The sequence below is a fragment of the Actinoallomurus iriomotensis genome (assembly GCF_030269445.1).
Taxonomy (GTDB): Bacteria; Actinomycetota; Actinomycetes; order Streptosporangiales; family Streptosporangiaceae; genus Actinoallomurus; species Actinoallomurus iriomotensis.
Genome location: NZ_BSTJ01000021.1, coordinates 1 through 55,698 on the forward strand (window position 1 = coordinate 1; position 55,698 = coordinate 55,698).

Genomic DNA, 55,698 nt, shown 5'->3' on the forward strand with positions numbered 1-55,698 from the left:
TGTGCCTCCAGCCGCCGCCTTCCCGCTGCGTCATCGTGGAACCGGCCGACCGCCGCACCACCAAGATCACATTCGTGACCTCAACGTAATCAGCGGATGCGAGCCACCGCCATGGCCCAAAAGTGGAAGAACAAACCGCAGACCCGGGTCGCAGGATCGCAGCACCGTCATGCCCGTTCGTTGCGGGTCCGGGCCGGGCTTGCTCGTGTGGGCTTTATTCGGCCGGTTCGAGGGTCAGGGAGACGCTGTTGATGCAGTATCTCTGGTCCGTCGGTGTGGGGTAGCCCTCGCCTTCGAACACGTGGCCGAGGTGTGAGTCGCAGTTGGCGCAGCGCACCTCCGTGCGGGTCATGCCGAGGCTCCGGTCCTCGATGAGCGTGACGGTGCCGGTCCGGGGGGCGACCCCCGGAACCCCCGATGTGAGGGGCTTCCGCCCCCCACGGCCCCCCGTGGGCCGGGGTCGGAGGAGGGCCGCTTCATGCCGGTGTGACCGCCGGCGCGGTCGTCGCCGGGCCGGGGTTTTCTCGCGTGGGCTTATTCGGCCGGTTCGAGGGTCAGGGAGACGCTGTTGATGCAGTACCTCTGGTCCGTTGGCGTGGGGTAGCCCTCGCCTTCGAACACGTGGCCGAGGTGTGAGTCGCAGTTGGCGCAGCGCACCTCCGTGCGGGTCATGCCGAGGCTCCGGTCCTCGATGAGCGTGACCGCGTCCGATTCGGTCGGCTGGTAGAAGCTCGGCCAGCCGCAGTGGGAGTCGAACTTGGTCTCCGACCGGAACAGCTCGGTGCCGCAGGCCCGGCAGCGGTAGACGCCCACCGTCTTGGTGGAGACGTACTCACCGGTCCACGGAGCCTCCGTGCCCGCCTCCCGAAGGACGTGGTACTCCTCGGGCGAAAGCTGGGCCTTCCATTCCTCGTCGCTCTTGCGTATCGCTGTCACACAGTGAACAACCATCGCCGGCAAGACGTCATTCCAGGGCGGAACCCGATCGAATGTCGGTCCCGGCGGGTACCGTGCGCGTATGGCGTCACCATTCGTGGAGCTCGAGGTCGGCGACCGCGTCGTCAAGGTCACCAACCCGGACAAGGTCTACTTCCCGGCGCGGGGAGAGACGAAGCTGGACCTGGTCAACTACTACCTGTCCGTGGGCGAGGGCATCCTCCGGGCGCTGCGCGAGCGGCCGACCACTCTGGAGCGCTGGCCCGGCGGGGTCTTCGAGGGCGCCAAGCTGTCCACCCGTGCCGACAACCGGGGTGACGCCTTCTACCAGAAGCGCATCCCCAAGAACACCCCCGAGTGGATCGAGACGGCGCGCATCGCCTTCCCCAGCGGCCGGTTCGCCGACGAGCTGGCCCCGACGCACCTCGCGGACGTCGCCTGGGCGGCCAACCTCGGCACCGTGACCTTCCATCCCTGGCCCGTACGCCGCGCCGACGTCGACCACCCCGACGAGCTGCGCATCGACCTGGACCCGCAGCCCGGCACCGACTTCGACGACGCGAAGAAGATCGCCCTCGGCCCGGTGCGCGACATGCTCGCCGAGCTCGGCTACACCGGTTACCCCAAGACCTCCGGCAGCCGCGGCGTCCACATCTATGTGCGCGTCGAGCCGCGCTGGACCTTCACCGAGGTACGCCGTTGCGCGCTGGCGTTCGGCCGGGAGGTGGAGCGGCGGATGCCCGACCTGGTCACCACCAACTGGTGGAAGGAGGAGCGCGGCGAGAAGGTCTTCATCGACTTCAACCAGAACGCCCGCGACCGTACGATCGCCTCGGCCTACAGCGTCCGCCCGAAGCCGCACGCCCCGGTCTCCACGCCGGTGACCTGGGACGAGCTGCCCGACGTGGACACCGACGACTTCACCATCGCGACGGTGCCGGAGCGCTTCGCCAAGCTCGGTGACCCGCACGCCACCATCGACGATGCGGCGTTCTCCCTGGATCCCCTGCTGGAGTGGGCCGACCGGGACGAGCGCGACCACGGCCTCGGCGACATGCCGTACCCACCGAACTACCCGAAGATGAAGGGCGAGCCCAAGCGCGTCCAGCCCAGCAAGGCCCGCAAGGACTGACTCGGTGCGGTCAGCCGCGGGCCTCGCGGAAGCGTTTGATCGCTTGGCCCGCGCTCACGGCGAGGACGGCCAAGGCCGTGACGTTGTAGAAGGCGTCCGGGGTCTTCCAGTCCGGGCCGTTGAAGTCCGTCAGGACGTTCGGGTCGAAGAGCATGTGGCGGGACAGCACGTACGCCACGGGCAGCGCGAAGATCGCGTGGGCGGCCGCGTGAACGGCGGCCAGGGGGACGGTCCAGTCGCGGGTGGTGAGCTGGATCAGGTTGAGCGCCACGATGCCGGCCAGGCCGAGGAGGATCGGCCAGATCCAGCCTGACCACAGGGCCGGGTCGAGCACCTGTGCCCGGGCGTCGCCGAGGCGGTAGGGCTTGGCGACGTGCTGCCAGATGATCAGTACGAGCAGCAGCGCGTGCCACACCGCCGAAGTGAGAGTGGCGGCGCCCCGCCTCTCCCTCTGCACGGGCGCGGGCAGGTCGTCGGGAGTCCAGGCGCGGGTGCGGGCCGTCGCGCCGCGACGATGCAGGGACCGCTCGACCAGGGCGAACAGCATGGTGACCCAGGCGATCATCTGCGCCCCGACGGTCAGCACCATGGTGACCGCGCCGCCGATCGCCGCGCCGACGCTCTTGCCGTCCGCGATGTCGAGCAGCATGAGCGCGGCGGCGACCAGCGGCAGCACGGTGGACAGCAACCCCACCAGCAGGCGTTTGTAGACCGGGAACAGGTCGGGCCCGATGAGGGCCGGCGGCCGGTCGGCGTAGCGGGCGGCGAGCCGGGCGGGGGCGCCCATCTCGGTGAGCACCTCGCGTTCGGTCGCGCCGCGCGCCTCGACGGTGTCGGCGATCGTGGCGCGCAGTTCGTCGGCGATGTCGTCGCGCTGGTCGGCCGGGATCCACCGGACGACCTCATGCACGTAGCGCTCGGTCAGCGAGCTGGCGGTCATCGACTCTCCTTGGTCAGTTCTGCGATCGAGGCGACCAGGCCCTGCCATTCGCGGATCAGGCCGGCGCGTACCCGGGAGCCGTCGGGGCTGACCCGGTAGAACTTCCGGGGCCGCGACTCGTCGGTGTTCCACTCGCTGGTCAGCAGGCCTTGCTTGTCCAGCCGGCGCAGCAGCGGATAGAGGGTGTTGCCGTCGACGGCGATCCCGGCGTTGTTGAGCGTCTCCAGCAGCGCGTAGCCGTACTGCGGCTCGTCCAGCAGCGCCAGGCAGGCCAGCACGACCGTGCCGCGGCGCAGCTCCTGCGCCTGACCGAGGATCAGCTCATCCAACGTCATGCGACACACCATAGTGTGTGGCGCACACTAATGTCGAGCGCGATGGAACCGCGGCCGAACGTGAGAAGACCCCGAGCGCGACGCGCTCGGGGTCTCCCATCGGCCGCTCACGGGCTCCAGGTGAGGAGAACCGTCACGGGATGACCTGCACGGTGTCGCCGACCGCGCGTTCGCCGGTCGCGTCGGACGGCTTGTTGACCACGGTGCCGTCGACCGCCATCGCGGTCGAGCCTCCGCCGTCGAGGTTCAGCGCGTTCACCGCGCCGAGGCCGCGCATCAGCCGGGCGGCCTCCTCCAGCGTCGCGCCCTCGCTGACGCCCGGCTGGCGGCCGTCGACGGTGACGAGGATGAGCCGGCCCCGGGCGTCCGTGCCCGCGAGGGTGCGGGGCTGGCGCTGTTCCGCCCAGGCGTAGCCGAAGGAGAGGTCCGCCGGGTCCACGACCCCTTCCGCGGCGGCGTCGATGGCGACCTTCCCGTCGCGCAGCAGGATCGGCCCGGCGCTCACGATGCCGGTCCGGCCGGTCAGCGGCACCGTACGGCCGGCGGAGTCACGGATCCGCTCGTCGACGGTCAGCCGCCTTCCCACGACGGCGTGGGCCTTCAGCCACGTCGCGGCCGTTCCGATGCCCTGGAGCACCTCGCCGCCGGCCGGGACCCTGCCGCCGACGGTCCCCGCGGCGACCACCCGGCCGCGGCCGTCGAGCACGGCCTGCGCGCCGGCCCCGGTGGGCAGGTCCGCGCCGTAGTGCGGCGTGAAGGACACCAGGTCGTCGGCGCTGGTGCAGGTGAAGTCCTGGCGCGGCTGCTCGGTCGGCGACACCCCCGGCCGCCCGCAGTCACGGATCCTGCCCGGCACGCGGTTCGTTCCGTTGATCGGGTACGACGACGCGCCGTCGCGGACGGTCGCGCGGGAGGTGAGGTTCGCGACCCGGCTGTGCCGGCCACCGTCCTGGAGGATGAGGGCGGCCCGGCCGCCGGAGGACTGGGCGTCGAGCACGCCGCCGTAGACGCCGAGACCCGCCTGCGTGCCCTGGACGCCGTCGGCGTCGGCGGTGATGAAGAAGCCGGCGTTGACCGCGAGGACGGAGCCGGCCGCGCGGGCCTGGGCCGAGGTGGTCGACCGTCCGGCGACCGCGCCGCCGTGGTCGGCGACGACCCTGCCGTGGAACACCGTGGGATCGACGATCCCGACATGGACGCTCTCCCGGTCGGGTGCCTGGTCGACGTCATACCCGGTCCATTCGACCAGCGGGTGCAGGCCGGCGGCGGTGACCGCGTCCGCCTGCTTCTTCGCGTCGGCCTGGGTGGCGAAGCCGCCGACGCGTACGCGCGAGCCCTCGGTGCCGTGCGGAGTGTCGGTGAAGGCCGGCCAGGGCACCTGGTCGACGTGCGCGTCGATCCCCGCCGCGGCCAGCCGCGAGACGGACGTCGCGGCCCACGCCGCGTCTCCGAGCTCCGCCCAGGCGGCGGCGCCGGTCATCCGGTTCACGGCGGGAGCCTGCACGGTGACCGTCCACACCGGCTGCGCCTGCGGCACGGAGATCGACGCGGTGCGCACCTCCACGCCCGGGGCCGGGGAGGTGGACGTCCACGTCGCCGTCGCCGATCCCCACGGCAACGCGACCCCGCCCGGCCGCTCGGCCGCCACGGCCGGGCCGGCGACGGCCGTGGACGCGGCGATCAAGGCGATGCCCGCGGCCATCCATCTTCGACGCACCATCGAGGACTCCCAACTGGATATAAGTGGACGTTCTGGACATAGAAGATCATCCACTGCGGTTGGGGTCCACGCTGATCAGAAAGCCGGCAGGTGAACTGCCGTTGAAAGCTGTGCCGCGCCGGGCTCAGGTGCCCAGGATGTCGTCCAGGTCGTAGGCCACCGGCACTTCGAGCTGGTCATAGCCGCACGACTCCGGCGTACGGTCCGGGCGCCAGCGGCGGAACCGCGCCGTGTGCCGGAACCGGCGCCCCTCCATCTGGTCGTAGGCGACCTCGCACACCAGCTCCGGGCGCACCGCGACCCACGACAGGTCCTTCTTGGCGTTCCAGCGGGTGATCGCGCCCGGCATGCGGTCGGCGGTGGCCTCGGTCTGGGCGGCCCACTCGGCCCAGGGGTGCCCGTCGAGCTCGGTCATCCGGTACGGGGCCAGCTCGTCCACCAGCTCCGCGCGGCGTTTCATCGGGAAGGACGCGGAGACGCCCACGTGCTGGAGCCGCTCGCCGTCGTACAGGCCGAGCAGCAGCGACCCGACGATCGGCCCGGACTTGTGCCAGCGGAACCCGGCCACCACGCAGTCGGCGGTGCGCTCGGGCTTGACCTTGAACATGGCCCGCCGGTCCGGCTCGTACGGCCCGTCCAGCGGCTTGGCGATCACTCCGTCCAACCCGGCGCCCTCGAACTCGGAGAACCACCGCAGGCCGACGTCGTACTGGTCGGTGGCCGGGGTCACGTGGACCGGTGCCCCGGCGGCCGCCAGCACCTCGGTGAGCCGGGCCCGGCGCTCGCCGAACGGCGTCTCCATGAGCGACTCGTCGCCCAGCGCCAGCAGGTCGAAGGTGACGTAGGACGCCGGGGTCTGCTCGGCCAGCAGCTTGATCCGCGAGGCGGCCGGGTGGATGCGCTGCTGGAGCACCTCGAACTCCAGCACCTGCCCCTGCCGCAGGACGATCTCGCCGTCGAGCACGCAGCGTTCGGGCAGCTCGCGGCCGAACCCCTCGACCAGCTCGGGGAAGTAGCGGCCGAGCGGCTTGCCGTTGCGGCCGCGGATGTCGATCTCGTCGCCGTCGCGGAACACGACCGCGCGGAACCCGTCCCACTTGGGCTCGTACAGCAGGTCGCCGCGCGGGAGTTCCTTGACGGCCTTGGCGAGCATCGGCGCGACCGGCGGGCTCACGGGAAGATCCATGAGCTCACCCCCTTAGGTATCGGAGGAAGACGAAGCCGTCTTCTTCGAGGACATGCCCGAGGCGCAGCGGGATCGGCGCCGTCGCCGGGCCGTTCAGCACACGTGCCGCGTCCCCGGCGGTGAGCCGGGGACTCATCGTAAGGCAGAGCTCGTCGAGGCGCCCGGCCGCGGAGAGTTCGGCCAGCAGCCGCGGGCCGCCCTCGGTGAGCTGCCGTACGAGCCCCCGCTCCGCGAGCGCGTCCAGGGCCGCGGGTACGTCCGCCTGCTCGCCGCCTGTGACGATCACCTCGGCGTACCTCCGGGCGGCGCGCAGGCGCTCGGCGGGCGCGGACGGGCAGGTCACCAGGATCGTCGGCACGAGGGCCTCGGTGAACACCGGTGCGTCGAAGTCGAAGTCGAGTCCGCGCGAGACGATCGCCAGCGGCGGCGCCGGCGTACGGCCGCGGCGCAGGTCGCCCCACCACTCGCGGGGCCGCACCGGCCCGTACCCCTCGGCCCGTACGGTGGCGCCGCCCACGACCACCACGTCGGCCAGGGCTCGCAGGAGCGAGAGCAGCCGCCGGTCGGCCCGGCCGCCGAGCGCCTCGGTACGGCCGTCGTGGACCGCGGCGCCGTCGGCGGAGGACACCATGTTGGCGCGCAGCCAGGGCCGCCGGCCGGGGTAGGCGTACGCCTCGGCCAGGTCGGGGGTGCCGGCCGGTTCGAGTCTGCGCATGTCATCAGGGTGTCACACATATGTTCGGTCACATTTTGCGACTGGATGGCTGCGTTCGGCTTATCAAATCGGCGTTTTCCAGGAAGACTTGTCGCGGAAGGGGAGAGGTCCGGGAGAAGGAGACGCGTTGGAGATCGCCGCATTAGTCATGTGGGTGCTCACCGCGGTGGCGGGACTCCGCCCCCTCGTACGCCGGCTGTCCGAGGGCGGGCTCCGGCGGCAGGGCACCAAGGTCACCCGCTATCCGGTCGCGCTGCTCCTCGGCCATCCCGCACTCGCCCTGCTGGCCCTGGCGATCTGGGTGGTGTTCCTGCTGACGCGCAGCTCCGTGTACGCCTGGAGTTCCTTCGGCGCGCTGGTGCTGGTGACGCTGCTGGGCTTCACCATGTTCACGCGCTGGCTGACCGGCCAGGGCGGCAAGCACGCGCGGGACGGCGAGCAGGGCTTCCCGGTCGTCTCCGTCGTGGCCCACGCGGCGGTGGCGACGCTGACGTTCGTGCTCGTACTGCTCACCGCGATCACGGTGAGCCGTCACTGAGCCTCCGCAGGAGCAGCAGCCCGCGGTCGATCACCTCGATCTCGTCGCGGGCCTTGACCGGCTCGTGGCCGCTCACCAGGTCGGTCGCCGTGTCCAGGGCGATCTCCCAGCGCTCGCCGTACCCCTCCTCGGGCAGCCGGAAGACGATGCTCTCGGAGTGGGCGTTGAACAGGAGGAGGAAGGAGTCGTCGCGCACCCGCTGACCCCGGGTGTCCGGCTCGGTGATGGCGTCACCGTTGAGGTAGACCGCGACCGCGCGGGCGTACCCGGTGTGCCAGTCCGACTCCGTCATCTCCTCGCCGGCCGGCGTCAGCCAGACGAGGTCGCGCTCGCCGTCGAGGCCGGCGCCGTGCGTACGGCCCTCGAAGAAGCGGCGGCGCCGGAACACCGGGTGGTCGCCGCGCAGCGTCGAGACCCGCTGGACGAAGTCGCTGAGGTCGTCGTCGGTCCGCCACGACACCCAGGCGAGCTCGTTGTCCTGGCAGTAGGCGTTGTTGTTGCCGCGCTGGGTGCGGCCCAGCTCGTCGCCGTGGGAGATCATCGGCACGCCCTGCGACAGGAACAGCGTGGCGATGAGGTTGCGCTTCTGGCGCAGCCGCAGCGCGCGGATGTCCGCGTCGTCGGTCTCGCCCTCGGCGCCGTGGTTCCACGAGCGGTTGTCGTCGGTGCCGTCGCGGTTGTCCTCGCCGTTGGCCTCGTTGTGCTTGTGGTCGTAGGAGACCAGGTCGTGCAGGCTGAAGCCGTCGTGGCAGGTGACGAAGTTGATCGAGGCGAGCGGCCGGCGGCCGTCGTCGGCGTACAGGTCGCTGGAGCCGGTCAGGCGCGAGGCGAACTCCGGCAGCACCGGCTCACCGCGCCAGAAGTCGCGGACCGAGTCGCGGTACTTGCCGTTCCACTCCGTCCACAGCGGGGGGAAGTTGCCGACCTGGTAGCCGCCCTCGCCGACGTCCCACGGCTCGGCGATCAGCTTGACCTGCGAGACCACCGGGTCCTGCTGTACCAGGTCGAAGAAGGCGGACAGCCGGTCGACGTCGTGGAACTCCCGCGCCAGCGCCGACGCCAGGTCGAACCGGAAGCCGTCCACGTGCATCTCCAGCACCCAGTAGCGCAGCGAGTCCATGATCAGCTGAAGCGCGTGCGGATGCCGGACGTTGAGGCTGTTGCCGCAGCCGGTGTAGTCGAGGTTGTAGCGCCGGTCGCTGTCGCTGAGCCGGTAGTACGCGGCGTTGTCGATGCCGCGGAAGCTCAGCGTCGGCCCCAGGTGGTCGCCCTCGGCGGTGTGGTTGTAGACCACGTCGAGGATCACCTCGATGCCCGCCTCGTGCAGGGTCCGCACCATCGCCTTGAACTCCAGCACCTGTTCGCCGCGCTGGCCGGAGGAGGAGTAGGCGTTGTGCGGGGCGAAGAAGCCGACCGTGTTGTAGCCCCAGTAGTTCGTCAGCCCGCGCGCGACCAGCGCGTGCTCGGAGACGAACTGGTGCACCGGCATCAGCTCGATCGCGGTCACGCCCAGCTCGATCAGGTGATCGACCATGGCCGGGTGCGCGAGACCCGCGTACGTGCCGCGCTGGCTCTTCGGGATCTGCGGATGCCGCCGGGTGAGGCCCTTGACGTGCGCCTCGTAGATCACCGTCTCGTTGTACGGCGTGTGCGGCGCGCGGTCGTCGCCCCAGTCGAAGAACGGGTTGATCACGACGTTCTTCGGCATGTACGGCGCGCTGTCCTCGGTGTTCATCTCCGACGGCGCGGCGAAGTGGTACGAGAAGACCGACTCGTGCCATCTCAGGTCGCCGTCGACCGCCTTGCCGTAGGGGTCGAGCAGCAGCTTGGCCGGGTTGCACCGGTGACCGTACTTGGGCTCGTGCGGGCCGTACACCCGGTAGCCGTACCGCTGACCCGGGCCGACGCCGAGCACGTACCCGTGCCAGACGAAGCCGTCCACCTCGGGCAGCTCCAGCCGCGTCTCCCGCCCGCGGTCGTCGAACAGGCACAGCTCGACCCGCTGCGCCACCTCCGAGAACAGGGCGAAGTTGGTCCCGGTGCCGTCCCAGCTGGCACCCAAGGGGTACGGCGTACCAGGCCACACCTCGTGCATCGCTCTCCTCGGCCTGCGGCGGACTCTCCCACGTTGACAGATGGGTTGATTGTTGCCGCACCCGGAGAAATATGCGAACGGCGAGGCCGAGCGCGTGATCCGATCGTGACGCTGAGTACCTGGGCGTCGACTCTCCGGGGCGCTAAGTGGCCGTCTCGGGGGTGGCGACGGGATCTCGGCCGAACTCCACGCTGTGCGCCTCCTTGCCGAAGGCGGTCAGCAGGATCACGGCCAGCAGTGTCGGGGCCACCACGACCGCGAACGCGAACGAGTAGCTGTGCGAGTCGGCCAGGTGTTCCTGCAACGGCAGGTTGAGCGCGGCGAGGAGGTTGCCGAGCTGGTACGTCACCCCGGGATAGAAGCCCCGGATGGCGTCCGGTGACATCTCGGTCAGGTGCGCCGGGATGACGCCCCACGCGCCCTGCACGAAGAACTGCATCAGGAAGGACCCGATCAGCAGGAACGCCGTCGTCGTGGAGTAGGCGAACAGCGGCAGCGCGACCAGGGCCAGAATGGAGGACCCGACGATCGCCCGGCGCCGGCCGAAGCGCTGGGAGAGCGCGCCGACCAGCGTGCCGCCGAGGATGGCCCCGACGTTGTAGACCACGGCGATCCCGACCGCGTAGTGCGGGGAGTGACCGAGGCCCTTCTTGAGGAACGTGGGGTAGACGTCCTGCGTGCCGTGGCTCATGAAGTTGAACGCCGTCATGAGCAGCACGAGGTAGACGAACCGGATCAGCACCTTGCGGTCGAAGAAGACCCGGCGCAGCGGCGTGCGGGTGATCTGAAGGCGTTCGTTGGTGCGCTCCCAGGCCTCCGACTCGCCCACCCGGTAACGGATGTACAGCGCGATCAGTCCCGGGATGGCGCCGAACATGAACAGGCCCCGCCACCCGAACAGCGGCGTGAGCACGAAGTACGCGACGGCGGCGACCAGGTAGCCGAGCGAGTAGCCGACCTGGAGCAGCCCGGAGAAGAAGCCGCGCTTGCCGACCGGGATCTTCTCCATCGCCAGTGACGCGCCGAGCCCCCACTCGCCGCCCATGCCCAGGCCGTACAGGAAGCGCAGCACCAGCAGCATGGTGAGCGAGGTCGAGAACCCGGAGATGAACTCGACGGCGGAGTAGAACAGCACGTCGACCATCAGCGGCAGGCGCCGGCCGGACTTGTCCGCCCAGATGCCGAACAGGTACGCGCCCACCGGCCGGGCGATCAGGGTCAGCGTCGTGGCGACGGTGACCTTCTCGGGCGAGGTGTCGAAGTCCTTGGCCACCTCGGTGATGACGAAGATGAGGAGGAAGTAGTCGAAGGCGTCCATCGTCCAGCCCAGCAGGGCGGCGAGGAAGGCGTTGCGTTGGTCGCGGTCGAGGCCGGAGGCCTGGTCGCGGATGTCACTGAGCAGGGGGAGGCTCATGTCGATCCTTTGTCCGATCCGTCGCTCCCAGTGATCCATCAATCAGACTCGCCGTCAAGATCTTCCTATCCGCGCGGCAAGGAGGTTGGTCAGCGACGTTTGCGCCGCGCGTGGCCGGGATCGGCCCGGACGAACACGCCGACGCCGTTGGCGACGGCCCGTTCCGCGCCGCGGGACGGGGAGTTCCGTACGGACACGACGGGCTCGCCGGGCGTCCGCAGCACGAGAGTCGACGAGCCCCCACCGTCGAGGTCCATCGCGTCGTGCGCGCCCGCGCGCCGGAGCAGCAGGGCCAGCTCCGCGAGCGTCGCGCCGTGGCCGGCGGGGGAGCGGCCGTCCACGACGACGAGGTAGAGGTGCCGGCCGTTCGCGCTCACGCCCGCGGCCGTACGGGCGGCGCGGGTGGCGGCGTCCAGGCCCGGCAGCGGCGCGCCGCCGCGCAGGATCGCGAAGCCGCCCACCGCGAACCGCAGGCGCGCCGGCCCGGCCAGGTCGTACGCGACGTGCACGTGGTCGCCCGGACGCAGTCGCCGCAGCACGTCCGCCCCGGCCTCCCGTCCGGCCAGCACGGTCGTGCCCGGTGGGATCGTCCCCCCGCCGACGGGGGCGGCGACCCGCGTCACCACCCCTCGCCGTACGGTCACCTCGGCGGCGTCGGCGCTGCACGGGGCACGGCGTACGGCGTCGGTGCCGCAGACCGCACGCCGCCGCGACGCCGAACCCCAGTGGTTCGTGAACAGCCCGACACCCCCGACCGGCAGGGCGTACTGGTTGAGGCCGCCCAGCGGGATGCTCAGCCGCCCGTCGGGTGCGCGCCGTGACGCGTGCACTCGCCGCGGATGCCGTCGCCCCGGGTGCCGTACGCGCAGGGCCGAGTCGTCGGCCTCGTCCGCGTCGTCGTCCAGGTCGTCGTCGAGATCCTCGTCCGGCGGCCCGTGTACGGGGCCTCGCGGGGGCCGGGCCACGGGAGCGTTCGCCGGGGGCCCGAGCGGTCCCTGGACGGTGACGGTCCCGTTCAGGCGCAGTGTCGTCATCCGCCCGACGCGGTCGGCGCCGACGCCGATGACCTCCTCGGTCGTCGCGCCGAGCGGGCGGCGCGGGCCGAACCGCTGTCCCTCGGGCACGGCCGCCTTCAGCGCCCGCCCGTCCGCCATCTCCGGGCCGACGGCCGCCCCGGTCGCCGGCACCCCCCGATGCGACTCGCTGATGTTGAAGAAGTCCCCGTTGACGCCGGCCACCGCGTGTTGCGCGTCGGCCATCAGCGACACGCGCTCCCGCGCCGCCACGACCGGCGGGTGCAGCAGCCCGACGGTGACCCGCGGCTCGCTCAGGTCGACGTCGAGCAGGTACCCCTGCACCGGACCCCGCGCCCCGGCGGCGGCGAAGGCGCGGAACACCACCCCCGGCCACACCCGCGAGGCCGCGGTGAAGTGCGGCGGCCGTGCCCCGGCCGTCGCGGCCGGCGCCGCGGCGCCCGCCGCGACCGTCACGAGCAGCAGGGACAGAGTCCGTCTCGGCACCGGCCAACGCCCTTCATTCGGCTCCCTCGGCGCCGATCATCCTTCAGGGATCGAGGCCGGGGATCCAGCCGCGCGGGGGTGTGTCCCGCTCCCGGATCAGGCCTGGGCGGTGGGGCGGACGACGATTTCCCCCACATCGACATCGGCCGGTTGTTCGATCGCGAAAGCGATGGCGCGGGCGATAGCGTCCGGCGCGATGGCGAACGCGTCCCTGGACCGGACGATTCGGGCTCTGACCTCCTCATCGGCGATGCCGTCCGCGAAGTCCGTCGCCACGAAACCCGGCGAGATGACCGTGACGCGCAGGGAGTCGCCGGCCTCCTGGCGCAGGCCCTCGGAGATGGCGCGGACGGCGAGTTTCGTACCGGCGTAGACCGCCTGGTCCGGGACGATGCGCAGGCCCGCCGTGGAGGCGGTGTTCACGAAGTGCCCGAACCCCTGCTCGCGGAAGACCGGCAGCGCCGCCGCGATCCCGTACAGGACGCCCTTGACGTTGACGTCGACCATCGCCTCCCAGTCCTCGACGCGCAGGTCGTCGAGAGGGGAGATGGGGCCGATGCCGGCGTTGTTCACCAGGACGTCGAGCCGGCCGTAGCGCTCGCGCGCCAGACCGACGAGCGCGGTCAGGTCCGCGCGCCGCGTCACGTCGGTGGGCGCGCAGGCGGCGTCGCCGCCGGCCTCGGTGATGCGCTCCGTCAGTTCCGCGAGCCGGTCCGCCCGGCGCGCGCCGAGCACGACCTTCGCCCCGCTCTCGGCGAGGCGCAGCGCGGTGGCCGCGCCGATGCCGCCGCTCGCCCCGGTGATGGCGACGACCTTGTCCTTGATCTGTGACATGTGACCTCCCGCCAGCCAATGTAAGATAGGTCTTACATTCACGCGAATCGGAGGAGGCGCAGGTGGCGCGGCGCGGCACCTACCATCACGGCGATCTGCGGGCCGCGCTCGTCGACGCGGCCCTCGCGCTGGTCGCCGAACACGGCGTCGAGGCGCTGTCCGTGGCCGAGGCCGCCCGGCGTACGGGAGTCAGCCCGGCGGCGCCGTACCGTCACTTCCCCACGCGTCAGGCGCTGCTCGCGGCCACCGCGACGCGTGCGGCCGAGCTTCTCGCGGGGGAGCTGCGCGAGGCGCTCGCGGGCGAGCCGTCCGGCGACCCCGGTGAGGCGCTCGCCGTCACCGCGGGCGTGTACGCGCGGTTCGTGGTGCGTCATCACGCCGGGTTCGACCTGATCTTCGCCGACGGGCTGCGCGACCTCGGCGACGAGGGGCTGGCCACGGCCGGGCGCGCGGTCATGGACCTGCTGCTGCCCGTCGCCATGGAGATCACCGGCGGCGACGCCCCGGCCGCGCTGACCCTGCTGGAACGACACGTCGCGGCCGCGCACGGCTACGCGGTGCTGCACCTGAGCGGCTTCCTGCGCCGCCGGATCCCGGACGTCGACGGCATCGCCGCGGGCGCGGTCGAGGTCGGTCGCACCCTCGCCCGCGCCGCGCGGCCCGATGCCGAGGAGTCCTGAACGCCGGGCTCAGCCGGACGAGCCGAGCTCCTCGGCCAGGGCCTCCTCTTCGGCCCGGTCCTCGGCGGTACGGCCCGCCTCGGCCTCCTGGGCGCGTTCGGCCTCGCCGAGCAGGCGATGGCCGGTGGCCAGCACGACGATGCCGAGCGCGATGGCGGCCGAGCCCACGTAGAAGGGCACGTGCACGTTCGAGTGCTCGGCGATCTTCCCGGCCGCGAACGGGGCGAGGCCGCCGCCGATGAAGCGGACGAACCCGTACGCCGCCGACGCCACCGGCCGCTCCACCGGCGCGACGGTCATGACGGCCTGCGTGGTGATGGTGTTGTTCACGCCGATGAAGATCCCGGCGATGATCACGGCGATGATCAGCACCGTCTTCGAGGTGGTGAACACCGCGATGACCAGCACGTCCACGGCGAACAGCGCGAGGTTCACGTACAGCGCCCGCGCGATGCCGAGCCGGGCCTGCAGCCGCAGCGCGCCGAAGATGGCGAAGATCGCGACGAACACGCCCCAGCCGGTGAAGACGTACCCGAGCTCGTGGGCGCCCAGGTCCATCGGGAACGGCGCGTACCCCAGCACCGTGAAGAAGCCCCAGTTGTAGCAGAGGGCGGTCAGGGCCATCGTGAGCAGGCCGCGGTGCCGCAGCGCCTTGATCGGGTCGGCGATCGACGTACGGTGCTCGGGCCGGGGCGTGGGCTGCACCAGGACCACCGTGGCGATGAGCGCGATCGCCATCAGAACCGTCACGCCGAAGAACGGCCCGCGCCACGTGATGGCACCCAGCTCGCCGCCGAGCAGCGGGCCGATCGCGATGCCGATCCCCAGCGCGGTCTCGTACAGGATGATCGCCCCGGCGAAGCCGCCGCTGGCCGAGCCGACGATCACCGCCAGGGACGTGGCGATGAACAGTGCGTTGCCCAGTCCCCAGCCGGCCCGGAAGCCGACGATGCCCGAGATCGAGTCCGCCGACCCGGCCAGCGCGCTGAACACCACGATGAGGATCAGGCCGGCGACGAGCGTCCGCTTGGCGCCGATGCGGCTGGAGACGAAGCCGGTCACGAGCATCGCGACCGCCGTCACGACCAGGTAGCTGGTGAACAGCAGTTCCACCTGGCTGGGGCTGGCGTTCAGTTTCGTCGACAGCGCGGGCAGGATCGGGTCCACCAGCCCGATGCCCATGAAGGAGATGACACAGGCGAACGCCACGGCCCACACGGCGCGCGGCTGCCGGAACGGATTGCTCTGGGGGGCGTGCGAACTGCTGGAATGGCTCAACGGTCCCGTCCTGGGGTGAGAGGTTCGGCCGGGTTCGTGCGGCTTGTGTCCTGTTCTGTGCCATGCGGGCGTCGCTCGGTGAGTCTGCGGATGACCGGCAGCGCCGCGAGCACGGCGGCGCCGAGCGCCGCCTCCTCCTCGGGCGGCAGGGTGGCGAGCACCTCGGCCAGCTCGGCGGCCCGCGAACGCCGGCGGTCGGCGAGCAGCCGCCGCCCGGCGTCGGTGATGTGCACCCAGACCAGCCGCCGGTCGTCGGGATCGCGGTTGCGCTCGACGAACCCCTGCCGCTCCAGCCGCTGGACGAGCTGCGTCATCGAGGGCTGGGCGACCCCTTCCTCGACGGCGAGCGAGGTGAGACGACGGGGACCGTCCTGCTCGAGCCGGGCGAGCGTCGACGCGGTCGTGAAGCTGATGTCCCGAGGCGCCCCGGTACGCCGGAGCGCGAACCGGGAGAGCTCGTCCAGCCCTGCCGCGACAGAGGCCCGCGCGGCAGAACGTGATGTATCGGACTCTGCGCGCATGTCTGGAAAAATATCACATGCCTATATAGATGGCCTATGTATCGCCTCTGGAGGCGGAGAGGCGGTCGTCGCCGACGCGTGTCCGGGTGGGCGGTTATCCACAGCTGCCGCGGGGATCTGCGCAGGCGGAGCCGCAGGCTGGACAATGGAAGTGGGGTCGGCCCCCAGGGCGGGCGGGGACCGCGGGCGGGGACCGCGGGCCGGGGAACCGCGGGCCGGGGGCCGTGGGCGGGGACCGGGGGCGGGAACCGGGGGCCGGGGGTCGCGGGCGGGACCGCGGGCGGGGCCTGCGGGCGGGGAGTGGCTGGGGGTGTTCGGAAGTGGCGTCCCGGGCCCGGGGATGGCCGGGCCCGGGGGTTCTCGTCAGGTGTGGGCCACCGCGCTGCTGACGCGGTTGGGGCCGTCGTACTCGCCCTCCGGAAGCCGGGTCAGCTCATCCAGGACGTTCTCTGGAGCCCCCTTCTCCTTCGCGTGTTCCACCAGCTGTTCCTTCGTTGCCGGATAGCTCATGCCGGACAGGTACTTCTGCACGTCGATGAAGTCCTGAGCCATGACAGACCCTCCTTTCTCGGGACGAGGTAGGCCCTACCCGATACGGCACGCCGGAACACGACCGCTCCTCCGCCCCGACCACCGGCGTTCTCGGCCGCCGGTCGCCACGGCGAACACGTGCCTCGCGTTCGTGCCGCTCGACACGCCCCGGCTGATGTTCGGCAGGGTGATGCGCCGCACCGGCTTGCCCGGCTGCGGTTTCACCGTCGACAGGCACAGGCGGACCGTCTGGTCCGCCTCCCGGCCGCGGTGGTGACGCGGCCGTGGGTCAGACCGGTTCGAGGGCGCGGTGGGGCTCCGCCGGGAGTTCGACTCTGATCGGGTCGCCGGGGCGGACCTGGCCGCCCGTCCGTACGACGCTCATGATGCCGGCCTTGCGCACGACGTTTCCGTTCTCGTCGCGGCCGAGGACCTGCTTGAGCAGGCCGGCCTGGAAGTCGTCGATCTGGCGGCACGGGTTGCGCAGCCCCGTGACCTCCACCACCGCGGTGTCACCGAGGTGCAGGAGCGTGCCGGTCGGCAGCGCGAGCAGGTCCAGGCCGCGTGTGGTGACGTTCTCGCCGAGCCGGCCGGGCTCGACCGTGAAACCCTCGCGTGCGACCTCGGTGAAGAGCTCCTCGTGGATGAGGTGGACCTGGCGGAGGTTCGGCTGGGACGGGTCCCGCGCCACCCGTGATCGGTGCTTGACCGTCACGCCCGCGTGCACGTCCCCCTCCACACCGAGCCCGGCGAGCAGCGTGATGCCCTCCCGGTTCGGCTTCGTGAAGGAGTACTCGCCGTTGCGGCTGACCGCCACGACCGTGCCGTCCATCTCTCCGATCCCCTTTCGCCGTACGCCGCGAACCAGCCTAGAGGTCGGTCCGCCACGGCGAGCAGGCGAGACCGGGCACGGACCGTGCGCGATGTGATCACATGTCGGGCCGCCCCTGGAGATGTGCGCGGTCATTGCGCGGTTGTGAGCATTTGTGCTATCAAACCATCAGATCTGATCACGGCCGCCTGAACGCGCGGCTCAGAACGGAGTGACCGTGACGACGCACGTCGAGACAGAGATCGCGGACCAGCCGGCCTGCTGGCAACGGGCCGTGGAGCTCGCCGCCACGCCCCTGCCCGGCCTGCCCGAGCCCGGGGAGCGCGTCGCCGTGGTCGGCTGCGGCACCTCGCTGTTCATCGCGCAGGCGTACGCCGCCCTGCGCGAGGGCGCGGGCCAGGGCGAGACCGACGCGTTCGCCGCGTCGGAGGCGCCGGCCGGCCGGCGGTACGACCGGGTCGTCGCGCTGAGCCGGTCCGGCACCACCACCGAGATCCTCGAACTCCTGGGTGAGCTGCGGGGCACGGTGCGCACCACCGCGATCACCGGCGACCCCACGACGCCGGTCATGACGGCCGCCGACGACGTCGTCGTCCTCGACTTCGCCGACGAGCGGTCGGTCGTGCAGACGCGCTTCGCCACCACCACGCTCGCGCTGCTCCGCGCCCACCTGAAGCTGGACGTCGCGTCGGCGATCGCGGACGCGCGCCGGGCCGTCGTCGAGGAGCTCCCGCCGGGCGTCGCCGACCGTACCCAGTTCACCTTCCTGGGCACGGGCTGGACCGTCGGCCTGGCCTCCGAGGCCGCGCTGAAGATGCGGGAGGCGTCGCTGAGCTGGGCGGAGTCCTACCCGGCCAAGGAGTACCGGCACGGCCCCATCGCGATCACCGACGAGCGCTCGGCGGTGTGGATGTTCGGCCCGGCTCCGGAGGGCCTGGAGGAGCAGGTACGGGAGACGGGCGGCCTGTGGGTGCAGCCGGACCTCGACCCCGCCGCGTCGCTCATCCTCGCGCAGCGCCTGGCCGTGACCCTGGCGGCCGCGCGCGGGCTGGAGCCCGACACTCCGCGCCACCTGACCCGCTCGGTCATCCTGCGTCCGGCCGCCGGCTGAGGAGCGCGCATGCCACTCGTTCCCACCGCGACCGTCGTCGGCGCCGCGCGCGCCGACGGGCGGGGCGCCGCCGCGTTCAACGTCATCCAGGTCGAGCACGCCCAGGCGATCGTGGCCGGTGCCGAACGCGCGGGCGCCCCGGTGATCCTGCAGCTCAGCCAGAACGCCGTGCGGTACCACGGCGCGCTCCGGCCGATCGCCGCGGCGGCCCGCGCCGTCGCCGAACTCGCTACCACCCCGGTCGCCCTCCACCTCGACCACGCCACCGAGCGCTCCCTCGTGGAAGAGGCGGTCGAGCTCGGCTTCGGGTCGGTGATGTACGACGCCTCGGCGCTCCCGTACGAGGAGAACGTCACCGCCACCGCCGAGGTGGCACGGGCCTGCCACGGCCACGACGTCTGGGTGGAGGCGGAGCTCGGGGAGATCGGCGGCAAGGACGGCGTGCACGCGCCCGGCGCGCGTACCGACCTCGGCGAGGCGGCCGCGTACGTCGCCGCCACGGGCGTGGACGGCCTGGCCGTGGCGGTGGGCACCTCGCACGCGATGCTCACCCGCGACGCCGCGCTGGACTTCGCCCTCATCACCGCGCTGCGCGACGCCGTGCCGGTGCCCCTGGTGCTGCACGGCTCCTCCGGCGTGGCCGACGCCGACCTGGCGGCCGCCGTCGCGGCCGGCATGACCAAGATCAATATCGCCACCCAGCTCAACAAGGTGTTCACGGGCGCCGCGCGCGAGCGTCTCGCCGCCGACCCCGCTCTGGTCGACACCCGCAAGTACCTCGGCCCCGCGCGGGACGCCACCGCCGCCGAGGTGGCCCGCCTGCTCGGCGTGCTGCGGTCCGCTCCTCCCACGGAAGGCTCCCCGACATGACTGAACCGTTCCGCGTCGTTTTCGTCGGCGCCGGCTCGGTGGTCTTCACCCGGCAGCTGCTGCGCGACATCTTCTCCTTCCCCGAGCTGGCGAACGTCCGGATCGCCCTGCACGACATCGACCCGCAGCGGCTCTCGGTGGCCGAGGCGCTGGCGCACCGTACGGCCGCACGCCACGGCGCGAAGCCGGAGATCGTCGCGAGCACCGACCGCCGTACGGCCCTGGAGGGCGCGCAGGCCGTCGTGAACATGGTCGCCATCGGCGGTCACGCCGCGACCGTGACCGACTTCGAGGTGCCCGCGCGGTTCGGGCTCCGGCAGACGATCGGCGACACCCTCGGCATCGGCGGGATCTTCCGCGCGCTGCGCACCTTTCCGTTCCTGGAGGCGCTGGCCGCCGACATGGCCGCCGTGTGCCCGGACGCGTGGCTGCTCAACTACACGAACCCGATGGCGATGAACCTGCAGTACCTCGCGACCGTCGCCCCGGACCTGAAGGCCGCCGGGCTCTGCCACTCGGTCTACTGGACGGTACGCGACCTGTGCGCGCTCGTCGGCGTCCCGTACGAGGAGGTCGACGTCGTCTCGGCCGGCGTCAACCACCAGGCCTGGATCCTGCGCTGGGAGCACCGGGGACGCGACCTGTACCCGGCGCTGGACGCGGCGATCGCCGCCGACCCGGAACTGCTCCGCCGCGTACGGGTCGACATGTACCGGCGTCTCGGCCACTACCCGACCGAGACCAGCGAGCACTCCTCGGAGTACGTGCCCTGGTACCTGCGCGACACGACCGAGATCGAGCGGCTGCGCATCCCGGTCGACGACTACGTCGGGATCAGCGCCGCCAACCTCGCCGAGTACGAGTCAGTCCGCGACGCGCTGGCGGCCGGCCGCGAGCCGGGGCCGGGCGAGGAGGAGGACGCCGCGGAGTACGCGCCCCAGGTGATCCACAGTCTCGCCACCGGCACGCTGCGCACCATCCAGGTCACGACGCCCAACACCGGGCTGATCACGAACCTGCCGGCCGGGGCCGGCGTCGAGGTGCCGGCGACACTGGACCGGCTCGGCGTGCACCCCCACCACGTAGGGGCGCTGCCGCCGCAGCTCGCGGCGCTGAACCGGAGTTTCCTCAACGTGGTGGACCTGACCGTCGCCGCCGCCGTCGAGGGCGACCCGCGGCACGTACGGCACGCCGCCATGGCCGATCCCGCCACCGCCGCGACGCTGAACGTCTCGCAGATCTGGGACCTCTGCGACGCCATGGCCGAGGCGCACGGCGACGCCCTGCCGCCCGCCCTGCGCGGATCGCTCCGGCCGTGATCGACCTCCTGGTCGTCGGCGACGCCAACCCCGACGTACTGGTCTCGGGCGCGCCCGAGACGCCGCCCGCGGGCCAGGCCGAGACACTCGTGGACAGTGGCACGCTGGCCCTGGGCGGATCGGCCGCGATCGTGGCCTGCGGCGCGGCACGCCTCGGCCTGTCCACCGCGCTCGCCGCCACGGTCGGCCGCGACGCGGCCGGCGACTTCGTCCTCGACACGCTCCGCGCCGCCGGCGTGGACGTCGGCGCCTGCGTACGGCACGAGACCCTGCCGACCGCCCTGACCGTGTGCCTCAACCGGGCCGACGGCGACCGTGCGATCCTGACCGCCCCCGGCTGCCTGCCCGCCTTCGACGCCGCGCAGGTGCCGGAGGTGAGCGCGCGCCACGTGCACGCGGCGTCGTACTTCCTCCAGCCGCGCCTCGCCGCCGGGCTGCCCGGGCTGCTGGAACGCTTCCGGAGCACGGGCGCGTCCACGTCGCTGGACACCAACGACGACCCGGCGGGGGAGTGGCGGCTCGCGCCGGGCCTGCTGGCCGCCTGCGACTTCGTCCTGCCGAACGAGGCCGAGGCGCTGGCCCTGGCCGGAGCGCTCACCGGGGATCCGGTGAGCGCGCTGCCGGTGGCCCTGACGAGGCTCGCGGCGGCCGGCCCGGTACCGGTGGTGAAGCGGGGCGGCGACGGCGCCGTGGCCCGGCACGAGGACACGGACGTGACCGCACGGGGCCCGCGCGTCACCCCGGTCGACACTGTCGGCGCCGGCGACGGCTTCGACGCGGGCTTCCTGGCGGGCTGGCTGGCGAAAGGAGACCTCGCGGAGGCCCTGGCCTGGGCCTGCGCGTGCGGAGCCCTGTCGACCCGCGCCGCCGGAGGCACCGCCGCCCAGCCGACCCGCGCCGAAGCCGAGCCCGCCGCCGCCAAGATCCAGATAACCCGCGAACCCGTGTGACCCGCACGGACGAGGCTGACCCGTAGGAACGGGGGTGACTCGCACGGGCGGTGGTGACCCGCGTGGGCGGTGGTGACTCGCACGGACGTCGGTGACCCGCGTGGACGGTGGTGACTCGCACGGACGAAGGTGACCGGCACGGACCGGGTGACCGGCACGGACGGGGTGATTCGCGTGGGTGGCGGTGACCCGCACGAACGGGGATGACCCGCATGCGCGGCGCGGCTGTGACCTGTGCGCGCTGAGCGGCTGTGACCTGCGCGGGCAGGACGGTACTTCGGCGACCTTGGCCGGAATCTGCCGCAGAGTCGGGACGCGGATGCCTATATATGCCTGGATATGCCTCGGGAACGGCCGCTGCCGACACGCGGCGGCCGCGTGAGAACCCCGCGCCGTCTAGACCGTTGGCCCTAGGACGGTAGGTGTCGGGGCGTTCTTCTGCGAGAAGAAAATTCTTCTCACCGAAGAACGCCCCAGCCGACATGCCCTCGCCCCGGAGCCGACGGTGGCGGTGGAGCTGAAAGCGTGTGGTGCGGTGGCCTGCGGACGATCGCTGGCCGGCGATGTGCGGTCTGCGATGTTCGGCCGGGTGGGGTGCGGCAGGGTGGTGCGCGGCCCGGGTGGCGGTGGTGCGCGGCCCGGGTGGCGCGGACCGGGTGGCGCGGACCGGTGGGGCGTGGCCGGTGGAGTGCGGTGTGGTGCGGACCGGTGGGATGCGGACGGTGTGGTGTGGGCGGCGGTGCTCGGGGCGCGGCTTGGTCGGCGTCATCGGCGGGCTTCGCCGGGCGCGGTCTCAGACGGTGATGACCTCGACGCCTGCCGAGCGTAGGCGGTTCAGCTCCGTCGGGTCGGCGGCCGAGTCGGTGACGAGCATCGCGACCTCCTCGATCGGGGCGATGCGGGTGAACGCACGGGTGCCCACCTTGGAGGAGTCGGCCAGGACGACGACGCGTGCGGCGGTGCGCATCAGGCAGTGGTCGGTCTGGGCCTCGACCTCGTCGTGCGTGCTGATGCCGCCGGTCGCGTCGATGCCGTCCACGCCGAGGAACACCAGGTCGAGGTGGATGCCGGCGAGGGCGCGGTCGGCGATCGGGCCGACCAGCTCGTACGACTCCGGGCGTACGCTGCCGCCCGTGACGACCAGGTCGATGGCCGAGCGTACGGAGAGGTCGCCGGCGATGTTGAGGGCGTTGGTGACGACCTTCAGCGACCGGCCGAGCGATCCGAGCGCGCGGGCCAGTTCGGTCGTCGTGGTGCCTCCGCCCAGGCCGACCGAGTGCACCGACTCGGTGACCAGGGGTACCGCGGCCTGCGCTATGCGGAGCTTCTCCTCCTGGTGGCGGCCGGTGCGGTAGCGCATCGGCAGTTCGTAGATCACCTCGGCCGCCACCGCGCCGCCGTGGGTGCGTTTGAGAAGCTGCTGTTCTTCGAGCGCTCGCAGGTCGCGGCGGATGGACGCGGGCGAGGCGTTCAGCTCGGTGGTGAGGTCGAGAACCGAGACCGTGCCGTTTTTCGCCAGCCGATCGAGGATCAGGCCCAGCCGCTCCTGTTGACGCATTCGATCACTATAAAGCACATTTGGCGCTTGATAATAGTCGTTGTCACGCGTTATTCGTCATCTGATCTGCACATTCGCTCACTTGAAGCCGGACGACGCGATCGACCGTACGAAGAAGCGCTGGGCGATCACGAACAGTACGAGTACCGGGATCTGGCTGGTCACGGTGCCGGCCATCAGCACCGGCCAGTTCGTCAGGTGGGAGCCCTGGAAGTTCTGCAGGCCCATCTGGACGGTCATGTTGCCCGGGCTCTGGATGGCGATCAGCGGCCACAGGAAGTCGTTCCAGACGTTGAGGAACGTGAGTACCGCCAGCGTCGCCAGGGTGGGGCCCATCAGCGGCAGCAGCACCCGTACGAGCGTGCGGAGGCGGCCGGCGCCGTCGATGCGGGCGGCCTCCTCCAGCTCGCGGGGCACGGTCGTGAAGAACTGGCGCATCAGGAAGACGCCGAACGGCGTCGCGAGGTTGGGTGCGATCAGCGCGCCGAGCGTGTCGGTCAGGTGCAGGTCGCGTACGACGATCAACGTCGGCAGCATGACGATCTGGAACGGCACCATCAGGGTGGCGAGCACCAGGACGAACAGCACGCGGCTGCCGAGGAAGGGGATCCGCGCGAACGCGTACCCGGCGAGCGCGCAGAACACCAGGTTGCCGAGCACGCAGGTGACCGAGACGACCGTGCTGTTGAGCAGCCAGTGCCCGAACGGCCCCTGGTGCCAGGCGTCCACGTAGTTCTGCCAGTGCACGCCGCCGGGCAGGCCGGGCGGGAAGCGCCGGGTCTCCGCCTGGGTGGAGATCGACAGCAGCACCATCCAGATGAGCGGTGCCAGCATCACCAGGGACAGCGGGATCAGCAGCAGGTGCAGCGGGCTGGGCCGCCGGCGCGGCCGCAGCGGGCCGCCGTCCTTCGTACGGACCGCCTGGCGTGGAAGAGCGAGGGTCATGTGTCAGCCCGCCTCGTAGTGGGAGCTCCGCCGGCCGAGCCACAGCTGAACGACGGTCACGATGAGGATCACCACGAACAGGGCGCAGCCGATGGCGGCGGCGTAACCGCCGTCGAAGTCGACGAACGCCTGCTGGTAGAGGTAGTAGACCAGCACGGTGCTGGCGTGCAGCGGCCCGCCCTTGGTCGTCACGTACACCTCGTCGAACAGCTGCAGCGCGTTGATGGTCAGCCAGACGAGCAGGAACGACGAGGCCGGCGCGAGCAGCGGCAGCTCCACCTTCCAGAACGCCTTCACCCGCCCGCAGCCGTCGAGGGCGGCGGCCTCCATCAGCTCGCGCGGCACGTTCTGCAGCGCGGACAGGTAGATGATGACGGCGAAGCCGAGCCAGCCCCACACGGTCATGCCGACCACGGCCGGCAATGCCTCGCCGGTGCTCTGGAAGAAACCCTGCTGGGGGAGGCCGAGCTTGTCGAGCCCGGCGTTGATCAGACCGATCTGCGGGTTGTACAGCCAGCTGAAGATCACACCGGTCGCGACGGTGGAGGTGACGAGCGGGGCGAACACCGCCATCCGGTAGAAGGTCATCCCGCGGACCTTCTGGTTGAGCAGCACGGCGATCGGGATGGCGAGCACCATCGTGACCGGCACGAACATCAGGCAGTAGTACAGCGTCTGCCGCGCGGCCTGCCAGAAGACCGGGTCGTGCACCATCTTCTGGTAGTTCGCCGCGCCCGACCAGGTGCCGGGCGAGGTCAGGTCGGTCTGCTGGAAGGACAGCAGCACCGACCACAGCACCGGCACCAGACCGAACACCGCGATGAGCAGCACCGCCGGGGACACGAACGCCCAGCCGGCGAGATGGTCGGCTCTCCGGAAGCGGCCGCCCCGCTTCCGCTCCGCCCGCGCGGCGCGCCGTCCCGTGGGCCGCCGGGCGGTGGCCACCGCCATCATGCCCCCGCGAGGATCTGGTCGACCTGCTGACGTGCCTGGTCGAGCGCGGCCTGTGGCTGTGCCTTGCCGAGGAGCACCGACTGTACGGCGGCGCCCAGGGCCTGGGAGATCTTCGGATACTCCGGAATGTTCGGGCGGGACTTGGTGGCGTTCTTGCTCAGGTTGTCGACGAAGACCTCGTTCGCCGGGTAGCGCTTGAGGAAGTCCTTGTAGCCGGGCAGTTTCGTCTCCGACTCGCGCAGCGGCAGGTCACCGGTGGCGACCGCGAACTTCAGATGTGTCTGCGCCGAGTCGAGCCATTGCAGGAAGGCCCACGCGGTCTTGCGGTCGCCCTTGTTGAACAGCATGTAATTGTCCGGGCCGGCGATGGTCGCGTGGTTGACCTTGGCGGGCAGGACCTGCGCGCCGTACGAGATGTCCTTGTTGATGCCGGACAGGTCCCAGGGGCCGGTCCAGAGCATCCCGATCTTCCCGGAGTTGAAGAGGTTCTGGTACTGCCCGTCGCCGGTGTCGAGGTAGACCGAGTGGTCGGTCACCGACATGTCGTGCAGCAGTTGCATGGCCTGCAGCCCGGCCGGTGAGTCGAACGCGGCCTTCTTGTTGTCGGGGGTGAGCAGGTCGCCGCCCGCCTGCCACAGCATCGCGATGTACCGCCAGACGGTGTCCTCGGTGCCGTCGTTGACGTACGCCCAGCCGTACCGGTGCTGGGACGCGTCGGTCAGCTTGCGGGCGGCGGCGCGGAAGTCGTCCCAGGTCCAGTTCGCCGTCGGGTACGAGAGACCGGCGGCGTCGAAGAGCTTCTTGTTGTAGACCAGCGCGAGGTTGTCCACGAGCGCGGGGACGCCGTAGATCTTGCCGTCGGGCGTGGTGGTCGCCTGCCGGGCGGCCGGGAAGAAGTCGTCCCACTGGAACGACGGGCTGCTCTTGACCAGCGAGGTGAGGTCCTGCGTCTGGTTGCGGGCGGCGAGCGTGTTGATCGACGAGCCGAACTCGTACGCGATGCCGGGCGCCTTGCCGGAGACGAAGGAGGCGAGCGTCTTCTTCAGCGCGTCGTCGTTGCTGCCGCCGAAGGTGACGTTCACCTTCTGGTCGGGATGGGCGGCGTTCCACTCCTGGCCGAGCTGGGCGATCGCCTTGGCCTCGACGTCGGTGTAGCCGTGCCACATGACCACCGCGCCGTGGGAGCCGCCCGAGCCGCCGGATCCGCCGGAACACGCGGCCAGGGACGCGAGGGCGAGTGTCGCCGCGCCCGCGGTGACCCGTACGCCGAGCCGCCGCCCGGCTCGTCTTGGTGTATCGCGCATCTCCACGACTCTCCCTAGAAACGACGGCACACCCGAGTGGCCGCCTCGGGTGTTCGGTGCTCGCTAACGATTGATAGGCGGGACTTTAGATCAGAAACAATCACCGAACAAGGCGTATCGCCAAGAAAGCGACAGCTCGACGCCCCCGTGAGCGCCGCCGCGGCCGATCTCGATCACTACGGCTCGCCGAGCGGCGGGCGGGCCGCGGCCGGGGGAGCTCCTGGGGGGGCGGCGGCGGGGTGGGTGCGCCGCGGCCTGGTTCGTACGGGCGGTGGCGATGGAGGCGTGATCGCTCGCTCAGTGTGGCGAACCCATCACTGACCTTGGTCCATTACTCGTGGTAACCATCTGTTTTCAATTTTGCCCGTTGACGCGATTTTTACCTGCGTTTTATGCTCCCCACGGATTTTCCCGGTGGGAAGGGGGGCGGTGCGTCAGGTCTCCGCCATATTTAATCGGCCGAGCCGACGCAGCTATCTTCCATCCTGCACCGATGCGCTGATGGATCGTGCAATTCGCCCCGCCGTTCATCCGTGCCCCAATAGGCCGGATCGCGATTCGCCGCACCTTTTCCCGGTCCCTCGTAGCCCCAATGAGGTGGTAGAGCCGTGCGCAGAAAAAGAACAAGGGTCCGCCGGCTGACGGCGGTCCTGACGGCCGGAGCGCTCCTGGGCGCCGGTATGAGCGGGGTGGCGTCAGCGGCTCAGAACGCCGCCGCGCCTCGCGGGCAGGCGCCCCGCTCAGGCGTCGGCGACCGCGACGCCCGTCCGGGGCACCGCGCCCCCTCGGCACGCCAGCGCGACCTGGTGGCACGGCAGCGGGTCGACGCCCGCTGGAACAACCTCGGCACGCCCACCAGCCTCGTCTCCCGCGACACGGCGCTGGCCACCGGCCTGCCCGCCGATCCGGCCACCGCGGCCCGTACCTATCTGTCCCAGCAGCACGAGATGCTCGGGCTTACCCAGAAGGCCGTCGACTCCCTCGAGGTCGTCGCGGTCAACCCGATCGGCGCGGGCTCGGCGGTCCTGTTCCGCGAACGCTTCGGGAGCCTGCCGGCCGGCTATGACGGGCTCGCGGCGGTCGGCGTGGCCGGCGGCAAGGTGTACCTGGTCAGCTCCACACTCGCCCCGGACGTCTCCACGCCCGCCCCGGCCACGCTCAGCGCCGCCGAGGCATTGGCGAAGGCGAGCCGCGACGCCGGCCTGAACAGCGGCACCGTGACCTCGCAGGGCTCCTCCGGCGGCTGGAGCCGCTTCGCGGCCAGCGAGCTGAGCGGCACGCAGAGCGCCAAGCTCGTCGCGGTGCCGATGCCCGAGGGCGGGGCCCGCACCGCGTACGAGGTGGCCGTCAACGACACCGACCAGAGCGGCACGCGGTCCTACACCAGCTACGTCGACGCCCGTACCGGCGAGGTCCTCATCCGCGAGGACAACGTCGCGGACGACTCCGCGAACGACGGCCCGGAGTGGAAGGCCTTCCCGGAGAACCCGCCGGCCGACTACTCCTCCAGGGACACCCGCGAGACCTGGTGCCTGACCGGGGCCAAGGGTTGCGACCGCGTGGTCGCCAACCCGGCCTCCCCCCTGGCCTGGGACGTCGACCCGGGCGTGAGCGCCACCGAGCCGACGCACACCACCCGCGGCAACAACGAGTGGGCGGCGCAGGACTGGCTCGACGCCACCGGCCGCGGCTTCAACCTGGACGGGTTCGCCAGCCCCCGTGCGGACCGCCGGTACACCTATCCCTGGACGAACCAGTGGTACCGGTCCAAGTGCGCGCCGGACACGTTCGACAGCCCGCAGCGCAATGACATCGACGCGGCGGACGCCAACCTGCTCGCCATGCACAACCGCATGCACGACTTCTCCTACAACCTCGGCTTCACCGAGTCGGCCTGGAACCTGCAGGACGACAACTTCGGCAAGGGCGGCCTCGGCGCCGACCCCGAGCACGGCAACTCCCAGTCGGGCGCCCGCGTGCCGGACGTGCTGATCCGGGACAACGCCAACCAGGCCACGCCGCCCGACGGCAATCCGCCGACCACGAACATGTACCTCTGGCAGGCGATCGCGGGCTCGTTCTACAGCCCCTGCGTCGACGGCGACTACGACATGTCGGTCATCGGGCACGAGTACACGCACGCCATCTCCAACCGGATGGTGGCCGGGCCGGACCGCGGCCTCAGCGGTTTCCAGGCGGGCGCGATGGGCGAGTCGTGGTCGGACCTGGACGCGATGGAGTACCTGGCCGCCAACGACCTGGTGCCGCGCGGTCAGTCGCCGTTCGTCACCGGCCAGTACGTCACCGGCAACGACGTGCGGGGCATCCGCGACTACGACCTGTCCAAGAACCCGCTGAACTACAGCGACCTCGGGTTCGACCTGACCGGTCCGGAGGTGCACGCCGACGGCGAGATCTGGAACGGCGTCAACTACGACCTCCGCCAGGCCTTCATCCACAAGTACGGCGCGGGCAACGTCGCGCTGAACAGGTCGTGCGCCGAGGGCAGGACGCCGGTCACGCGGTGCCCCGGCGACCGGCGGTGGATCCAGCTCGTCTACGACGGCTGGCTGCTCATGGCGAACGGCAACGTCTCGATGCTGGACGCGCGGGACGCGATGCTCGCCGCGGACCGGATCCGGTTCGGCGGTGCCGACCAGGATCTGCTCTGGAACGTCTTCGCCAAGCGCGGCATGGGCGACGGCGCGGCCAGCAACACCAACGCCGACGCGGACGCGACGCCGAGCTTCGCCTCGCCGTCCGCCCGCAACGCCACGGTGCGGTTCAGCGTGACCGACGACTCCGGCGCCCCGGTGCCGGGGGCGCGCGTCTTCGTCGGCGACTACCAGGGACGCGCGATGCCGGTCGCCGACACCGACGCGGCCACCGCGCTGCCGGACACCGCCTCGATGGTGGCGGGAGGCTACGCGTTCGTCGCCCAGGCGCCGGGCCACGGCCTGACCCGCTTGACCGCGCACGTGACGGCGGGCTCGCACCCGACGGTACGGGTGAAACTGCCGCGCAACGTCGCCTCGGCCTCCGCCGGTGCGACGGCGAGCGGCGACGGCGTCGACCTCGGCGCCCTCATCGACGACGACGAAGCCACCACCTGGGCGTACCTGGGCGCGCAGGCCGCGCCGGTGGCGGGTAAGGGCGTCACCGTGCGCCTCGCCGGCGACAAGCCGCAGCAGGTACGCCGGGTCCAGGTCAGCGCGCTGCTGCGCCCGGCGAACGCGCAGGACCCGGGCGGCGACACCCAGTCGCAGAACCGGTTCACCGCGCTGCGGTCGTTCCGGATCCTCGCGTGCACGGCCTCGGCCACCGTCGACTGCTCGCAGGCCAAGGACTACCGCCGGGTCTACACCAGCCCGCGGGACGCCTTCCCGGCGGCCAGGCCCCGGCCGGTGGCGCCGAACCTGACCATGCGCTCCTTCACGATCCCGAAGACGACCGCCACCCACCTGCGCTTCGAGGTCGCCGCCTCGCAGTGCACCGGCAACCCCGACTACGCGGGTCAGCAGACGAACGACCCGAACGTCCCGACCGACTGCACCGCCGGAAGCGCCTTCTCCGGCCAGGTGAGGGCCGCCGACTTCGAGGTGTTCACCCACTGATCCGGTCGCCCGCGACCCCGGCCGGGCCCCGCCGCCGTACGGTGGCGGGGCCCGGTCAGTCCGGAATCCGGGCGGACCACCGCAGGAGGAAGCCCAGCGCCTCGTGCGAAGGGGAGCCGGGCTCCGCGGTGTAGGCGACCAGCTGCTGGTCGGGGTGGGTGTCGACGGAGAACTGCTGGACGTCGAGGGTGAGCGTGCCCGCCACCGGATGGTGGTAGGTCTTGGCGAGCTGCCGGGGCCCGCGGACCTCATGGCCGGCCCACCAGGTGCGAAAGTCCGGGTCGCGGACGCTCAGCTCGCCGACGAGTGTGCTCAGGGCGGAGTCGTGGGGGTTACGGCCGGCCTCCATCCGCAGCACCGCGACGCATTCGCGGGCGGAGCGCGGCCAGTCCGCGTACAGCGACCGGAAGGCCTCGTCCAGGAAGGTCAGCCGGATCAGGTTGCGTTCGGCCGGGCGCAGCGCGCCGAAGTCGGTCAGCAGGGCGGAGATCCCCCGGTTCCAGGCCAGCACGTCCGTGCGGCGGTTCAAAACCATCGCCGGGACGTCGGGCATCGTGTCCAGCAGCTGCCGCAGCCGCGGGGCCACCTCCGCCCGGCCGGGCCGCCGCGCGGGGGCGGCGGGCGCGACGTCGGCGACCGTGAACAGGTAGTCCCGTTCGTCCGGGGCGAGCCGCAGCGCGCCGGCGAGCGCGTCGAGGACCGGCCGGGAGACCCGGCGGGTGCGTCCCTGCTCCAGCCGGACGATGTAGTCGACGCTGACGTGCGCGAGCCGGGCCAGCTCCTCCCGGCGCAGGCCCGGTACGCGGCGCAGCCGCCCGTCGTCCGGCAGGCCCGCCCGGTGCGGGTCGAGGGCGGCGCGGCGCGAGCGCAGGAACGTGCCCAGCTCGTTGCCGGTGGAGGGGGCCACGGGGGATGTCATGCCTCCAGTATCCGCCCCGCTCACGGCGACGTGCCTGGTACTGGCCCGCATAGGCAGGACCGTCCCTGGCACCCCGTACCCGGCGGCACGAGGCTGAAGACGTGGCCGCCGGACTCAGGCCGCCACCGGAGCCTGCGGGCCCCGCCCTCGTTTCGATCCGACGGGAGAACACCACCGTGCGAACGGACGTCACCTTCCTCAGCGCCGGCCTGAAGATCGCCGGCCACCTCTACACCCCGGACGGCGAGGCCGCCGGTCCCCGGCCGGCGATCGTCGTCGGCCACCCCGGCACCGGCGTGAAGGAACAGGCCGCCGGCCTGTACGCGCGGCACCTCGCCGAGCGGGGATTCGTCACCCTCGCGTTCGACGCCGCCTACCAGGGCGAGAGCGCCGGTGAGCCGCGCGGCCTGGAGGACCCGGCCCAGCGGGTCGAGGACATCAAGGCCGCGGTCTCCTTCCTCACCACCCGCGACGAGGTCGACCCGGGCCGCGTCGGCGTGCTGGGCATCTGCGCCTCCGGCGGGTACGCCCTCCCCGCCGCCGCGACCGACCATCGCGTCCGGGCCGTCGCCACCGTCAGCGCCGTCGACATCGCCCGCCAGTTCCGCGACGGCGCCGACGGCGCCCAGGACCCCGCGGTGATCCGGGGCATGCTGGAGGCGGCCGCGGCGGCGCGTACCGCCGAGGCGCGCGGCGCGGGCGTCCAGACGTTCCCTCTCTTCCCGGACACCGAGGAGGAGGCGCGCCGGGGCGGCCCGCACGTCTTCGAGGGCTGGGAGTACTACCGCACGCCTCGCGCCGAGCACCCGCGTTCGGCCAAGTCGCTGACCTGGACCAGCGTCGACCGCATCGTCACCTTCGACGCCTTCCGCTCCCTCGGCCTCCTCGGCTCGCGCCCGCTGCTCCTGATCGCCGGCCGGGAGGCGGTGACCTCCTGGATGAGCGTGGAGGCGTTCCAGCGGGCGCCCGGCCCGAAGGAACTGCACTGGATCGACGGCGCGAGCCACGTCGACCTCTACGACAGAGAGCAGTACGTCGGCCCCGCGGTCGCGGAGCTGTCCCGCTTCTTCGGCGCGCACCTGGCCGAGGCCGCGTGAACTCTGAGGTCAGCCGGCCATCGTGAGGCCGCCGCTGACGCTCAGCACCTGCCCGGTGACGAAAGAGGCCGCGTCGGAGGCGAAGAACAGCACCGCCGCGGCGACCTCGTCGGGCCGGGCCGGCCGGCGGAACGGAATCGCCCGGATCAGCGCCTCCCTGAGCTTTTCCGGCAGCGCGTTGAACAGCGGGGTGTCCGTCGGCCCCGGGCACACGCAGTTGACGTTGATCCGGTGCCGGGCCATCTCGCGGGCCAGCGACTTGGTGAGCGCGATGACCCCGCCCTTGGCTCCGGCGTAGATGCTCTCGCCGGAACTGCCGACCCGGCCCGCGTCGCTGGCGATGTTCACCACCTTGCCGCCGGCCCCGGCCTCGATCATCGGCGGGAGGAAGGCCCGGCACAGGTAGACCGGTCCGAGGTAGTTGATGTCGACGACCTTCCGGGCGAAGTCCGGGCCGGCGTCGAGGAACGCGCCGGTGACGTCCCAGCCCGCCGCGTTGACGAGCACGTTCGGCGCGCCGACCTCACCGCACACCGCGTCGCGCAGCGCCTCGACCGCGCCGGGATCGGCGACGTCGACCCGCCGGGCGGCGACCGGCCCGGGATGGCCGGCGGCCCTGGCGTCGGCGGCGGTGGCCTCGGCGCCGGCCAGATCCAGGTCGGCCGCGACAACGTGGGCGCCGGTGCCGGCCAGGCCCAGCGCGATGGCGCGGCCGATGCCCGAACCCGCCCCGGTGACCAGCGCGATCCGTTCCGTCATGAGGCCTCCTCGTCGATTATCCGGGAAAAGGGGATGGGCCGGGGCGCTAATCTTCATACCGCAGGAAAAGGGAGGTGACGGTTCGGTGTCCAAGCGCCGCGACTTCGCCGGCTTCCACACCCGGACACCGAACGAGGCCCGGGTGGTGGACTACCTTCTGGGCGGCAAGGACAACTTCGCCGCCGACCGGGAGGCCGCCGAGCGGGCCATCGCGCTCGCGCCGGGGCTGCCGATGATGGCGCTCGAGAGTCGCAGGTTCCTCGGCCGGGTCGTGCGCTTCCTCGTCGAGGCGGGGATACGGCAGTTCATCGACCTCGGCTGCGGCCTGCCCACGCAGAACAACGCGCACGAGGTCGCCCAGGCCGCCACGCCGGAGGCGCGGGTGGTCTACGTCGACTTCGACCCGGTCGTGGTCACGCACGCGCGCGCCCTCCTGGCCGACAACGTACGGACCAGCGTGGTCCAGGCCGACGTGCGCGATCCCGACCTGATCCTCGGCCATCCCGACCTGGTGCGGCTCATCGACCTGAAGCGGCCCGTCGCGATCCTGCTGATCTCGACGCTCCAGGCCGTTCCGGAGGACGAGGTGGTCCTGGACATCGTCACCCGCCTGCGCGAGGCGATCTGCCCGGGCAGCTGGATGGTGATCTCGCATCCGACCTCCGACGACCGGCCCGAGGTGACCGGGCGGCTCGCCGCGATGTTCCAGGACGAGGAGATCGTCAAGGGCACGCGACGCCGCGACAACCTGCGCACCCGGGCCGAGATCGAGCCGTACTTCGACGGCCTGGAGCTGGCCGACCCGGGCATCGTACGGATCCCGGCCTGGCGCCCGGACGGGGCCGGACCGGGCGTCGACCCGGAGTCCGTGTGGGCGATCGCCGGAGTCGGCCGCAAACCCGCGTAGGCGTCAGCCGAGTCCCAGCGGCAGGAACCGCAGGGACCGGAACTCCAGGTTGTGGTGCCACTCGGGTTCACCGGCCGGCCGGATCTTCGGGAACCGGGCGAACAGTGCCGTGAAGAACCACTTGAGCTGGAGTCCGGCGATCTGCCGGCCGAGGCAGGAGTGCGGCCCGGAGCCGAACGAGAGGTTCCTGCCGCTGTTCGCCCGGCCGAGGTCGAAGGCGTCCGGCCGCGGGAACACGCGGTGGTCCCGGTTCGCCGCGCCGAGGAAGAGCGCGACGCACCGTCCCTTCTCGATCCGCACGCCGCCGATTTCGAGGTCCTCCTTGGCGACGCGCCAGGTGAACTGGTTGGAGGCGTTGTAGCGCACCACCTCGTTGACCGCGTTGTCGGCGCACGCGCGTTCGGTCAGGAAACGCCCGATCTGCGGCTGGTTCCGGGCGAAGGAGAGCATGCCGCTGCTGGCCGAGCCGGGCGTCGTGGGCGCGTACAGCGCGATGAGCAGCAGGACGAGCTGGTGCGTCGTCTGCTCGAACGTGGCCTCGGCGTCCTCCTGAGCGGCCGCGAGACGCGCGATGACCGTGTCCGGAAGAACCCGGCCTCGGCCGCCCCGGATCAGCTCTCGCGCGTAGGTGTGCAGCTCCGTGAGGTGTTCGAGCAGGCGGTCGAACTCCATCGGCTGGTCTCGCGGGCCGGACCAGTAGGTCATGAGCGCGTTCACCCGGGGGACGACGAAGTCCAGGTCCTCCTCGGGCACGCCGAAGGCGTGGACCGAGGTGCGGACGGGCAGCCGCAGGGCCAGTTCTGACACGGCGTCGATCTCCGTGGCACGGCGCGGAACGGTGGCGACCAGATCGGCCGTGACGCGTCGGATGACCTCGCCGTAATGGTCGTGCGCCGCGCGGCTGAAAGCCGGATGGGTGGATCTTCGCAGTGAGTCGTGCAGCGGAGGATCGGTGTACATCATCACGTTCTTGGTGAAGCGGTGATAGATGTTGCCGGGCGGCACCGAGCGGCCGTCGAATTTCACGCGCAGGACTTCTTCCATGCGCTCCGCCGTGAGCCGTGAGTCCGTCAGCGCGCCGGCGCAGTCGGCGTACCTCAGGACGGCCCAGGCGTTGAGGCCGTCACACCAGTGGACCGGCTCGCATTCGGCCAGCTCAGCGTAGACGGGATAGGGGTCGGGGATGATGCCGGGATCCGCTAATCGCGAAGAATTGTGCACGGGTCCACTCCTTCCGTGCGGATGAAATGTAGTCGGGGATGCTGTCACCTTACGACTTTCCCTTGCCGAGGGTGTCCTTTTTCGGGGTTGACGAAGAAATTCAACAGCTGTAGAATTCAATGCCTGTTGAATGGCATGATCGCCGAATTCGGGAGGTCCCGCTGTGTGGGCCATGGTGACCAAGGAGTTTCGCCAGCTGCGGCGTGACCGGCGCACGCTGGCGATGATGATCGTTCTTCCCGTGCTGCTGCTGGTCGTCTTCGGCTACGCCGCCAGCTTCAACGTCCACGAGATCCCGACGGTCGTGGTCGGTCCCGGCGCCTCGCGTGCCGCCGCCTCCCTCCGGCCGCCGTTCGACGTGACGCGCGTGGACGCCGGCGCCGATGAGTCCGCGGCCCGGTCCGACATCGCGCACGGCCGGGCCGTCGTCGCGCTGGTGACCCGGCCGGGAACAGGCATGTCGGTTCTGCTGGACGGCACTCAGCTGTTCTCGGCGCAGGCCGCGCAGAGCGCCCTCGCGCGCACCGGGGCCCTCGGCGCGTCCGCGCACGTCACGATCCTGTACAACCCGAGGCTCAAGACCTCATGGATCATGGTGCCGGGCCTGGCCGGCCTTATCCTGGCGTTCGTCGGCACGGTGATCACGAGTCTCGGCGTCGTGCGCGAGCGTCAGGCCGGCACGCTCGAACAGCTCGCGGTCATGCCCCTGCGCCCGTGGGACGTCATCATCGGGAAGATCATCCCGTACTTCCTCGTGGCGGCGGCCGACCTCACCGCGATCGTGGTCATCGGGAGGCTGCTGTTCGGAGTGCCCTTCGCCGGCAACGTCGGGGTCTTCGCGCTCGGCGCGATGCTGTTCCTCCTCGTCACCCTCGGCATGGGCGTCCTCATCTCGACCGTCTCGCAGAACCAGGGGCAGGCCATCCAGCTCGCGCTGATGACCCTGCTGCCCCAGATCCTGCTGTCCGGCCTGATCTTCCCGCTGTCGTCCATGGCGGCGGGCGTCCGGTGGATCTCCTACGTCCTGCCGCTCACCTACTTCGTCCGGCTCAGCCGCGCCGTCATGCTGAAGGGCACCTCGATCACCGGACTGTGGCAGCCCCTCGTACTGCTGGCCCTCCTGGGCGTCGCGGTGCTCGGCCTCGCCGTGCTCCGCTTCCGCCGCGACCTGGCTCCGGGCGGCGGCGACGGAGACGAGGAGCCGGCCGTACGCGAGTCGGTGACCGCGTGAGCGAGCGAAGCGAGCGAACCAGAGACACGCGGGCCGAGATCACTCCTCCGACGAAGGAGGGTTCATGAGGTGGGGACTGGACGGGGTGACCGTCCGGTTCGGCTCGCGGGTCGCGCTCGCGGACGTGACCGTGCCGGCGGAGCCCTCGGCCGTGACGGTCGTGGTCGGCGGCGACGGCGCGGGCAAGTCGACCTGCCTGCGGAGCCTCGTCGGGCTGGTGCGGCCCGACGAGGGGCGCGTGAGCCGCCCGCCCAAGACGAGGATCGGGTACGTCCCGGCCACCGGCGGGCTCTACCCCGACCTGACCGTAGCGGAGAACCTCGCCTTCGCCGTGTCGTCGTACGGGGTCCGGGGCGCCGACGTCGGCGCGATGCTCGACCGGATCGGCCTGGCGGGTGCCCGTGACCGGCTGGGCGGGCGGTTGTCCGGCGGGATGCAACGGAAGCTGTCCGTCGGGCTGGCGCTCATCCACGGCCCCGACCTGCTGGTCCTCGACGAGCCCACCACGGGCGTCGACCCGGTGAGCCGCATGGAGCTGTGGCGGCTCGTGTCCGGCGCGGCCGCCGGCGGCACCGCGGTGGTCGTCGCCACGACCTACGTCAACGAGGCCGAGCGCGGCACCCGCGCCGTCCTGCTGGACGACGGGCGGGTGCTGGCCGATGGTTCCGCCGCCGACATCGCCGCGGGCGTGCCCGGCGCGGTCGGCCGCCGCCGCGCCCGCGACGGTGTGTCCCCGGGCGGTGAATGGTGGCGCCGCGGCGCCGGCTGGCGTGTGTGGTCGCCGTCGGGCGACCTTCCGGAGGGAACGGAGGCGGTACGGCCCGATCTCCACGACGCCGCGATCGTGGCGGCCCTCGCCGCCGAGCGTGGCACCGGCGGCCGGTCCGCCGGTGCGAAGGAGGAGTGACCGATGCTCGCTCAGGCGCAGGAGGTCTCGGTCCGGTTCGGTTCGTTCACCGCGGTGCGCGCGGTGAACATGACCGTCGGCCCGGGGGAGGTGGTCGGCCTGCTCGGCGCGAACGGCGCCGGCAAGACCACGCTGATCCGGGTCCTGCTCGGCCTGCTGCGGCCGAGCGCCGGGCGGGCGCGGCTGTTCGGGGCCCGGCCGTCGCTGGAGACGCGGCGTTCGGTGGGCTATGTCCCGCAGACGCTCGGCCTGTACTCCGACCTGACGGTCCGGGAGAACTGGAGCTTCGCCGCCTCCGCCTTCGGCCGTGCCGGCACCCGCGTGCCGGCCGACCTCCGGCCCTGGGAGGATGATCTCGTCGGCGGGCTGTCCCTCGGCGTGGCGCGGCGCGTCGCGTTCGCGGTCGCCCTGTCGCACGAGCCGAAGCTGTTCGTCCTGGACGAGCCGACCTCCGGCGTCGGCCCGCTCGGCGCGGCCCGGCTGTGGCAGGAGATCCGGCAGGCCGCCGAGCAGGGGGCGGGCGTCCTGGTGACGACGCACAACATGGAGGAGGCCGAGCAGTGCGACCGGCTGTACGTGATGGTCGCCGGCCGGGTCGAGGCCGAGGGCGCCGTCGCGGAGGTGATCGGCGACCGGACGGTCCTGGAGGTGCGCTGCGCCGACTGGATGCGCGCCTACCAGGCGCTCGACGACCACGGCTTCGCCGTCCAGGCCCACGGCTCCGTGTTGCGGGTGCCGGTGCCGCCGGGCGAACGCGACACGGTGACCGGCCTGCTGGAGCATGCCGGCATGGACGTCACCGTACGGGTCCGGCCCGCCGGCCTGGAGGAGGCGTTCATGGCGATCCTGGGAGACGGGAGGGCGGCTCATGACCCGCACGGGGCGCAGGCCGGGGGCTCCGCACACGCGTGAGGCGATCATGACCGCCGCCCGGCGCTGCTTCGGCACGTCGGGGTATGAGGCGACCTCGCTCCGGCGGGTCGCGGACGAGGCCGGGGTGGACCCCGCGTTGCTGATCCACTACTTCGGGAGCAAGGAGGGCCTGTTCACCGCCGCGATGGGGCTGCCGTTCCGGCCGTCGGAGCTGTTCGCCGGGCTGCCGGAGATGACGCTGCCCGAGGCGGCGCGGACCATCGCCGGTCTCTTCCTCCGGCTGGCCGACGGCGACGACAGCCGGAACGCCATGCTCGCCCTGGTCCGCTCGGCGGTGTCGAACGAGCGGGCGGCCGCCATGCTCCGGGAGTTCGTCACCGAGGAACTCCTCACCATCATCGGCGGCGTCTCGACCCGTGCCGACGCGCGCATGCGCGCGTCGCTGGTGGCCGCCCAGCTCATCGGCGTCGCCATGCTCCGGCACGTCGTGAAGATCGAGACGCTCGCCGACGCGTCCCCGGAGGAGATCGTCGCGCTCGTCGCTCCGGTGATCGAGCAGTACCTGCGGTAGGGCCCGCGCGGCTCAGGCGAGGCTCTCGCCGCCGTCGACGGTGAGGACCTGGCCGGTGACGTAGTTGTTGGCCATGAGGAAGAGCGCCGAGGCGGCGGCCTCCTCGGCGGTGCCGAAGCGGCCGAGGGGAGCGGTCGATCCTGCCTCGGCGACCGCGTCGTCGGAGTCCAGCGACGGGAGCGAGCGCAGGAGCGGGGTGTCGATCCGGCCGTAGCGGACGGTGTTCACGCGCAGCCGCGCGGGGGCGAGCTCCACGGCCAGGGCTTTGGTGAGCGTCTCCACGGCGCCGGCGGCCGACAGCGGGACGGTCATGCCCGGAGCGGGGCGGAGCACGAGGATCCCCGAGCTGAACGTGATCGAGCCTCCCGCGGGAAGCCGGGTCGCCGCCGTACGGGCGATGGCGAAGGTCGTCCCGAGGAGGGCGTCGAAGGTCGCGCGGACGTCGTCGGCCGACAGCCCGGTCACCGGGCCGGTGCCGCTGAGGCCGCCCGCGGTGACGAAGACGTGGTCGACGTGACCCGCCCCGTCGAAGGCCTCGGCGAGGGTCCGCTCGTCTCCGCCGTCGCCGGAGACGCCCAGCACGGCGTCGTCGGGATCCTCGGCCGGGCCCGCGCTTCGTACCCGGGAGACGGCGGCCTTCAGTCGGCCGGGGTCGCGGCCGACCAGCACGACGCGGGCGCCGACCGAACGCAGCAGGACGCCCGCCGCCAGGCCGATGCCCGAGCTTCCGCCGATGAGGACGGCGGTCGTACCGGAGAGGGCACTCGTCAGCGGCGAACGAACGGGAATGGGAGCGCTCATGTAAGAACCCTTCGGGAATAAACCATCTGGTTGTTTTAGAAGCTGCCTCGATACTGCCGTGTGAGAGGAGAGGAGTCAACCGGATGGTTTAATTCGTGCATGGCCTATGACGCGGAGGACACCAGGCGGCGGATCTTCGAGGCCGCCGCCGCCGAGTTCGCCGAGCACGGCCTGGCCGGGGCCAGGGTCGACCGGATCGCGACCGCCGCCCGGGCCAACAAGCAGGCCATCTACCTGTACTACGGGAGCAAGGAGAAGCTGTTCGCCGCCATCGTGCGGGCGAAGCTGGAAGAGGTCCGCGTCTCCGTGTTCATCGACCCGGACGCGGTGGCCGAGTCGGTCGGGCAGATGTTCGACTGGTACCGGGAACACCCGGAGCTGATCAGGCTGCTGCTGTGGGAGGCGCTGGAGGTGCGCGACGACGCGGACGACAGCGAACGGGAGCGCCTCTACGGCTTCCGCGAGAAGGTCGACCGGCTCGTGGACGCAGGCGTGGCCCGGCACCTCCCCGAGGACGCCCGCGTCCGCGCCGCCCAGGACCTGCTGTTCACCATCATTGGACTGATCGCCTGGAACTTCGCGGTGCCCAGGACGTGCCGCGCCGTCCTGGGCGAGGAGACCGAACAGGCCGCCCTGGACCGCCGCCGCGAGACGGTCATCGCCACCGCCCGCCGGCTCGCCACCGCGCCGGACCCCTCACGCTGACCCGGCGGACGCGGCCGTCTCAGTTCGGGTGGGTCAGTTCGGTGGTGAGCCACTGGAAGCATCGCGGCAGCATGGTGCTCCACACGCCCGTGTTGTGTCCGCCGCGTGGCACCACGTACGTGGCGACGAGCGTCGGTGGCCGGGTCGCCTTGACCATGCCGTCGATGGCGGCGGTGGTGCCGGGGTCCTGGCGGCTGGTGGCCAGGAGCAGGTCGACGCGGGGCCGCCGCCGGCGGACCACCACGGGCAGGTTCTCGCCCGGCAGCCGCGTCAGGCCCGGCGTGGACGGGGTGAAGTATCCGGCGAGGCTGACCCCGGCGCGGAACAGCCGCGGATACTGAACCGGCAGCTTGGCCGCGCAGTAGCCGCCCGTGGAGTACCCCATCGTGCCCCAGGCGTCACGACCCGGCAGGGTGCGGAAGTCCGCCGTGATGACGCTGCGGACGTCTTCGGTCAGCCAGGTCGCGACCTTCGGGCCGCGTGGGACGTCGACGCACTCGGTGTCGTGGCCCGGCCACACGGTGATGGTCGGCGCGACCAGGATGTACGGCTGCGCGGTGCCCTTCTCGACGTCCCGGGTCAGCTGCTCCGGGCCCCGCATCGCGTGGAACCAGGCGGTGGGCGTGCCCGGGAAGCCGGTGAACAGCTCCACCACGGGGAAGCGCCGCCGCGGTTCGAGCCGGTACTGCGGCGGCAGCCACACCCACACCCTGCTGCGGATGCCGGACCTGGCCCCGGCGAACGTGGCCTCCAGCGTGTGGTCGGCGGCCGGATGGAAGTCGTGGGGCACCGAAGGCGGCCCGCCGGCGTGCGCCGGCTGCTCGATCGGGGCGTTCGCGCCGTCGTCGCCGGCCAGGTCGCCCCAGGACGCGAAGAACTCGTAGTGATCGTTGAGGACGACGCCGACCGCGATGATGGCGGTGACCTGGCAGGCCAGGATCAGCGACAGCCGCGCCGGCCACGCGGCCGGGCCGCGGACGCGGCCCCACAGGACGGCGCACGCCACCGGACACCCCAGCGCCAGCACGATCGTCGCGACGAGCAGCGGCCAGCCCAGCAGACCCACCGCAGTCCTCCTGACCCCCGGGTGGCGCCGCCCCCACGCGGGCGACGGCTCGTTCCGGGTCTACCGCGTACGGGCCGTCGAGTAGAAGAGCGTTTGCCGTCCGTTGGCGGACTTCTGTCGATGCCATAACACGCGTTCACCTGGCGTGAAGGAACGGATGGGTACGACTTGTGTCGAACCGGGCGAGCCGCCGGACACGGGGCCGCCGCGGCGTACGGAGGCGACCCGGCCGGTTCAACTTCTACTCACCTGTAGTAGCTTGTGGGCACCGTGCGGGCGGCGCGCCCGCGTGGCCCCGACAGCCCGAGCGTGGAAGGCCGCCGATGTCCCTGACCTATCCCGAGGCGATCGTGGTCGGCCTCTTCCAGGGCGTGACCGAGCTGTTCCCGGTCTCCAGCCTCGGCCACAGCGTCATCATCCCGGCGCTGATCGGCGGCCGGTGGGCCCGCGACCTGAACGTCTCGGCGCCCGAGTCGCCGTACCTGGCGTTCATCGTCGGCCTGCACGTCACCACGGCCCTCGCCCTGCTCGTCTTCTTCTGGCGCGACTGGGTGCGGATCGTCGGCGGGCTCCTCACCTCGATCCGGGACCGGCGCATCGAGACGCCGGACCAGAGGCTGGCCTGGCTGCTGATCGTCGCCACCGTCCCGGTCGGCGTCGCCGGCCTGCTGCTGGAGCACACCTTCCGCACCGTGCTCGGCAAGCCCCTGCCGTCCTCGCTGTTCCTGGCCGTCAACGGCGTGGTCCTGTACGGCGGCGAGCTGCTGCGCCGCCGCGCCGCCAAGCGCGTCGACACCGCCACCATGGGCGCCCCCGACGAGCGTCTTCCCCCCGATGTCGTCTCCGACCGGCGGCTCGCCGGGCTCGGCTGGGGTGAGAGCGTCCTGATCGGCGCGGCCGAGATCCTCGCCCTGCTGCCCGGCATCAGCCGCTCGGGCGCGACCATGGTCGCCGGCCTGGCCCGCGGCCTGTCCCACGAGGACGCCGCGCGCTTCTCCTTCCTGCTGGCCACGCCCGTCATCCTCGCCGCCGGCATGTTGAAGATCCCCGACCTGACCGGGCCGCTCGGCGCCGGGATCCACGGGCAGGTGCTGGCCGGCAGCATCGTCTCCGGCATCGGCGCCTACGTCGCCGTACGGTTCCTCGTCCGCTACTTCGAGACCCGCACCCTCATCCCGTTCGCCGTCTACTGCACCGTCGCGGGCCTGGCCTCCGCCGCCTACCTCGCCCTCACCTGAGCCCGAAGGCCCCTCGATGACCCGACCCGGCCCGATCCCCGCCACGATGCGGGCGGCCGTCCTGTACGGCGCGGGCGACCTGCGGGTCGTCGACCGTCCGGTCCCCGAGCCGCGGGCGGAGGAGGTCCTCGTACGGGTGGCGATGTGCGGCATCTGCGGCACCGACCTGAAGATCCTCGACGGGCGGTTCCCGCAGACCCCGCCGTACGGCGACTACGTTCCGGGCCACGAGTGGACCGGCACCGTGGTGGCCACCGGTTCCACGGTGGACGAGCTCGCGCCCGGCGACCGGGTGTGCATCGAGGCGCACCACGGCTGCGGGCGATGCGCCAGCTGCCTGGCCGGCAAGTACACCGCGTGCCTCAACTACGGCGATCCCGGCAAGGGGCACCGGGCCAGCGGCATGACGGTGAACGGCGGCTTCGCGCAGTACGCGCTCCACCACGTCGGCGCGCTCTACCGCCTGCCGGACCGCGTCGGCGCGGATGACGCCGTGCTCCTCACCACGGCCGGCACCGGCCTGTACGGCCTGGAGACCGCGGGCGGCTACGTCGCCGGTCAGGACGTCGTGGTGTTCGGGCCCGGCGCGGTCGGGCTGATGACCGTCCAGCTGTGCAAACGCATGGGCGCGGCCCGGGTGATCCTGGTCGGCACCCGGGAGTCCCGGCTGCGGCTCGGCCGCGACCTGGGGGCCGACCACACCGTGGACGCCACCGAGACCGACCCGGTCCGTGCGGTGCTCGACCTCACCGGCGGCCAGGGCGCCGACCTGGTCATCGAGGCGTCCGGGGGGCTGGACGCGCCGGACCAGTGCGGCCGGGCGGTCAGGCGCGGCGGCAAGATCTTGTTCCTCGCCTTCTACCCGGAGGCCGTACGGCTCGACCTGAGCGGGGTGATCCGCAAGGACGTCACCCTGTACACCGCGCGCGGCGAGGGCGGCGGCAACGTCCGGCGCGGCGTCGCGCTGGCCGCGGCGGGAATGCTCCGGTGCGGGGAGCTCATCACCCATCGCTTCGCGCTGGAGGACATCGGCGAGGCGTTCCGGGTCCTGCGGGAGCGCGCCGGCGAGCCGCTGAAGGTCGTCGTCGTCCCCTGACCGAGCGCCGGCCGACGGAAAGAGCGCCATGGACCACCGGATCCCGCCTCCGATCGGTGGCTCACCCGCCCTTTCGGCCGTGGTGGCGGCCCTCCCGCTGGCCGTGCTGCTCGTGCTGCTCGGCGGGTTCCGCGTGCGGTCCGACCTGGCGGCGGCCGGGAGCCTGCTCGCCGCCCTGGCGATCGCCGTGCTCGCGTTCCGCCTGCCGGTGGTGACGGCGGTGAGCGGTACGGCGCAGGGCGCCGCGTTCGGCGTCTTCCCGATCGTGTGGATCATGGTCAACGCACTGTGGGTGAACCGGCTGCTCGCCGCTTCGGGACTGCTCTCGGTGGTACGGGACACGTTCGCCGGCGTGTCACCGGACCACCGGGTCCAGGCGCTCGTGCTGGCGTTCTGCTTCGGTTCCGTCCTGGAGGCCCTCGCCGGGTTCGGCGCGCCCGTGGTGGTGATCGCGGCGATCCTCCTGGCGCTGGGGCTCACGCCGATCCGCGCGGCGACCGTCGCCATGTTCGCCGACGCGGCGGGGACCGCGTTCGGGTCGATGGGAAACCCGATCGTCGCCCTCAGCCGGGCGGCGAACCTGCCGGCGGCGGAACTGGGCCGCATGGTCGGCCGGCAGGCCGCGATCGTGGCGGTCTTCATGCCGTTCGTCATCCTGCTCGTACTGGACGGACGGCGCGGGCTGCGGGAGCTGTGGCCGGTCGGGCTGGTGGCCGGGCTCGGCTTCGCGACCGGGCAGGTCGTGACGTCCAACTTCATCGCCTTCCCGCTGTCGGACCTGATCGGCGCGCTGCTGGCCACCCTGGCGGCCGCCGTCCTGCTGTGGCGGTGGTCGCCCGCCGAGCCCGCGACGCCTCCCGGCTCCGGGCCGGGCCCCGGCGCACGCGCCGTCGAGGCGCCCACGCGGCACCCGCTCGCGACGAGAGTGCGGGCGTTCGTCCCGTACATGGTGCTGGTCGTGCTCCTCGCGGTGGTCTCGGTCCACGGTCCGGCGGCGCGGTTCGCGACCGGCCTGGGAGTGCGGTTCTCCTGGCCGGGCGTGCCGGTCTCCGGCGTCAACGGCACGCCGCCGGGCCTGCACGTCTTCCGGTTCGACTGGCTGAGCGCCACCGGCACGGTGCTGCTCGTGACCGGCCTCCTCTCGCTGCCGGTGCTGCGGCTGCCGGTGCGCACCGCGCTGCGCGAGTACGGCGCGGCGGCGGCGCGGACCCGCCGTGCCGCGGTCACCGTGGTCCTGGTGCTCGGCCTGGCGTACCTGATGAACTACTCGGGCCAGGCGGTCGCCATCGGCGCCTGGCTGGCCGGCGCGGGCGGCGCGTTCGTCCTGCTGTCGCCGGTGCTCGGCTGGCTCGGCGTGGCCGCGACCGGCTCCGACACGTCGGCGAACGCGCTCTTCGGCGCCGTGCAGGTGGCGGCGGCGGGCCGGATCGGGGTGAGCCCGGTGCTGCTCGCGGCGACCAACAGCGAGGCGGGCGTGCTGGGCAAGCTGGTCAGCCCGCAGAACCTCGCCATGGTCGCGGCGGTCGTGGGAATGGCGGGCCGGGAGGGGACCCTCTTCCGGCGCACCTTCCCGTGGAGCGCCGGCTGCCTCGCCGGGTTCACCGTCCTGGTGTACCTGATGGCGTACGGCCCGCTGTCCTGGATGGTCCCGTGACGACCCCGCGGAAGACCCGAGATGATCGTCGTGCCGACGCCCGACCCGACGTCCGACAGAGGAGAACCCACGATGACCCACCGCGGATCGCTGACGATCCGGCGTGCCTCGCTCGTCGATCCCGATGCCGAGAACGTCCGGGAGAACACGCGCATCCGCGTCGAGGACGGGATCGTCGTCGAGGTCGGCCCGGACCCCGGCGGTCCGGTCTCCTCCGCCGAGGTGGACGCGGCCGGGCTGTACGCACTGCCGGGCCTGATCGACTGTCACGTGCACGTCATCGCGCACACCGTCGACGAGTACGCGCTCACCATGGAGCCGCCGTCGTACGTCACCGCCCGCGCGGCCGTCGAGCTGCGGGCGATGCTCGGGCGCGGATTCACGACCGTACGCGACATGGCCGGCGCGGACCACGGCCTCGTCCGCGCGGTGGCCGAGGGAGTGCTGCCGGGTCCCCGGCTGTTCGCCGGCGGAAAGGCGCTCTCACAGACGGGCGGCCACGGCGACCTTCGTCCGGCCGGGCAGAACGTGCACGACACCCACTACTGGACGCCGGGCCTGGGCCGGGTCTGCGACGGGGTGGCGGAGGTACGGCGGGCGGTGCGCGACGAGATCCGCCGGGGCGCCGCCCACATCAAGCTGATGCTGTCCGGCGGATGCTCCAGCCCCACCGACCGGATCGGGTCGCTGCAGTTCTCCGAAGAGGAGATCGCCGCCGCCGTCGAGGAGGCGGCCGCGGCGGGCGTCTACTGCGCCGGGCACGCCTACACCTCCGCGGCGGTCGAGCGCGCGCTGCGGCTCGGCGTCCGCACCATCGAGCACGGCAACCTGATCGACGAGTCCGTGCCGGCGCTCTTCGCCGAGCACGACGCCTTCTACGTGCCCACCCTGATCACCTACACCGCCCTCGCCGAGGACGGCGCGGCGCACGGCCTGTCGCCCGAGAGCCGCGCGAAGACCCTGGAGGTGCTCGACGGCGGCCTGCACGCCCTCGAACTCGCCGACCGGGCCGGCGCGCCGATCGCGTTCGGCACCGACCTGCTGGGCCCGCTGCGGACACGCCAGTCCGAGGAGTTCCGCGTACGCGCCCAGGTGCAGACCTCCGGCGCGATCCTGCGCTCGGCGACGACGGTCGCCGCCCGCCTGCTCGGCCAGGAGGGCCGGCTGGGCGTGATCGCTCCGCAGGCGCACGCCGACATCGTTCTGACCAGGCATGATCCGCTGTCCGACATCACCCGCCTCGCCGAGCCGGCCGAGGAGATCGCCCTCGTCATCCAGTCCGGTACGCCCACCGCGCGATGACGCGGGACCCGTCACGGCCGGAGCCTCTACGGGCGGCTGTCTGCCGGGGCTGCTCGCTCCGCCGGGGTTCGCCTTCGTCGTCGCCTATCCGTTGAGCGGGGACGTGCTGCGCCGCGCGGGCATCCGGCCCCAGGCCGTCACGCACGTCGCCGAGACGCACCGGATGGTGCGGGCGATCACCTCGGGAGACGTCCTGGAGAGCACCGCGATCAACAAGCGGTTCCACACGTCCGCCGGCGGCCGGACGTTCCTGTCGTGGGACGTCGAGCTCACGGATGCCGGCGGTCATCTGGTGGGGACCACGTCCAGCACGGTGCTGCTGCGCGCCGGCGAGCGGTGGCCGGAACGCTCACCGGCCGGGCCCGTCGCGCCGGTCCGGGACGAGCTGCGGCACCGCGCCCGCTACCACGTCACCCGCGGCCACGTGGCGAGGTACTGCGGCGTCAGCGGGGACGTGCACCCGGTGCACTGGTCGGACGCGGCGGCGCGTCGCTCCGGGCTGCCCGGAGTGATCATGCATGGCAGCCTGCTGTTCGCGGTCGTGGCACGAGCGGCGTCCTGCGCGTGCGGAGGACCGGCGAGCGTGGCCGAGCTGGGCGCGCGCTTGCCGGCACCGGTCGAGGTCCCGGACGACGAGGGCACCGTCGTGGAGGTGGCGGCCGGCGATCCGGACGCGGACGGAACGGTGGCCCTGGACGCCCGGGTCGGCGGCCGGCCCGTACTGACCTCCGCATGGGCCAGGCCGAAGGCGCCGTCGGCTACGAGACGAGCGGCGAGGTGCGCGGACGAGCGCGGCGGTGCAGCCAGGCCAGGCCCACGGCCGTGAGCACGGCGCCGGCGGTGAGGTCGTAGCGCCCGCCGAGTCCGACGAACGCGTCGAGGACGGCGAAGAAGCCGAGGATCCCGGTGACCACGCACAGCCCGTCGCGGCCGAACGGGCCCGTGGTGGCCCAGCGCCGGACGGCCAGGACACCGGCCAGGAGCGGTGCCAGGGTCAGGGCGACTCCGGCCGGCCACGGCAGGCCCGTCGACGGAACCGCGTAGACGAGCACGAAGTGCGCGCCGGTACAGGCGAAGGCCGTGACCACGAGCAGCCGCGGCCGAGGGCGGCGTGACGGAGCGCGGGCCGGGCGCGGCAGGTGCCGGGAGAGGTACGCGCCCACCACGAACAGGACGCCGATCCCGAGCGCCACGAGCGCCGGACCGAGCGGTGGCCGCACGTAGCTCTCGTAGGTGAGGAACAGGACCAGCGGCATCCCGGCCGCCGCGACGAGCAGGCCGCGCGGGCGGACCCAGGCGCGGTCGCGGTCGCCGGGGAACAGCCGGGTGACGACGATGACCGACGAGCAGACGCTCACCGCGGCGTGGAAGGCCGTGAGATGCGTGGCGAGCAACAGGTTCGTGTGCCAGATTCGGGCGTAGTCGCCGACGCCGCTGTGCCGCGCGTACGCCGGGTCGAACCAGAACCGGTCGACCAGCGCCTCCTCGTAGACCCCGTACGCCATGCCGAGCAGGATCAGCCCGGGCAGGCCGAGCCCCCACCGGTGCGCCAGCTCGCGGCACAGCAGCGCCCCGCAGCCGTACAGCGCGACGAACAGCGCGAGGTTCCACGGCAGCAACAGATCGAGTGGAGGGGTCGCGGTCGAGAGCACCTCACCCAGGTATGGGGCCGACAGCAGCAGCACGAGGACGGGACGCCAGGCCATGCACCGATCCTGGGCCCGACCAGGTGGCGTCCACTACCGACTTGGGTAGCCGTGCGCGTGACCGAAGTTCACGTCAGCGGTGGACGGTCATCTCGAAGTCGTAGCGGTCGGCCCGGTACAGCGACCGGGCGAACTCCACGACCCGTCCGCGCGCGTCGATGCCGCGCCGGCGTACGTAGAGGGCGGGGGAGCGGAGGGGCACGCCCAGCAGGTCCGCGTGGCGGCGGTTCAGCGTCGTCGCGGAGACGCGCTGTTCGGCGTTCGCGAGGACCGTCCGGTAGCGCCCGGCGAGCAGCTGGTAGAGCGAACCCTCCAGGTCCTGGTCCAGCAGCCGGGGGAACGGCGCGGCCGGGAGGTCGACCCGCTCGAAGCACATGGGGAAGCCGTCGGCGAGCCGCAGCCGTTCGAGGTGGAAGACGGGGTCCCCGGGCTTGATCTCCAGGGTGCGGGCGAGCTCGGGTTCGGCGTCCCGCCGCTCGGCGGTCAGCAGCCGTGAGCCCGGCTCGAGGTCGCGGGCGCGCATGTCGTCGCTGAAGGACGTCAGGGTCGGCCCCTTCGAGATCCGTCCCCGGGAGACGAACGTGCCCCGGCCGCGCACCGAGTAGATGAGGCCTTCATCGATGAGCGACTGCAGCGCCTGCCGGACGGTGGTGCGGCTGACCCCGAACGTCTCCGCCAGTTCGCGTTCCTGGGGAAGGACGTCGTCCGGGCGCATGTCCCGGATCCGGGCCAGGAGCCGTTCCCGTACCTCAAGGTGCTTGATCACGTTGCCCCCTCGGGGAGGTCGAGCGCGGTCACGAACCGGCGGGTGATCTCCATCGGGTTCGTGATCGCCGTGCCCACGACGACGGCGAACGCGCCGGCCGCGAAGGCCGCGCGGGCCGCCTCGGGGGTGCGGATCCGGCCCTCGGCGACGACGGGCAGCGGGGTGGCGGCGACGAGCGCGGCCACCAGCGCGATGTCGGGCGCGTCGGGGACGGCGCCCGGCCCGGTGTAGCCGGAGAGCGTCGAGGCCAGCAGATCCGCCCCGCACTCGTAGGCGTACCGGCCCGCCTCGACGCTGTCGACGTCGGCCATGACGGGTACGCCGAGGCGGTCGTGCACCTGCTCGATGAGGGTGGCCAGGTCACCACCGTCCGGCCGTGGACGTGCCGTGCCGTCGGTCGCGACGATCGAGGCACCGGCGGCGACGATCGACTCCGCGTCCGCGTACGTCGGTGTGATGAAGACGCCCGGGTCGCCGGTCTTGCGGATGCCGATCACCGGCAGCCCGGTGGCCGCCTTCACGGCGGCGACGTCGTCGGCGCCCTCCGCCCGTATCCCGGTCGCGCCCGCCGCCGCGGCGGCCTGCGCCATGGCGGCCATGTGGTGCGGCCCGCGCAGCGGGTTGCCCGCGGCGGCCTGGCACGACACCACCAGCCCGGACTCGATGGCGCGGAGGGTCGCGTCGACGGGGGTGCTCTTCACGTGGACGCCTCCGAGGTCAGGGCGGTCAGCGGATGCGAGGACGGGAGGTCGATGAGGAGACGCGCGCCGTCGAGCGGCGACGCGGCCGGCGGGACGAGGCGGCAGCGTGAGGGGAGCGCGGAGGCGAACGCGTCGCGCAGCGCCCGGCTCCCGGCGAGCACCGAGCCCGACCAGGAGGCGGTGATCGTCTCGTCGTCGTCGCCGACGCGCGCCGCCGCCGTCATGACCGTGTCGGCGAGGTGACCGGCGGCGTCGACGGTGATCCGCCCGGCGTCCGGATCGCCGCGTTCGGCGAGCCCGAGCACCTGCCGGGCGAACCCGGCGATCCGGGCGACCCGGTCGGGGTCGCGCTGCAGCGTTCCGGCGAGCAGCGCGGGGTCGCCGAAGGCCTCGGCGGCGGCGTCCAGCAGGGCCGTCGCGGCGCCGCGTCCGTCGAACGCGCGCAGCGCGGTCTCCAGGCCGGCCCGCCCGATCCAGTACGCCCCGCCGCTGTCGCCGAGCAGCGGGCCCCACCCGTCGACGCGCGCCCAGCCGCCGCGCACGCCGGTGGCCAGCGCCACGACGCCGGTGCCGACGGAGACGACGACACCCGGGCGGTCGCCGAGGGCGGCGAGGTACGCGGTCACGGAGTCGTCGGCGAGGACCACCCGCCGCGCTCCGAACGCCGACCACTCCTCGAGCAGCGCCCGTGGACGACCGCGCGTCCCCTGCAGGCCGCTGAGCCCGGCGGCGACCTGGTCCACGGGCGACCCGTGCCGGCGGAGGGCGTCGGTGACGACGCGAGCCAGATGACGCTCCGGATCCTCCGCGGCCCGTACGCCGCCGACCGCGTCGTCGAGGTGGCCGCCCGAGGGCCGCGTGATCCGCACTCGCGTACCTGTCTGGCCGACGTCGACCAGCAGGTAGATCTGCATCGGAGCTTCCTCTCGACGACCGCGTCGCATCCCGTCGACCGGAGGGCCGACGGCGACTGAGCCTACAGCAGGTCCATACCTGCGGGACATAGGTCGTACCTGATCGGGCGCGGAGCCGTCACGCGTCTGGACGTAAGCGACATGCGGGGACCTAACTACCGCTTACTCGAACACAACGATCAGATCATGGCGCTGCTCTCAGGTCTTGATAGGCGGTTCATCCAGGAGAATTGGTGACGGCCAGGCTCAACTGACGCCTGTAGCCAGTGCGCGGAGTGCGGCAGATGAGTGCGACCGGAGTTGACCAAGCGTGGGTCACAGTTCGACGTGGACGGTGTCGCAAACGAATCGCCTCAATAAGGAGGCGTACCTAAGCTGGGCTCGTGACTGAGGCAGACCCGCTGGAGGTGGCCGCCTGGCGAATGGCGGCCCGAAGCCTCGCATCCGAAGATCTGCCTGAGATCGCGACGGAGGCGCTTGTCCGGGGCCTCGATAGTCCTGCTCTTCGTGTTCTCGCCGGACAGTCGCGGGACGACGTCCGAGACTCGGCGGAACTGTTCCGCGTTGCTCTCGATGAACTTGGCATCGATCTTCCCGACGCCGACAGCGCGCAGTGGAACCTGGCCAGGCGAGCCGCAGGCGACATTGTGGCCGGACGAATCGGGCCCGCCCACGGTGCCACCGAACTCTGGCTGGCGTATCGGAAGGTACGGGACAACGGCGACCTGCGGGTCTTTGTGGGTTTGGCGTCCATGCTGGATGATCACCCAGAGGACGCTGAACAAATCGAGGCCGATATAGTCGCGGCTGCGCGAGAACTGCTGGCTCGGCCAGCACCTCGACGCTGGATCAAACTGATGGCCGTTCGGGGACGATCTCCGCTCACACAGAGCACGGGTCCCGACGACATCGAGGTCGATCCCGGAACACTGCAAATCAGCGACGGCCTTCGTTCCGACCTCGCTCGGTGGGACGCGTATTTCGCTGCCGCGTTGTCGGATTGGCCCGCGGCGGGTGGATTCGATTCCGAACACGACGTCGAGAGGTTCGTAGCCGCTGGACAGCAACTCGTCTCGCAGCTTCAAGACGAACTCGGCGCGAGCTATCACGTGGAGTACATGCCAGAGCCCATCCGCCCGCCGGGGGTGAAGCTGCGCAGCCGCCGCCGACCGTCCCACGACTGCTTGACGCAGCTCGCGAGCGACTGAGGGCTCAGACCACGCAGAACTCGTTCCCCTCCGGGTCGGCCATCACCACGTGGTCGAGCCGTCCCTCGAACTCATGTTCTGTGAGCACGCTGCCGCCCGCGGTGACGAGCCGCTCTACCGTGTCTCGGATCCGTCGCTCACGGAGATCCCATGGCTGGTGGCGTCCGCCGGCGACCTGGACGTCGATGTGCAGCCGATTCTTTGCGACCTTGGCCTCGGGAACCTTGAGGAAGGAGATGTTCGGACCGACGCCGTCCGGGTCGGTCAGCGCCGCACCGTCGTCCCACTCCTCATCCGGCACCTTGAAATGCGTCAGCCACTGCTCCCACGTGTCGAATCCCTCCGGTGGAGGAGCCTCGACGTACCCCAGAGCGACCTTCCAGAAGGACGCCATCCGAGGCGGGTCTGCGCAATCGAAGGTCAGGGTCCAGGGAGTAGCCACAGACGAAGACTAGTAATCCGGGACCGGGCAATCGCCGCAGGACGCTCCCGGCCGAGAAAAGGTGACGGTGTCCTCGTGTAGGCCGCCCGAGCCTCCGACACGACAACGGCGTTGCTCCCACAACTCCCCACGAGTCATGGACAGCAACGCCGTGAACAAGATGGCCCCTCCTCCGACGACAACCCGCGGGGGGCTGTGGGGGGCGGAGCCCCTCACATCGGGGGGTTCCGGGGGGTCGTCCCCCCGGGCCAGCACGAGTGGAGGAGGCGGGATAATCCCCGGGTCGCCGCGTACCCCGGAGGATGCATTGATCGCCCCCCTGATCGTCTTCATCGTCGGCCTCGCCGTCCTCGGTTGGGGGTTCCTCCAGCAGCGCAAGCGCGACGCGATGGCCGCGACGCCCACGCTCACGTGCGCCGAGATCGGCTCGGGCGCGGGGCCGGTCACCTGTGAGGTCAAGGGCGCGGCCACTCCCGGGCCGCACGGCCCGGTCACGGCGCCCTTCTCCGGCCGGGAGTGCGTCTGGTACCACGCGAAGGTCTCGGTCCGGTACGAACACCACGAGTACCGCGACGGCCGGCGGCGGACGACCACACGGGAGAGGACCGTGCACGACGAGACCTGCCCGGTGCCGTTCGGCGTCCAGGACGCGACCGGCCAGATCCTCGTCCGGCACGAGGGCGCCTCGGTCGACGGCGCCCATCAGTCGGTGCGGCGCTTCGAGCCCGCCGGCCAGAACGTCAACCTGTTCGGGCTGAACATCCGCGTCAACTTCAGCGACGTCAAGGGCCACCGTTACGAGGAGTGGATCGTCCCGCCGGGCCAGCCGATGTACGTCCTGGGCGCGGCGGGCGTGGAGAACCGGCAGCTCACCATGCGCAGCCCGGACGGCTCGCCGTTCATCGTCTCGACCAGGAGCGAGGAGCAGCTGTCGGGCCGGCTCCGGACCTCCATGTACGTCGGCTACACCGGCGGTGGCGTCGTCATCCTGGGCAGCCTGGTCTGGCTGGCGGTCAAGGCGTTCGGCGGGTGACGGACCGCGTCCCCGTCAGCCTCGTCCGGCCTGCCGGCAGCGGCGGGCCGCGGCCACGAGCTCGGCGGGCAGGCCCGGACCGGCACACGCGTGGTCGATCAGCAGCCGAAGGTAGGAGTCGTCCGGCAACTGCGGCGCCAGCTCGATGAGCTCGCTCAGGTCGGCCGGTGAGCCGGTGAGCCGCGCCCGGTAGGCGGCCCCGGCCGCGCGAAGCGTGGTCTCGGCCGGCTCATGGCGCAGGCCCTGGTCGACCAGCCGTACGGCGGCGGCGAAGTCGCCCTGCTCGGCCCGCAGATCGGCCAGGTCGAGATACAGGGACCAGTTGGCCGGGTCCAGGGCGAGCGCGCGCTCGAACGCCGCCGCGGCCTGCTCCGGATCACCCAGCCGGCCCCACGTGCCCGCCCGTACGACCTCCGTCAGCATGATCCGCTCAATGGAGTCGGCCCGGTCGCAGAGGGCGAACGAGCCGTCGATGAGGCCGCACGCCCGCAGCAGGATCGCCATCCTGGCCAGCGCCTCCGGCAGCGGCGACCGGGCGGTGACCACGTCGATGGCGTGGAACCAGGGCCGGAACCGTTCGCGCATGGCGTCGGTGTCCAGCTCGTGGCCGTGGTCCATCGTCCGCATCGCGGCGTCGGCCAGCGCGCCGGCGCTCACGGCGCCGAGAAACCGTTCGTCGCCGAACCACGGGGCCGTGGCCCAGGCGGTCTGGGGCCGCGCGCCCGTGACCGCTCCGATCGCCAGCGCCGCGCCGTCCATGTCGCCCTCGAGGAAGCAGATGTACGACCGCGCCAGCACCGTGCTCAGGGAGTTCGCGTCGTGGACGACCCCGGCCAGCTCCGACCGCCGGTCCTGCCACAGCTCGGCGAGCACCGCGTAGGGCTCGGGCTCCTGGGGCGCGGAGGCGACGGCGCCCGCGAGATGGCGCAATGCCTCCTCCGGCCTGCCGCCGCAGTGCGCCAGCACCCGGGCAAGGCCGAGTCCTGCCGACACCTCTCGATTCGACATCGTCCGAGCGTAGCCGGACGACGATCGCTACCGGCCGGCTCGGGCGCGGAGCAGGTGGTGGTACGCGGCGGCCGATGTGGCGATGGCGGGGACCGGGCAGGTCTCGTCGGTGACGTGGGCCTGCTCCGGGTCGCCGGGGCCGTACACGATGACCGCGGGGTCGCCGAGCTTGGCGGTGAGCACGGAGGCGTCGGTGAAGTAGGTCGCGTACTCCGGTGGCCGTGTCGAGGAGCCCGGGGCGAGGAGCTCCATGACCTCGGTGACGTCCGCCGGGTCGGTGGCGACTCCCGGCAGGTCGACCAGCCGTTCGATGTCGATGCCCTCGCCGCACAGCCGGGCGATCTCCGCGACCGCGTCGTCGGAGCCGAAGCCCGGGATGGTGCGGATGTCCAGGCACATCTCGGCGTGGTCGGGTACGAGGTTGGGCTGGGTGCCCGCGTGGAAGGTGCCGACGTTCACCGTCGCGGGGCCGTACGCCGGGTTCGCGGGCCAGTCACGGTGTTCGTGGATCCGGGACGCGGCGCCGGCGAGTGCGGCGATCGCGTTGCGGCCCAGTTCCGGACGGGAGCCGTGCGCGGAGATCCCGTGGGCGGTCACCCTGAGCCAGAGCGTGCCCTTGTGGCCCAGGACGGGCCGGTTGCTCGTCGGCTCGGCGACCAGCAGCAGGTCGGTGGGGACCAGCGACGCGGCGTCGATCAGGGCGGCGCCGTCGCAGCCGGTCTCCTCACCGAAGGTGAACACCAGCTGCACCGCCGTGTCGCCGGGACGCTCCCGCGCGGCGCGTACGGCCGCCTCGACCTGGCAGGCGACGCCCGCCTTCATGTCGCTGCCGCCGCGGCCGAGCAGGCGTCCGTCGCGGACCTCGCCGCTCATCGGGTCGAACGACCAGCCGGACTCGTCGGCGGGCACGGTGTCCAGGTGGCCGGTGAACGTGACCGGCGTCCGCGGCGTCTCGGGCCCGAAGCGCGCGACGACATTGGCCCGGCCCGGCAGCGGTTCGTCGACGCGGACGTCGAACCCCGCGTCGTCGAGCACGTCCGCGACCAGGTCGGCGGCCGGGCGCTCGCCGCCGCCCCTGGTGTCGATGCGCACCAGCCGCCGCGCCAGCGCGAGCGCTCCGCGCTCTTCCGCCGATCCCGTCATCTCCCGCCTCCTCACGAACCGGCCCGCGTGCTGTCGCGCACCACCAGCGTCGGCACGAGCGCGATGTGGGCGGACGGGCCCCGGTCGGTCTCCTTGGTGCGGCTCGCCGCGGCCAGCAGCCGTACCGCCTCCTCGGCGATGCGGTCACGGGGCTGGTCCACCGTGGTCAGCGCGGGCTCGCCCAGCCGCGAGAACTCGATGTTGTCGTACCCGGTCACCTGCACCCGGCCGGGGACCTCGACGCCGTGCGCGCGGCACGCGCGCGTGACCCCCAGGGCGATCAGGTCGTCGGCGCACACGATGGCGTCCGGCAGGTCCCCGGTGTCGACGAGGCGCGCCGCGGCGGCCTCGCCCCAGTCGACGCTGTAGTCGCCGAGGAGCACCTGGTCGGGGTCGACGCTCATGCCCAGCTCCTCGGCGCGGCGCCGGAACCCGGCGAACCGCTGCTCGGTCGAGGAGTTGGTCAGCAGTGAGCCGACGAACGCCGCCGAACGCGCTCCGCCCTCGTGGAGGTGGTCCATGACCAGGCGCATCGCGGCCACGTCGTCCACGCCCACCCAGTCGGTGTTGGTGCCGCCGACGAACCGGTCGAGCTGCA

General features: G+C 72.0%; 53 protein-coding genes and 1 pseudogene (1 of these 54 only partly in view). 22 read left to right on the forward strand and 32 right to left on the reverse strand.

The window, feature by feature from the left end; translation table 11 throughout:
• Positions 1 to 214 precede the first annotated feature (214 nt).
• Both QSK37_RS49065 and msrB read right to left on the reverse strand, forming a co-directional pair.
• A pseudogene (locus QSK37_RS49065) lies at positions 215 to 382 on the reverse strand (peptide-methionine (R)-S-oxide reductase); the annotation flags it as partial.
• Between the two features lie 152 nt (positions 383 to 534).
• Positions 535 to 951, reverse strand: coding sequence for a peptide-methionine (R)-S-oxide reductase MsrB (gene msrB / locus QSK37_RS49070; protein ID WP_432705681.1), 417 nt, complete (start codon positions 949 to 951; stop codon positions 535 to 537).
• Between the two features lie 67 nt (positions 952 to 1,018).
• On the opposite strand from msrB, the gene QSK37_RS49075 reads away from it, so the two are divergent.
• Positions 1,019 to 2,068, forward strand: coding sequence for a DNA polymerase domain-containing protein (locus QSK37_RS49075; protein ID WP_285636334.1), 1,050 nt, complete (start codon positions 1,019 to 1,021; stop codon positions 2,066 to 2,068).
• Positions 2,069 to 2,078: 10 nt separating this feature from the next.
• On the opposite strand, the gene QSK37_RS49080 is transcribed toward QSK37_RS49075, so the two are convergent.
• The 5 genes from QSK37_RS49080 to QSK37_RS49100 all read right to left on the reverse strand — a co-directional run bounded on the left by QSK37_RS49080 (position 2,079) and on the right by QSK37_RS49100 (position 6,964).
• Entirely contained in the window at positions 2,079 to 3,008 is a 930-nt protein-coding gene (locus QSK37_RS49080; RefSeq protein ID WP_285636337.1) for an HAAS signaling domain-containing protein, read from the reverse strand.
• The gene (locus QSK37_RS49085; RefSeq protein WP_285636338.1) at positions 3,005 to 3,343 is read right to left on the reverse strand and encodes a PadR family transcriptional regulator; all 339 of its coding nucleotides are present in this window, start codon (positions 3,341 to 3,343) and stop codon (positions 3,005 to 3,007) included. The genes QSK37_RS49080 and QSK37_RS49085 overlap by 4 nt, the downstream gene beginning before the upstream one ends.
• Positions 3,344 to 3,476: 133 nt before the next feature.
• Positions 3,477 to 5,063: a phosphodiester glycosidase family protein gene (locus tag QSK37_RS49090; protein ID WP_285636340.1), complete on the reverse strand. Its 1,587-nt coding sequence runs from the start codon at positions 5,061 to 5,063 to the stop codon at positions 3,477 to 3,479.
• A 124-nt stretch (positions 5,064 to 5,187) separates the two neighbouring features.
• Positions 5,188 to 6,249: an ATP-dependent DNA ligase gene (locus QSK37_RS49095; RefSeq protein WP_285636343.1), complete on the reverse strand. Its 1,062-nt coding sequence runs from the start codon at positions 6,247 to 6,249 to the stop codon at positions 5,188 to 5,190.
• A gap of 4 nt (positions 6,250 to 6,253) precedes the next feature.
• Positions 6,254 to 6,964: a pyrimidine reductase family protein gene (locus QSK37_RS49100; RefSeq protein ID WP_285636346.1), complete on the reverse strand. Its 711-nt coding sequence runs from the start codon at positions 6,962 to 6,964 to the stop codon at positions 6,254 to 6,256.
• Positions 6,965 to 7,091: 127 nt separating this feature from the next.
• On the opposite strand from QSK37_RS49100, the gene QSK37_RS49105 reads away from it, so the two are divergent.
• A complete protein-coding gene (locus tag QSK37_RS49105) occupies positions 7,092 to 7,502 on the forward strand; it encodes a hypothetical protein (RefSeq protein ID WP_285636349.1) in 411 nt (136 codons plus the stop codon).
• On the opposite strand, the gene glgX is transcribed toward QSK37_RS49105, so the two are convergent.
• The 4 genes from glgX to QSK37_RS49125 form a co-directional block, all read right to left on the reverse strand.
• Positions 7,483 to 9,597 (reverse strand): glycogen debranching protein GlgX, encoded by a 2,115-nt coding sequence (gene glgX / locus QSK37_RS49110; RefSeq protein ID WP_285636351.1) that lies wholly within the window; start codon positions 9,595 to 9,597, stop codon positions 7,483 to 7,485. The genes QSK37_RS49105 and glgX overlap by 20 nt on opposite strands.
• A gap of 142 nt (positions 9,598 to 9,739) precedes the next feature.
• Positions 9,740 to 11,011, reverse strand: coding sequence for an MFS transporter (locus QSK37_RS49115; RefSeq protein ID WP_285636354.1), 1,272 nt, complete (start codon positions 11,009 to 11,011; stop codon positions 9,740 to 9,742).
• 89 nt (positions 11,012 to 11,100) lie between these two features.
• Positions 11,101 to 12,531, reverse strand: coding sequence for a phosphodiester glycosidase family protein (locus QSK37_RS49120; protein ID WP_285636357.1), 1,431 nt, complete (start codon positions 12,529 to 12,531; stop codon positions 11,101 to 11,103).
• Between the two features lie 96 nt (positions 12,532 to 12,627).
• The gene (locus QSK37_RS49125) at positions 12,628 to 13,365 is read right to left on the reverse strand and encodes an SDR family oxidoreductase (protein ID WP_285636360.1); all 738 of its coding nucleotides are present in this window, start codon (positions 13,363 to 13,365) and stop codon (positions 12,628 to 12,630) included.
• 62 nt (positions 13,366 to 13,427) lie between these two features.
• Here QSK37_RS49125 and QSK37_RS49130 point away from each other — a divergent pair, with 62 nt between their 5' ends.
• Positions 13,428 to 14,045, forward strand: a complete 618-nt coding sequence (locus tag QSK37_RS49130) for a TetR/AcrR family transcriptional regulator (RefSeq protein WP_285636363.1) — start codon at positions 13,428 to 13,430, stop codon at positions 14,043 to 14,045.
• A 9-nt stretch (positions 14,046 to 14,054) separates the two neighbouring features.
• Here the strand turns inward: QSK37_RS49130 and QSK37_RS49135 are convergent, their stop codons facing one another.
• The 4 genes from QSK37_RS49135 to QSK37_RS49150 all read right to left on the reverse strand — a co-directional run bounded on the left by QSK37_RS49135 (position 14,055) and on the right by QSK37_RS49150 (position 17,207).
• A complete protein-coding gene (locus QSK37_RS49135) occupies positions 14,055 to 15,323 on the reverse strand; it encodes an MFS transporter (RefSeq protein WP_285636365.1) in 1,269 nt (422 codons plus the stop codon).
• The gene (locus tag QSK37_RS49140; protein WP_285636368.1) at positions 15,320 to 15,844 is read right to left on the reverse strand and encodes a MarR family winged helix-turn-helix transcriptional regulator; all 525 of its coding nucleotides are present in this window, start codon (positions 15,842 to 15,844) and stop codon (positions 15,320 to 15,322) included. The genes QSK37_RS49135 and QSK37_RS49140 overlap by 4 nt, the downstream gene beginning before the upstream one ends.
• Positions 15,845 to 16,207: 363 nt before the next feature.
• A complete protein-coding gene (locus QSK37_RS49145) occupies positions 16,208 to 16,396 on the reverse strand; it encodes a DUF2795 domain-containing protein (RefSeq protein ID WP_285636371.1) in 189 nt (62 codons plus the stop codon).
• A 268-nt stretch (positions 16,397 to 16,664) separates the two neighbouring features.
• Entirely contained in the window at positions 16,665 to 17,207 is a 543-nt protein-coding gene (locus QSK37_RS49150; protein WP_285636374.1) for an MOSC domain-containing protein, read from the reverse strand.
• A gap of 217 nt (positions 17,208 to 17,424) precedes the next feature.
• Between QSK37_RS49150 and QSK37_RS49155 the strand changes: the two genes are divergently transcribed.
• From QSK37_RS49155 to QSK37_RS49170, 4 genes are read left to right on the forward strand one after another with little or no spacing between them, the layout of a single operon-like run.
• Positions 17,425 to 18,318, forward strand: coding sequence for an SIS domain-containing protein (locus QSK37_RS49155; protein WP_285636377.1), 894 nt, complete (start codon positions 17,425 to 17,427; stop codon positions 18,316 to 18,318).
• A gap of 9 nt (positions 18,319 to 18,327) precedes the next feature.
• Positions 18,328 to 19,188, forward strand: a complete 861-nt coding sequence (locus tag QSK37_RS49160) for a class II fructose-bisphosphate aldolase (RefSeq protein ID WP_285636380.1) — start codon at positions 18,328 to 18,330, stop codon at positions 19,186 to 19,188.
• Positions 19,185 to 20,507, forward strand: coding sequence for an alpha-glucosidase/alpha-galactosidase (locus QSK37_RS49165; RefSeq protein ID WP_285636383.1), 1,323 nt, complete (start codon positions 19,185 to 19,187; stop codon positions 20,505 to 20,507). The genes QSK37_RS49160 and QSK37_RS49165 overlap by 4 nt, the downstream gene beginning before the upstream one ends.
• Entirely contained in the window at positions 20,504 to 21,457 is a 954-nt protein-coding gene (locus QSK37_RS49170; RefSeq protein WP_285636387.1) for a carbohydrate kinase family protein, read from the forward strand. Before QSK37_RS49165 ends, QSK37_RS49170 begins: the two co-directional genes overlap by 4 nt.
• A 793-nt stretch (positions 21,458 to 22,250) precedes the next feature.
• Here QSK37_RS49170 and QSK37_RS49175 read toward each other — a convergent pair.
• The 4 genes from QSK37_RS49175 to QSK37_RS49190 all read right to left on the reverse strand — a co-directional run bounded on the left by QSK37_RS49175 (position 22,251) and on the right by QSK37_RS49190 (position 26,218).
• Complete coding sequence (locus tag QSK37_RS49175) at positions 22,251 to 23,015, reverse strand: DeoR/GlpR family DNA-binding transcription regulator (protein ID WP_285581859.1); 765 nt, start codon at positions 23,013 to 23,015, stop codon at positions 22,251 to 22,253.
• A 78-nt stretch (positions 23,016 to 23,093) separates the two neighbouring features.
• A complete protein-coding gene (locus tag QSK37_RS49180; RefSeq protein WP_285636389.1) occupies positions 23,094 to 23,960 on the reverse strand; it encodes a carbohydrate ABC transporter permease in 867 nt (288 codons plus the stop codon).
• A gap of 3 nt (positions 23,961 to 23,963) precedes the next feature.
• Positions 23,964 to 24,911, reverse strand: coding sequence for a carbohydrate ABC transporter permease (locus QSK37_RS49185; protein WP_285636391.1), 948 nt, complete (start codon positions 24,909 to 24,911; stop codon positions 23,964 to 23,966).
• A complete protein-coding gene (locus QSK37_RS49190; RefSeq protein WP_285636394.1) occupies positions 24,911 to 26,218 on the reverse strand; it encodes an ABC transporter substrate-binding protein in 1,308 nt (435 codons plus the stop codon). Before QSK37_RS49190 ends, QSK37_RS49185 begins: the two co-directional genes overlap by 1 nt.
• Positions 26,219 to 26,826: 608 nt before the next feature.
• Between QSK37_RS49190 and QSK37_RS49195 the strand changes: the two genes are divergently transcribed.
• Positions 26,827 to 29,832 (forward strand): M36 family metallopeptidase, encoded by a 3,006-nt coding sequence (locus QSK37_RS49195; RefSeq protein ID WP_285636396.1) that lies wholly within the window; start codon positions 26,827 to 26,829, stop codon positions 29,830 to 29,832.
• A gap of 55 nt (positions 29,833 to 29,887) precedes the next feature.
• On the opposite strand, the gene QSK37_RS49200 is transcribed toward QSK37_RS49195, so the two are convergent.
• Positions 29,888 to 30,751, reverse strand: coding sequence for a helix-turn-helix transcriptional regulator (locus QSK37_RS49200; protein ID WP_285636398.1), 864 nt, complete (start codon positions 30,749 to 30,751; stop codon positions 29,888 to 29,890).
• 176 nt (positions 30,752 to 30,927) lie between these two features.
• Between QSK37_RS49200 and QSK37_RS49205 the strand changes: the two genes are divergently transcribed.
• Positions 30,928 to 31,848 (forward strand): alpha/beta hydrolase, encoded by a 921-nt coding sequence (locus QSK37_RS49205; RefSeq protein WP_285636400.1) that lies wholly within the window; start codon positions 30,928 to 30,930, stop codon positions 31,846 to 31,848.
• 9 nt (positions 31,849 to 31,857) lie between these two features.
• Here the strand turns inward: QSK37_RS49205 and QSK37_RS49210 are convergent, their stop codons facing one another.
• Positions 31,858 to 32,607: an SDR family NAD(P)-dependent oxidoreductase gene (locus QSK37_RS49210; protein WP_285636402.1), complete on the reverse strand. Its 750-nt coding sequence runs from the start codon at positions 32,605 to 32,607 to the stop codon at positions 31,858 to 31,860.
• Between the two features lie 85 nt (positions 32,608 to 32,692).
• Here QSK37_RS49210 and QSK37_RS49215 point away from each other — a divergent pair, with 85 nt between their 5' ends.
• Positions 32,693 to 33,514, forward strand: a complete 822-nt coding sequence (locus tag QSK37_RS49215; protein WP_285636404.1) for an SAM-dependent methyltransferase — start codon at positions 32,693 to 32,695, stop codon at positions 33,512 to 33,514.
• A 3-nt stretch (positions 33,515 to 33,517) separates the two neighbouring features.
• On the opposite strand, the gene txtE is transcribed toward QSK37_RS49215, so the two are convergent.
• Positions 33,518 to 34,735, reverse strand: a complete 1,218-nt coding sequence (gene txtE / locus QSK37_RS49220; protein WP_285636406.1) for a 4-nitrotryptophan synthase — start codon at positions 34,733 to 34,735, stop codon at positions 33,518 to 33,520.
• A gap of 175 nt (positions 34,736 to 34,910) precedes the next feature.
• On the opposite strand from txtE, the gene QSK37_RS49225 reads away from it, so the two are divergent.
• From QSK37_RS49225 to QSK37_RS49240, 4 genes are all read left to right on the forward strand, one after another.
• The gene (locus tag QSK37_RS49225) at positions 34,911 to 35,966 is read left to right on the forward strand and encodes an ABC transporter permease (protein WP_285636408.1); all 1,056 of its coding nucleotides are present in this window, start codon (positions 34,911 to 34,913) and stop codon (positions 35,964 to 35,966) included.
• 64 nt (positions 35,967 to 36,030) lie between these two features.
• Entirely contained in the window at positions 36,031 to 36,873 is an 843-nt protein-coding gene (locus QSK37_RS49230) for an ABC transporter ATP-binding protein (protein ID WP_285636410.1), read from the forward strand.
• Between the two features lie 3 nt (positions 36,874 to 36,876).
• Positions 36,877 to 37,785: an ABC transporter ATP-binding protein gene (locus QSK37_RS49235; RefSeq protein ID WP_285636412.1), complete on the forward strand. Its 909-nt coding sequence runs from the start codon at positions 36,877 to 36,879 to the stop codon at positions 37,783 to 37,785.
• The gene (locus tag QSK37_RS49240; protein ID WP_285581879.1) at positions 37,742 to 38,317 is read left to right on the forward strand and encodes a TetR/AcrR family transcriptional regulator; all 576 of its coding nucleotides are present in this window, start codon (positions 37,742 to 37,744) and stop codon (positions 38,315 to 38,317) included. Before QSK37_RS49235 ends, QSK37_RS49240 begins: the two co-directional genes overlap by 44 nt.
• A gap of 12 nt (positions 38,318 to 38,329) precedes the next feature.
• Here the strand turns inward: QSK37_RS49240 and QSK37_RS49245 are convergent, their stop codons facing one another.
• On the reverse strand, positions 38,330 to 39,118 hold the full coding sequence (locus QSK37_RS49245; RefSeq protein ID WP_285636415.1) for an SDR family NAD(P)-dependent oxidoreductase: 789 nt from the start codon (positions 39,116 to 39,118) through the stop codon (positions 38,330 to 38,332).
• 99 nt (positions 39,119 to 39,217) lie between these two features.
• Here QSK37_RS49245 and QSK37_RS49250 point away from each other — a divergent pair, with 99 nt between their 5' ends.
• Positions 39,218 to 39,823: a TetR/AcrR family transcriptional regulator gene (locus tag QSK37_RS49250; RefSeq protein ID WP_285636418.1), complete on the forward strand. Its 606-nt coding sequence runs from the start codon at positions 39,218 to 39,220 to the stop codon at positions 39,821 to 39,823.
• 19 nt (positions 39,824 to 39,842) lie between these two features.
• Here the strand turns inward: QSK37_RS49250 and QSK37_RS49255 are convergent, their stop codons facing one another.
• A complete protein-coding gene (locus QSK37_RS49255; protein WP_285636421.1) occupies positions 39,843 to 40,889 on the reverse strand; it encodes an alpha/beta hydrolase in 1,047 nt (348 codons plus the stop codon).
• Between the two features lie 323 nt (positions 40,890 to 41,212).
• Here QSK37_RS49255 and QSK37_RS49260 point away from each other — a divergent pair, with 323 nt between their 5' ends.
• The 5 genes from QSK37_RS49260 (at position 41,213) to QSK37_RS49280 (ending at position 47,005) form a co-directional block, all read left to right on the forward strand.
• Positions 41,213 to 42,127: an undecaprenyl-diphosphate phosphatase gene (locus QSK37_RS49260; protein WP_285636424.1), complete on the forward strand. Its 915-nt coding sequence runs from the start codon at positions 41,213 to 41,215 to the stop codon at positions 42,125 to 42,127.
• A gap of 16 nt (positions 42,128 to 42,143) precedes the next feature.
• Positions 42,144 to 43,223, forward strand: a complete 1,080-nt coding sequence (locus QSK37_RS49265) for a zinc-dependent alcohol dehydrogenase (RefSeq protein ID WP_285636426.1) — start codon at positions 42,144 to 42,146, stop codon at positions 43,221 to 43,223.
• Between the two features lie 28 nt (positions 43,224 to 43,251).
• Positions 43,252 to 44,877 (forward strand): L-lactate permease, encoded by a 1,626-nt coding sequence (locus QSK37_RS49270; protein WP_285636429.1) that lies wholly within the window; start codon positions 43,252 to 43,254, stop codon positions 44,875 to 44,877.
• Between the two features lie 72 nt (positions 44,878 to 44,949).
• Entirely contained in the window at positions 44,950 to 46,179 is a 1,230-nt protein-coding gene (locus tag QSK37_RS49275; protein WP_285636432.1) for a metal-dependent hydrolase family protein, read from the forward strand.
• A 103-nt stretch (positions 46,180 to 46,282) separates the two neighbouring features.
• Complete coding sequence (locus tag QSK37_RS49280) at positions 46,283 to 47,005, forward strand: MaoC/PaaZ C-terminal domain-containing protein (RefSeq protein ID WP_285636435.1); 723 nt, start codon at positions 46,283 to 46,285, stop codon at positions 47,003 to 47,005.
• Here the strand turns inward: QSK37_RS49280 and QSK37_RS49285 are convergent.
• The 4 genes from QSK37_RS49285 to QSK37_RS49300 form a co-directional block, all read right to left on the reverse strand.
• A complete protein-coding gene (locus tag QSK37_RS49285; RefSeq protein ID WP_285636438.1) occupies positions 46,938 to 47,885 on the reverse strand; it encodes a hypothetical protein in 948 nt (315 codons plus the stop codon). The genes QSK37_RS49280 and QSK37_RS49285 overlap by 68 nt on opposite strands.
• 73 nt (positions 47,886 to 47,958) lie before the next feature.
• On the reverse strand, positions 47,959 to 48,651 hold the full coding sequence (locus QSK37_RS49290) for a GntR family transcriptional regulator (RefSeq protein ID WP_285636441.1): 693 nt from the start codon (positions 48,649 to 48,651) through the stop codon (positions 47,959 to 47,961).
• Entirely contained in the window at positions 48,648 to 49,352 is a 705-nt protein-coding gene (locus tag QSK37_RS49295) for an N-acetylmannosamine-6-phosphate 2-epimerase (RefSeq protein WP_285636444.1), read from the reverse strand. Before QSK37_RS49295 ends, QSK37_RS49290 begins: the two co-directional genes overlap by 4 nt.
• On the reverse strand, positions 49,349 to 50,266 hold the full coding sequence (locus QSK37_RS49300; RefSeq protein WP_285636447.1) for an N-acetylglucosamine kinase: 918 nt from the start codon (positions 50,264 to 50,266) through the stop codon (positions 49,349 to 49,351). Before QSK37_RS49300 ends, QSK37_RS49295 begins: the two co-directional genes overlap by 4 nt.
• Positions 50,267 to 50,649: 383 nt before the next feature.
• Between QSK37_RS49300 and QSK37_RS49305 the strand changes: the two genes are divergently transcribed.
• Positions 50,650 to 51,474: a hypothetical protein gene (locus QSK37_RS49305; protein WP_285636450.1), complete on the forward strand. Its 825-nt coding sequence runs from the start codon at positions 50,650 to 50,652 to the stop codon at positions 51,472 to 51,474.
• Positions 51,475 to 51,478: 4 nt separating this feature from the next.
• Here QSK37_RS49305 and QSK37_RS49310 read toward each other — a convergent pair whose 3' ends face one another.
• A complete protein-coding gene (locus tag QSK37_RS49310) occupies positions 51,479 to 51,916 on the reverse strand; it encodes a VOC family protein (RefSeq protein ID WP_285636453.1) in 438 nt (145 codons plus the stop codon).
• Positions 51,917 to 52,223: 307 nt separating this feature from the next.
• Between QSK37_RS49310 and QSK37_RS49315 the strand changes: the two genes are divergently transcribed.
• Positions 52,224 to 52,949 carry a GIDE domain-containing protein gene (locus QSK37_RS49315; protein WP_285636455.1) on the forward strand — a complete coding sequence of 242 codons (726 nt, stop codon included), beginning with the start codon at positions 52,224 to 52,226 and terminating at the stop codon, positions 52,947 to 52,949.
• A gap of 15 nt (positions 52,950 to 52,964) precedes the next feature.
• Here the strand turns inward: QSK37_RS49315 and QSK37_RS49320 are convergent, their stop codons facing one another.
• The 3 genes in view from QSK37_RS49320 to QSK37_RS49330 are tightly spaced (at most 27 nt apart) and all read right to left on the reverse strand, a layout consistent with a single transcriptional unit that may run on beyond the window.
• Positions 52,965 to 53,957, reverse strand: a complete 993-nt coding sequence (locus tag QSK37_RS49320; RefSeq protein WP_285636458.1) for a tetratricopeptide repeat protein — start codon at positions 53,955 to 53,957, stop codon at positions 52,965 to 52,967.
• Between the two features lie 27 nt (positions 53,958 to 53,984).
• A complete protein-coding gene (locus QSK37_RS49325; protein ID WP_285636461.1) occupies positions 53,985 to 55,100 on the reverse strand; it encodes a M20 family metallopeptidase in 1,116 nt (371 codons plus the stop codon).
• 11 nt (positions 55,101 to 55,111) lie between these two features.
• A protein-coding gene (locus tag QSK37_RS49330; protein ID WP_285636464.1) for a LacI family DNA-binding transcriptional regulator crosses the window boundary here: on the reverse strand, positions 55,112 to 55,698 show its 3' portion. 433 nt of this gene lie beyond the right edge of the window; 587 of the gene's 1,020 nt are visible here — the last part of the coding sequence; its start codon lies beyond the right edge, outside the window; the stop codon is at positions 55,112 to 55,114.

What these genes read in the sequence shown, in the direction of transcription:
- QSK37_RS49175 (WP_285581859.1), bottom strand. Translation starts at nt 23,015, where the DNA reads ATGCGTCAACAGGAGCGGCTGGGCCTGATCCTCGATCGGCTGGCGAAA.
- QSK37_RS49095 (WP_285636343.1), bottom strand. Translation starts at nt 6,249, where the DNA reads ATGGATCTTCCCGTGAGCCCGCCGGTCGCGCCGATGCTCGCCAAGGCC.
- QSK37_RS49270 (WP_285636429.1), top strand. Translation starts at nt 43,252, where the DNA reads ATGGACCACCGGATCCCGCCTCCGATCGGTGGCTCACCCGCCCTTTCG.
- QSK37_RS49090 (WP_285636340.1), bottom strand. Translation starts at nt 5,063, where the DNA reads ATGGTGCGTCGAAGATGGATGGCCGCGGGCATCGCCTTGATCGCCGCG.
- QSK37_RS49080 (WP_285636337.1), bottom strand. Translation starts at nt 3,008, where the DNA reads ATGACCGCCAGCTCGCTGACCGAGCGCTACGTGCATGAGGTCGTCCGG.
- QSK37_RS49245 (WP_285636415.1), bottom strand. Translation starts at nt 39,118, where the DNA reads ATGAGCGCTCCCATTCCCGTTCGTTCGCCGCTGACGAGTGCCCTCTCC.
- QSK37_RS49165 (WP_285636383.1), top strand. Translation starts at nt 19,185, where the DNA reads ATGACTGAACCGTTCCGCGTCGTTTTCGTCGGCGCCGGCTCGGTGGTC.
- QSK37_RS49260 (WP_285636424.1), top strand. Translation starts at nt 41,213, where the DNA reads ATGTCCCTGACCTATCCCGAGGCGATCGTGGTCGGCCTCTTCCAGGGC.
- QSK37_RS49300 (WP_285636447.1), bottom strand. Translation starts at nt 50,266, where the DNA reads ATGCAGATCTACCTGCTGGTCGACGTCGGCCAGACAGGTACGCGAGTG.
- glgX (WP_285636351.1), bottom strand. Translation starts at nt 9,597, where the DNA reads ATGCACGAGGTGTGGCCTGGTACGCCGTACCCCTTGGGTGCCAGCTGG.
- QSK37_RS49275 (WP_285636432.1), top strand. Translation starts at nt 44,950, where the DNA reads ATGACCCACCGCGGATCGCTGACGATCCGGCGTGCCTCGCTCGTCGAT.
- QSK37_RS49285 (WP_285636438.1), bottom strand. Translation starts at nt 47,885, where the DNA reads ATGGCCTGGCGTCCCGTCCTCGTGCTGCTGCTGTCGGCCCCATACCTG.
- QSK37_RS49200 (WP_285636398.1), bottom strand. Translation starts at nt 30,751, where the DNA reads ATGACATCCCCCGTGGCCCCCTCCACCGGCAACGAGCTGGGCACGTTC.
- QSK37_RS49230 (WP_285636410.1), top strand. Translation starts at nt 36,031, where the DNA reads ATGAGGTGGGGACTGGACGGGGTGACCGTCCGGTTCGGCTCGCGGGTC.
- QSK37_RS49100 (WP_285636346.1), bottom strand. Translation starts at nt 6,964, where the DNA reads ATGCGCAGACTCGAACCGGCCGGCACCCCCGACCTGGCCGAGGCGTAC.
- QSK37_RS49160 (WP_285636380.1), top strand. Translation starts at nt 18,328, where the DNA reads ATGCCACTCGTTCCCACCGCGACCGTCGTCGGCGCCGCGCGCGCCGAC.
- QSK37_RS49265 (WP_285636426.1), top strand. Translation starts at nt 42,144, where the DNA reads ATGACCCGACCCGGCCCGATCCCCGCCACGATGCGGGCGGCCGTCCTG.
- QSK37_RS49190 (WP_285636394.1), bottom strand. Translation starts at nt 26,218, where the DNA reads ATGCGCGATACACCAAGACGAGCCGGGCGGCGGCTCGGCGTACGGGTC.
- QSK37_RS49145 (WP_285636371.1), bottom strand. Translation starts at nt 16,396, where the DNA reads ATGGCTCAGGACTTCATCGACGTGCAGAAGTACCTGTCCGGCATGAGC.
- QSK37_RS49210 (WP_285636402.1), bottom strand. Translation starts at nt 32,607, where the DNA reads ATGACGGAACGGATCGCGCTGGTCACCGGGGCGGGTTCGGGCATCGGC.
- QSK37_RS49235 (WP_285636412.1), top strand. Translation starts at nt 36,877, where the DNA reads ATGCTCGCTCAGGCGCAGGAGGTCTCGGTCCGGTTCGGTTCGTTCACC.
- QSK37_RS49250 (WP_285636418.1), top strand. Translation starts at nt 39,218, where the DNA reads ATGGCCTATGACGCGGAGGACACCAGGCGGCGGATCTTCGAGGCCGCC.
- QSK37_RS49320 (WP_285636458.1), bottom strand. Translation starts at nt 53,957, where the DNA reads ATGTCGAATCGAGAGGTGTCGGCAGGACTCGGCCTTGCCCGGGTGCTG.
- msrB (WP_432705681.1), bottom strand. Translation starts at nt 951, where the DNA reads ATGGTTGTTCACTGTGTGACAGCGATACGCAAGAGCGACGAGGAATGG.
- QSK37_RS49115 (WP_285636354.1), bottom strand. Translation starts at nt 11,011, where the DNA reads ATGAGCCTCCCCCTGCTCAGTGACATCCGCGACCAGGCCTCCGGCCTC.
- QSK37_RS49325 (WP_285636461.1), bottom strand. Translation starts at nt 55,100, where the DNA reads ATGACGGGATCGGCGGAAGAGCGCGGAGCGCTCGCGCTGGCGCGGCGG.
- QSK37_RS49150 (WP_285636374.1), bottom strand. Translation starts at nt 17,207, where the DNA reads ATGGACGGCACGGTCGTGGCGGTCAGCCGCAACGGCGAGTACTCCTTC.
- QSK37_RS49075 (WP_285636334.1), top strand. Translation starts at nt 1,019, where the DNA reads ATGGCGTCACCATTCGTGGAGCTCGAGGTCGGCGACCGCGTCGTCAAG.
- QSK37_RS49140 (WP_285636368.1), bottom strand. Translation starts at nt 15,844, where the DNA reads ATGCGCGCAGAGTCCGATACATCACGTTCTGCCGCGCGGGCCTCTGTC.
- QSK37_RS49125 (WP_285636360.1), bottom strand. Translation starts at nt 13,365, where the DNA reads ATGTCACAGATCAAGGACAAGGTCGTCGCCATCACCGGGGCGAGCGGC.
- QSK37_RS49185 (WP_285636391.1), bottom strand. Translation starts at nt 24,911, where the DNA reads ATGGCGGTGGCCACCGCCCGGCGGCCCACGGGACGGCGCGCCGCGCGG.
- QSK37_RS49085 (WP_285636338.1), bottom strand. Translation starts at nt 3,343, where the DNA reads ATGACGTTGGATGAGCTGATCCTCGGTCAGGCGCAGGAGCTGCGCCGC.
- QSK37_RS49180 (WP_285636389.1), bottom strand. Translation starts at nt 23,960, where the DNA reads ATGACCCTCGCTCTTCCACGCCAGGCGGTCCGTACGAAGGACGGCGGC.
- QSK37_RS49240 (WP_285581879.1), top strand. Translation starts at nt 37,742, where the DNA reads ATGACCCGCACGGGGCGCAGGCCGGGGGCTCCGCACACGCGTGAGGCG.